This is a genomic window from Ruegeria sp. AF5 (genome assembly GCF_056541905.1).
The window spans coordinates 619866-674376 of sequence record NZ_JBQFYZ010000001.1 but is presented as its reverse complement, the minus strand read 5'-3'; the positions used below and the strand labels follow the sequence as shown (position 1 = coordinate 674376).

General features: G+C 59.7%; 59 protein-coding genes (2 of these 59 only partly in view). 32 read left to right on the top strand and 27 right to left on the bottom strand.

What is annotated here, in order from left to right; all coding sequences use genetic code 11:
- Together ACR0DS_RS03350 and ACR0DS_RS03345 are read left to right on the top strand one after the other, a co-directional pair.
- Positions 1-405: the 3' portion of a DsbA family protein gene (locus tag ACR0DS_RS03350; RefSeq protein ID WP_480557821.1), read on the top strand. 198 nt of this gene lie to the left of the window's left edge; 405 of the gene's 603 nt are visible here — the last part of the coding sequence; its start codon lies off the left edge, out of view; its stop codon occupies positions 403-405.
- A gap of 14 nt (positions 406-419) precedes the next feature.
- Positions 420-1235 (top strand): alpha/beta fold hydrolase, encoded by an 816-nt coding sequence (locus ACR0DS_RS03345; RefSeq protein ID WP_480528837.1) that lies wholly within the window; start codon positions 420-422, stop codon positions 1233-1235.
- On the opposite strand, the gene ACR0DS_RS03340 is transcribed toward ACR0DS_RS03345, so the two are convergent.
- Genes ACR0DS_RS03340 through ACR0DS_RS03330 form a run of 3 tightly spaced genes read right to left on the bottom strand, consistent with a single transcriptional unit; the run spans position 1222 to position 3658 of the window.
- Positions 1222-2256, bottom strand: a complete 1035-nt coding sequence (locus ACR0DS_RS03340; protein WP_480487555.1) for a threonine aldolase family protein — start codon at positions 2254-2256, stop codon at positions 1222-1224. The two genes, ACR0DS_RS03345 and ACR0DS_RS03340, sit on opposite strands and share 14 nt — an antisense overlap.
- Positions 2256-2729 (bottom strand): YcgN family cysteine cluster protein, encoded by a 474-nt coding sequence (locus ACR0DS_RS03335; protein WP_209504795.1) that lies wholly within the window; start codon positions 2727-2729, stop codon positions 2256-2258. Before ACR0DS_RS03335 ends, ACR0DS_RS03340 begins: the two co-directional genes overlap by 1 nt.
- The gene (locus ACR0DS_RS03330) at positions 2726-3658 is read right to left on the bottom strand and encodes a bifunctional riboflavin kinase/FAD synthetase (RefSeq protein WP_480475451.1); all 933 of its coding nucleotides are present in this window, start codon (positions 3656-3658) and stop codon (positions 2726-2728) included. Before ACR0DS_RS03330 ends, ACR0DS_RS03335 begins: the two co-directional genes overlap by 4 nt.
- 269 nt (positions 3659-3927) lie before the next feature.
- Here ACR0DS_RS03330 and ACR0DS_RS03325 point away from each other — a divergent pair, with 269 nt between their 5' ends.
- Both ACR0DS_RS03325 and ACR0DS_RS03320 read left to right on the top strand, forming a co-directional pair.
- Complete coding sequence (locus ACR0DS_RS03325) at positions 3928-4500, top strand: methylenetetrahydrofolate reductase C-terminal domain-containing protein (protein WP_480616679.1); 573 nt, start codon at positions 3928-3930, stop codon at positions 4498-4500.
- On the top strand, positions 4497-5486 hold the full coding sequence (locus ACR0DS_RS03320) for a methylenetetrahydrofolate reductase (RefSeq protein ID WP_480557817.1): 990 nt from the start codon (positions 4497-4499) through the stop codon (positions 5484-5486). The genes ACR0DS_RS03325 and ACR0DS_RS03320 overlap by 4 nt, the downstream gene beginning before the upstream one ends.
- Positions 5487-5561: 75 nt before the next feature.
- Here the strand turns inward: ACR0DS_RS03320 and ACR0DS_RS03315 are convergent, their stop codons facing one another.
- From ACR0DS_RS03315 to ACR0DS_RS03300, 4 genes are all read right to left on the bottom strand, one after another.
- Positions 5562-6005: a MaoC family dehydratase gene (locus ACR0DS_RS03315; protein WP_267362989.1), complete on the bottom strand. Its 444-nt coding sequence runs from the start codon at positions 6003-6005 to the stop codon at positions 5562-5564.
- 101 nt (positions 6006-6106) lie between these two features.
- Positions 6107-6982, bottom strand: a complete 876-nt coding sequence (locus ACR0DS_RS03310; protein ID WP_209504790.1) for a TIGR01459 family HAD-type hydrolase — start codon at positions 6980-6982, stop codon at positions 6107-6109.
- A 191-nt stretch (positions 6983-7173) separates the two neighbouring features.
- A complete protein-coding gene (locus tag ACR0DS_RS03305) occupies positions 7174-8094 on the bottom strand; it encodes a manganese-dependent inorganic pyrophosphatase (protein WP_480557815.1) in 921 nt (306 codons plus the stop codon).
- 110 nt (positions 8095-8204) lie between these two features.
- Positions 8205-9185, bottom strand: a complete 981-nt coding sequence (locus ACR0DS_RS03300) for a TraB/GumN family protein (protein WP_480557813.1) — start codon at positions 9183-9185, stop codon at positions 8205-8207.
- A 110-nt stretch (positions 9186-9295) separates the two neighbouring features.
- On the opposite strand from ACR0DS_RS03300, the gene ACR0DS_RS03295 reads away from it, so the two are divergent.
- The 6 genes from ACR0DS_RS03295 (at position 9296) to ACR0DS_RS03270 (ending at position 15149) form a co-directional block, all read left to right on the top strand.
- Positions 9296-9970 (top strand): DUF2161 domain-containing phosphodiesterase, encoded by a 675-nt coding sequence (locus ACR0DS_RS03295; protein ID WP_480557812.1) that lies wholly within the window; start codon positions 9296-9298, stop codon positions 9968-9970.
- A 152-nt stretch (positions 9971-10122) separates the two neighbouring features.
- Positions 10123-10410 (top strand): co-chaperone GroES, encoded by a 288-nt coding sequence (gene groES / locus ACR0DS_RS03290; protein ID WP_170536247.1) that lies wholly within the window; start codon positions 10123-10125, stop codon positions 10408-10410.
- A 53-nt stretch (positions 10411-10463) separates the two neighbouring features.
- Positions 10464-12101, top strand: coding sequence for a chaperonin GroEL (gene groL, locus ACR0DS_RS03285; RefSeq protein WP_267362982.1), 1638 nt, complete (start codon positions 10464-10466; stop codon positions 12099-12101).
- Between the two features lie 245 nt (positions 12102-12346).
- Positions 12347-13198, top strand: coding sequence for a DMT family transporter (locus ACR0DS_RS03280; RefSeq protein WP_480557810.1), 852 nt, complete (start codon positions 12347-12349; stop codon positions 13196-13198).
- 29 nt (positions 13199-13227) lie between these two features.
- The gene (locus ACR0DS_RS03275) at positions 13228-14001 is read left to right on the top strand and encodes an alpha/beta fold hydrolase (RefSeq protein WP_480557808.1); all 774 of its coding nucleotides are present in this window, start codon (positions 13228-13230) and stop codon (positions 13999-14001) included.
- Positions 13998-15149: an alpha-D-ribose 1-methylphosphonate 5-triphosphate diphosphatase gene (locus tag ACR0DS_RS03270; protein WP_480557806.1), complete on the top strand. Its 1152-nt coding sequence runs from the start codon at positions 13998-14000 to the stop codon at positions 15147-15149. Before ACR0DS_RS03275 ends, ACR0DS_RS03270 begins: the two co-directional genes overlap by 4 nt.
- Positions 15150-15214: 65 nt before the next feature.
- Here the strand turns inward: ACR0DS_RS03270 and ACR0DS_RS03265 are convergent, their stop codons facing one another.
- The 4 genes from ACR0DS_RS03265 to ACR0DS_RS03250 form a co-directional block, all read right to left on the bottom strand.
- Positions 15215-16282 (bottom strand): 5-(carboxyamino)imidazole ribonucleotide synthase, encoded by a 1068-nt coding sequence (locus tag ACR0DS_RS03265; protein ID WP_480557804.1) that lies wholly within the window; start codon positions 16280-16282, stop codon positions 15215-15217.
- Positions 16283-16284: 2 nt separating this feature from the next.
- Complete coding sequence (locus ACR0DS_RS03260) at positions 16285-17040, bottom strand: NAD(P)-binding domain-containing protein (protein ID WP_480487573.1); 756 nt, start codon at positions 17038-17040, stop codon at positions 16285-16287.
- Positions 17037-17522, bottom strand: coding sequence for a 5-(carboxyamino)imidazole ribonucleotide mutase (purE, locus tag ACR0DS_RS03255; RefSeq protein WP_267362974.1), 486 nt, complete (start codon positions 17520-17522; stop codon positions 17037-17039). Before purE ends, ACR0DS_RS03260 begins: the two co-directional genes overlap by 4 nt.
- 76 nt (positions 17523-17598) lie before the next feature.
- Complete coding sequence (locus ACR0DS_RS03250) at positions 17599-17823, bottom strand: YdcH family protein (RefSeq protein WP_209504778.1); 225 nt, start codon at positions 17821-17823, stop codon at positions 17599-17601.
- Between the two features lie 163 nt (positions 17824-17986).
- Here ACR0DS_RS03250 and ACR0DS_RS03245 point away from each other — a divergent pair, with 163 nt between their 5' ends.
- From ACR0DS_RS03245 to ACR0DS_RS03235, 3 genes are all read left to right on the top strand, one after another.
- Positions 17987-18400 (top strand): Hsp20 family protein, encoded by a 414-nt coding sequence (locus tag ACR0DS_RS03245; RefSeq protein WP_058275530.1) that lies wholly within the window; start codon positions 17987-17989, stop codon positions 18398-18400.
- Positions 18401-18405: 5 nt separating this feature from the next.
- Positions 18406-18630, top strand: coding sequence for a DUF1150 family protein (locus ACR0DS_RS03240; RefSeq protein ID WP_480475477.1), 225 nt, complete (start codon positions 18406-18408; stop codon positions 18628-18630).
- Between the two features lie 93 nt (positions 18631-18723).
- A complete protein-coding gene (locus ACR0DS_RS03235) occupies positions 18724-19611 on the top strand; it encodes a PhzF family phenazine biosynthesis protein (protein ID WP_480557802.1) in 888 nt (295 codons plus the stop codon).
- Positions 19612-19712: 101 nt separating this feature from the next.
- On the opposite strand, the gene ACR0DS_RS03230 is transcribed toward ACR0DS_RS03235, so the two are convergent.
- The 4 genes from ACR0DS_RS03230 to trxB form a co-directional block, all read right to left on the bottom strand.
- Positions 19713-21431: a bifunctional sulfate adenylyltransferase/adenylylsulfate kinase gene (locus ACR0DS_RS03230; protein ID WP_480557800.1), complete on the bottom strand. Its 1719-nt coding sequence runs from the start codon at positions 21429-21431 to the stop codon at positions 19713-19715.
- A gap of 196 nt (positions 21432-21627) precedes the next feature.
- A complete protein-coding gene (locus ACR0DS_RS03225; protein WP_480557798.1) occupies positions 21628-23319 on the bottom strand; it encodes an adenylate/guanylate cyclase domain-containing protein in 1692 nt (563 codons plus the stop codon).
- An 80-nt stretch (positions 23320-23399) separates the two neighbouring features.
- Entirely contained in the window at positions 23400-23849 is a 450-nt protein-coding gene (locus ACR0DS_RS03220; RefSeq protein ID WP_480475485.1) for an RES family NAD+ phosphorylase, read from the bottom strand.
- A 3-nt stretch (positions 23850-23852) separates the two neighbouring features.
- Positions 23853-24794 carry a thioredoxin-disulfide reductase gene (gene trxB / locus ACR0DS_RS03215; RefSeq protein WP_267362965.1) on the bottom strand — a complete coding sequence of 314 codons (942 nt, stop codon included), beginning with the start codon at positions 24792-24794 and terminating at the stop codon, positions 23853-23855.
- 227 nt (positions 24795-25021) lie between these two features.
- Between trxB and ACR0DS_RS03210 the strand changes: the two genes are divergently transcribed.
- The gene (locus tag ACR0DS_RS03210) at positions 25022-25522 is read left to right on the top strand and encodes an Lrp/AsnC family transcriptional regulator (protein WP_480475487.1); all 501 of its coding nucleotides are present in this window, start codon (positions 25022-25024) and stop codon (positions 25520-25522) included.
- Positions 25523-25641: 119 nt separating this feature from the next.
- On the opposite strand, the gene ACR0DS_RS03205 is transcribed toward ACR0DS_RS03210, so the two are convergent.
- From ACR0DS_RS03205 to lgt, 5 genes are all read right to left on the bottom strand, one after another.
- Positions 25642-26424, bottom strand: a complete 783-nt coding sequence (locus tag ACR0DS_RS03205) for a Hint domain-containing protein (protein WP_267362963.1) — start codon at positions 26422-26424, stop codon at positions 25642-25644.
- A gap of 330 nt (positions 26425-26754) precedes the next feature.
- On the bottom strand, positions 26755-26883 hold the full coding sequence (locus ACR0DS_RS03200) for a hypothetical protein (protein WP_267362961.1): 129 nt from the start codon (positions 26881-26883) through the stop codon (positions 26755-26757).
- A gap of 270 nt (positions 26884-27153) precedes the next feature.
- Positions 27154-27912, bottom strand: a complete 759-nt coding sequence (gene pgeF, locus ACR0DS_RS03195) for a peptidoglycan editing factor PgeF (protein ID WP_209504768.1) — start codon at positions 27910-27912, stop codon at positions 27154-27156.
- Positions 27909-28976 carry a class I SAM-dependent methyltransferase gene (locus tag ACR0DS_RS03190; protein WP_480557796.1) on the bottom strand — a complete coding sequence of 356 codons (1068 nt, stop codon included), beginning with the start codon at positions 28974-28976 and terminating at the stop codon, positions 27909-27911. Before ACR0DS_RS03190 ends, pgeF begins: the two co-directional genes overlap by 4 nt.
- On the bottom strand, positions 28973-29863 hold the full coding sequence (lgt, locus tag ACR0DS_RS03185; protein WP_480505931.1) for a prolipoprotein diacylglyceryl transferase: 891 nt from the start codon (positions 29861-29863) through the stop codon (positions 28973-28975). The genes ACR0DS_RS03190 and lgt overlap by 4 nt, the downstream gene beginning before the upstream one ends.
- Positions 29864-29960: 97 nt before the next feature.
- Between lgt and ACR0DS_RS03180 the strand changes: the two genes are divergently transcribed.
- From ACR0DS_RS03180 to ACR0DS_RS03160, 5 genes are all read left to right on the top strand, one after another.
- A complete protein-coding gene (locus ACR0DS_RS03180) occupies positions 29961-30209 on the top strand; it encodes an accessory factor UbiK family protein (protein ID WP_050604795.1) in 249 nt (82 codons plus the stop codon).
- Between the two features lie 321 nt (positions 30210-30530).
- Positions 30531-31031 (top strand): type III secretion system chaperone family protein, encoded by a 501-nt coding sequence (locus ACR0DS_RS03175; RefSeq protein ID WP_209598027.1) that lies wholly within the window; start codon positions 30531-30533, stop codon positions 31029-31031.
- A gap of 39 nt (positions 31032-31070) precedes the next feature.
- The gene (gene proC, locus ACR0DS_RS03170) at positions 31071-31886 is read left to right on the top strand and encodes a pyrroline-5-carboxylate reductase (RefSeq protein ID WP_480557794.1); all 816 of its coding nucleotides are present in this window, start codon (positions 31071-31073) and stop codon (positions 31884-31886) included.
- Positions 31879-32217 carry a tRNA-binding protein gene (locus ACR0DS_RS03165; RefSeq protein WP_480475499.1) on the top strand — a complete coding sequence of 113 codons (339 nt, stop codon included), beginning with the start codon at positions 31879-31881 and terminating at the stop codon, positions 32215-32217. The genes proC and ACR0DS_RS03165 overlap by 8 nt, the downstream gene beginning before the upstream one ends.
- Entirely contained in the window at positions 32217-33167 is a 951-nt protein-coding gene (locus ACR0DS_RS03160) for a 2-hydroxyacid dehydrogenase (protein ID WP_480557792.1), read from the top strand. Before ACR0DS_RS03165 ends, ACR0DS_RS03160 begins: the two co-directional genes overlap by 1 nt.
- Here ACR0DS_RS03160 and ACR0DS_RS03155 read toward each other — a convergent pair.
- Entirely contained in the window at positions 33164-33742 is a 579-nt protein-coding gene (locus ACR0DS_RS03155; protein ID WP_480519134.1) for a thymidine kinase, read from the bottom strand. The genes ACR0DS_RS03160 and ACR0DS_RS03155 overlap by 4 nt on opposite strands.
- A gap of 355 nt (positions 33743-34097) precedes the next feature.
- Here ACR0DS_RS03155 and ACR0DS_RS03150 point away from each other — a divergent pair, with 355 nt between their 5' ends.
- Positions 34098-34559, top strand: a complete 462-nt coding sequence (locus ACR0DS_RS03150; protein WP_480475505.1) for a hypothetical protein — start codon at positions 34098-34100, stop codon at positions 34557-34559.
- 159 nt (positions 34560-34718) lie between these two features.
- On the top strand, positions 34719-36521 hold the full coding sequence (locus ACR0DS_RS03145; protein WP_480557790.1) for a hypothetical protein: 1803 nt from the start codon (positions 34719-34721) through the stop codon (positions 36519-36521).
- A gap of 26 nt (positions 36522-36547) precedes the next feature.
- Here ACR0DS_RS03145 and ACR0DS_RS03140 read toward each other — a convergent pair whose 3' ends face one another.
- The gene (locus tag ACR0DS_RS03140) at positions 36548-37672 is read right to left on the bottom strand and encodes a beta-ketoacyl-ACP synthase III (protein ID WP_480557788.1); all 1125 of its coding nucleotides are present in this window, start codon (positions 37670-37672) and stop codon (positions 36548-36550) included.
- Positions 37673-37831: 159 nt separating this feature from the next.
- On the opposite strand from ACR0DS_RS03140, the gene ACR0DS_RS03135 reads away from it, so the two are divergent.
- Genes ACR0DS_RS03135 through ACR0DS_RS03125 form a run of 3 tightly spaced genes read left to right on the top strand, consistent with a single transcriptional unit; the run spans position 37832 to position 42392 of the window.
- On the top strand, positions 37832-38299 hold the full coding sequence (locus ACR0DS_RS03135) for a MarR family winged helix-turn-helix transcriptional regulator (protein WP_267364261.1): 468 nt from the start codon (positions 37832-37834) through the stop codon (positions 38297-38299).
- Positions 38296-39333 carry an efflux RND transporter periplasmic adaptor subunit gene (locus tag ACR0DS_RS03130; RefSeq protein ID WP_480557786.1) on the top strand — a complete coding sequence of 346 codons (1038 nt, stop codon included), beginning with the start codon at positions 38296-38298 and terminating at the stop codon, positions 39331-39333. The genes ACR0DS_RS03135 and ACR0DS_RS03130 overlap by 4 nt, the downstream gene beginning before the upstream one ends.
- Positions 39334-39344: 11 nt before the next feature.
- On the top strand, positions 39345-42392 hold the full coding sequence (locus ACR0DS_RS03125; RefSeq protein ID WP_480557784.1) for an efflux RND transporter permease subunit: 3048 nt from the start codon (positions 39345-39347) through the stop codon (positions 42390-42392).
- 65 nt (positions 42393-42457) lie between these two features.
- On the opposite strand, the gene carB is transcribed toward ACR0DS_RS03125, so the two are convergent.
- Positions 42458-45811, bottom strand: a complete 3354-nt coding sequence (gene carB, locus ACR0DS_RS03120) for a carbamoyl-phosphate synthase large subunit (RefSeq protein WP_480539304.1) — start codon at positions 45809-45811, stop codon at positions 42458-42460.
- A gap of 178 nt (positions 45812-45989) precedes the next feature.
- Between carB and ACR0DS_RS03115 the strand changes: the two genes are divergently transcribed.
- The 4 genes from ACR0DS_RS03115 to aspS all read left to right on the top strand — a co-directional run bounded on the left by ACR0DS_RS03115 (position 45990) and on the right by aspS (position 50242).
- Positions 45990-47117 (top strand): aminodeoxychorismate synthase component I, encoded by a 1128-nt coding sequence (locus tag ACR0DS_RS03115; protein ID WP_480482220.1) that lies wholly within the window; start codon positions 45990-45992, stop codon positions 47115-47117.
- The gene (locus tag ACR0DS_RS03110) at positions 47072-47719 is read left to right on the top strand and encodes an aminotransferase class IV family protein (protein ID WP_480482218.1); all 648 of its coding nucleotides are present in this window, start codon (positions 47072-47074) and stop codon (positions 47717-47719) included. The genes ACR0DS_RS03115 and ACR0DS_RS03110 overlap by 46 nt, the downstream gene beginning before the upstream one ends.
- A complete protein-coding gene (locus tag ACR0DS_RS03105) occupies positions 47716-48387 on the top strand; it encodes a CPBP family intramembrane glutamic endopeptidase (protein ID WP_480505950.1) in 672 nt (223 codons plus the stop codon). Before ACR0DS_RS03110 ends, ACR0DS_RS03105 begins: the two co-directional genes overlap by 4 nt.
- A 79-nt stretch (positions 48388-48466) precedes the next feature.
- Positions 48467-50242, top strand: a complete 1776-nt coding sequence (gene aspS / locus ACR0DS_RS03100; protein ID WP_480546128.1) for an aspartate--tRNA ligase — start codon at positions 48467-48469, stop codon at positions 50240-50242.
- A 180-nt stretch (positions 50243-50422) separates the two neighbouring features.
- Here the strand turns inward: aspS and ACR0DS_RS03095 are convergent, their stop codons facing one another.
- Positions 50423-51142 (bottom strand): response regulator, encoded by a 720-nt coding sequence (locus tag ACR0DS_RS03095; RefSeq protein WP_480557782.1) that lies wholly within the window; start codon positions 51140-51142, stop codon positions 50423-50425.
- Positions 51143-51278: 136 nt separating this feature from the next.
- Between ACR0DS_RS03095 and mce the strand changes: the two genes are divergently transcribed.
- Both mce and ACR0DS_RS03085 read left to right on the top strand, forming a co-directional pair.
- Complete coding sequence (gene mce, locus ACR0DS_RS03090) at positions 51279-51683, top strand: methylmalonyl-CoA epimerase (RefSeq protein ID WP_170346086.1); 405 nt, start codon at positions 51279-51281, stop codon at positions 51681-51683.
- 24 nt (positions 51684-51707) lie between these two features.
- The gene (locus tag ACR0DS_RS03085) at positions 51708-51980 is read left to right on the top strand and encodes a DUF1467 family protein (protein ID WP_480557780.1); all 273 of its coding nucleotides are present in this window, start codon (positions 51708-51710) and stop codon (positions 51978-51980) included.
- A 6-nt stretch (positions 51981-51986) separates the two neighbouring features.
- Here ACR0DS_RS03085 and ACR0DS_RS03080 read toward each other — a convergent pair whose 3' ends face one another.
- Together ACR0DS_RS03080 and ACR0DS_RS03075 are read right to left on the bottom strand one after the other, a co-directional pair.
- Positions 51987-52685 carry an EI24 domain-containing protein gene (locus ACR0DS_RS03080; protein ID WP_480539294.1) on the bottom strand — a complete coding sequence of 233 codons (699 nt, stop codon included), beginning with the start codon at positions 52683-52685 and terminating at the stop codon, positions 51987-51989.
- Positions 52682-53260, bottom strand: a complete 579-nt coding sequence (locus ACR0DS_RS03075) for a nitroreductase family protein (protein ID WP_480557776.1) — start codon at positions 53258-53260, stop codon at positions 52682-52684. The genes ACR0DS_RS03080 and ACR0DS_RS03075 overlap by 4 nt, the downstream gene beginning before the upstream one ends.
- Before the next feature lie 134 nt (positions 53261-53394).
- Here ACR0DS_RS03075 and ACR0DS_RS03070 point away from each other — a divergent pair, with 134 nt between their 5' ends.
- A complete protein-coding gene (locus ACR0DS_RS03070) occupies positions 53395-53670 on the top strand; it encodes a DUF167 domain-containing protein (RefSeq protein ID WP_480557774.1) in 276 nt (91 codons plus the stop codon).
- Here the strand turns inward: ACR0DS_RS03070 and ACR0DS_RS03065 are convergent.
- Positions 53667-53906, bottom strand: coding sequence for a hypothetical protein (locus ACR0DS_RS03065; protein WP_267364243.1), 240 nt, complete (start codon positions 53904-53906; stop codon positions 53667-53669). The genes ACR0DS_RS03070 and ACR0DS_RS03065 overlap by 4 nt on opposite strands.
- A 121-nt stretch (positions 53907-54027) precedes the next feature.
- Here ACR0DS_RS03065 and ACR0DS_RS03060 point away from each other — a divergent pair, with 121 nt between their 5' ends.
- Positions 54028-54511 carry the 5' portion of a M48 family metallopeptidase gene (locus tag ACR0DS_RS03060; protein WP_480557772.1) on the top strand. 224 nt of this gene lie beyond the right edge of the window, so 484 of the gene's 708 nt are visible here — the first part of the coding sequence; the start codon lies at positions 54028-54030; its stop codon lies off the right edge, out of view.

Sequence of the window (54511 nt, the reverse complement as noted above, 5' to 3'; positions counted from 1 at the left end):
CTGCTGCGCCAATCCAAGAATCTGGGGATGGAGTTCAATCTGAAACCCGCGCACTGGCCGACCAACATGGCCCCGTCATCTTATGCGGTTATTGCCGCGATCAAGGACGGCTCGGGCGATGTGGGCAAGCTGAGTCATTCCTTCCTTCGCGCCTGCTGGGCCGAGGAAAAGGATATCGCACAGGACGATGTTATCCGCGAATGTCTGACGCAAGCCGGGTTTGATCCCGGTCTGGCAGACAGCGGCTTGCTGGTGGGGGCAGAAACCTATGCCGCCAACCTAGAGGAAGCCGTGGACCGGGGTGTCTTCGGCGCACCGTTCTATATCACGCCCGACGATCAGCGGTTCTGGGGTCAGGACAGGCTGGACGATCTGGACCGGCATCTGGCCAAGATGAACGGGTGACGGTCAGGGCCGTGATGCAATCCGTTTTCGTCAGGCACTTGGGTGAGGGGGAGCGGAAACTGCTCGCCCTCCATTGCACGATTGCGCATTCCGGTGCCTGGTCTGGTTTGGCCAGTGCGCTGGATGGCTGCGCGTCATTTATTGCCCCGGATATGTTGTCGCATGGGCGCAGCCCGGATTGGGACGGGCAGGGTGATTTCTTTGTCGCAGTGACCAAACCCGCCCTGGCTGAATTGACCGAACCCATGGATGTAATCGGGCATTCCTTTGGGGCGATGATCGCGCTCAGGCTGGCGATCGAACATCCCGACCGCGTGCGCAGCCTGATCCTGATCGAACCCGTGTTCTTTGCAGTTGCAAAACAGGATGCGCCGCTGTTGTTCGAACAGCACGAACGGGACTCCGAGCCGGTCAATGCGGCCTTCGCATCTGGTGACAAGGTTTTGGCGGCGCGCCTGTTCAACAGGGCGTGGAGCACGAAGATCAGCCCCAAATGGCCTGATTTGCCCGAACGCACGCGGGCAAATATGGTGCGTGGAATCGATGCGGTTCCGGCTGTGCAGCCTGTGCTCTACGATGATCAGGCAGGGTTGCTTGACGCCGATCAGCTTCGGCGTGCATCGATGCCGACCCTGCTGCTGAGCGGGTCAGAGACGCCGCCGGTGATCCACGCGATTTGCGCAGGGCTGAAACGGCGCCTGCCTGATGCACGCCATGAACGCATCAACGGCGCAGGGCACATGCTGCCGATTTCACACCCTGATGAAACCGGCGCTTTGCTGCGGGCGTTCTGGCAGGCCAACGCCCCGTTAGGCGTTAAAGCAGATTGAGAAACTGATCGATCTCCGCCGCTCCGATGGACCAGTCGCAAACCAGCCTGCACGCGAGGTTTTCGTTTTCATCCTCGCCGTCCAGCTCTGCCCCCCAAAGGTGATAAACCGCGCCGGCCTCATGCAGCTGCTTGTGCTTCGCGCGTGGGAATGAGGCAAAGATCATATTGGCCTGCGGTTCGTGCAGAAACGCGGCCCCCTTGGCGCGCAAACCCTCGGCCAAGCGGGCGCAGTTGTCATTGGCCTGACGTGCCATCTTCAGCCACAGGTCGTCTTCCAGATAGGCCGCCATCTGAGCGGACAGATAGCGGTGCTTGGAAAACAGATGCGCCCCGCGCTTGCGCCGCAGCTCAAACTCCCAGGCTTTGCTTTCATCAAAGAACACCACCGCCTCGACACCCATCAGACCGTTCTTGGTGCCACCAAAACTGACAGCATCCACACCTGCTTTCCACGTCATATCCGCCGGGGAACAGTTCAGCGCAACCAACGCGTTGGTAAAGCGCGCGCCGTCCAGATGTACAGGCAGGCCGTACATCTTGGCGACCCCGCACAGGGCCTGCAACTCTGCCAGCGAATAAACCGATCCGCGCTCGGTCACTTGTGTGATCGACACGGGTCCGCGCTGCGGCCCATGTACGCCGCGTGTTTCTTCACCCAGAATTGACCCGCGCAGCGCCTCAGGGGTCATCTTGTCTCCGCCCGGAACCAGGGTCAGCTTGGCGCCGCTGTAAAACTCCGGTGCGTTGCATTCGTCCTCGTGGATATGCGCGACTGGGGAACAGAAAACCGTTTCCCAAGGCTTTGACAATGTTGCAAGGGCCAGAGAATTCGCGGCTGTCCCCGTCGCCACCAGATAGACCGCAGCACCCGGAGCCTCGAAGATGCTGCGGATACGGTCGCGCACCTCGTTCATCAGCGTATCCGCACCATAGGCCATCTGATAGCCCTGATTGACCTCGGCCAGCCTGGCCATGACCTGCGGATGAACCGGCCCGGAATTGTCAGACGCGAAATGCATCAGCTTGGCTCCTCGATTATGTAATCTTCCCACTCTTCCATGGGTGTCTCAAACTCGGACACTGTGCGCCCCTGAACCGAGACCCCGGCGGCATGCACACTGTCCGCTGTACCAGATATCAACGGGTGCCAGTCGTAAAGCGGTTTGCCTTCCCACAGCAACCGATACGCGCAGGTTTGTGGCAACCAATAGGCATGTTCGTCGATATTGTCGGGGGTCATGACGATGCATTCGGGCACGAATTGATGCCGGATGTCGTATTGTACGCAGCGGCAGCTTTCGTCATCCAACAGGCGGCACGCGACGCAGGTCAGGGCAACCTCGCCCGTGTCTTCATCTTCCAGCTTGTTCAGGCAGCATTTGCCGCAGCCATCACATAACGCCTCCCACTCGCGCTGGTTCATTTGGCGCAGGGGTTTGCGCTCCCAAAACCGGGCAGGCAGGCCCGTGCGTTCAATCGGATCAACACTCATAGGGTGGTCAATATACCGCGGGCCTGTTTGCAGTCGGCATCCATCTGCGTGATCAGACTCTCCAGCCCGTCAAATGTCATCTCGGGGCGCAGAAAGTCGATCAGACCCACCGACAGCGTCGCCCCGTACAGATCGCCCGAAAAGTCGAACAGGAAGGTTTCGATATTGGGCACCTGGCCGTTAAACATCGGACGTACCCCGATCGAGGCCGCGCCGTGATAGCTGCCTTTATGCGGCCCATCCAACACGTCCACCAATACGGCGTAGACACCGAACTTTGGCGGGTGCAGCCCTTCGATGGACATATTCGCGGTGGGAAAGCCCAACTCGCGCCCGCGCTGTTCGCCCCCGATCACTTCGCCTTCGATCCGGTGCCAGTGTCCCAGCATCGCGGCTGCGTCCCGTGGTCGGCCGTCGCTCAGCGCGGTGCGAATGGCGGTTGAGGACACAACGTTTTCCGACCGTTCCATCAAAGGCGCAATCGTCACGCCGAACCCCATGTCCCGCCCGAACCGCACCAGATCCTGCGCCGTGCCGCTGCGGCCCTTGCCAAAGCAGAAATCGGCCCCCACCACGACATGCGACAGGCCCAGCCCGTCGCAGATCACGTTGCGTGCAAACTCTTCCGGCGATAGCCCTGCCAGCGCGGCGTTGAACGGCAGTTCATACAGCTTCTCTACGCCCAGCTTTTCCAGCCGGTGCGCCCGCGCATTGCCCCGCATCAGGCGGAACGGAGGCGTGTCCGGCGCAAAATACTCCCGCGGATGCGGCTCGAAGGTCAACACACCCAGCGGCGCGTCTGGCGCAGCATTACGGGCCAGTTCGATGACCGACTGGTGCCCCAAATGAACGCCGTCGAAATTCCCGATTGCCACGCTGGCGCCGCGATCTTCTGGCTGGACGAACTGGATATCCCGGATGATGTGCATAGACGATTGCGTAGCGGCGCGAGTCAATTTGTTCAAGCGGCAGTTTGAATTCCAAGAATGCGATCCTGCGAATGAGCTTTGAACATTTCGCTTGGCCGGGAAAATGCACGAGGCCAATCCAAGTATTTCAGACCAGGCGTCTCCAACCGCTTGATTCAAAAAAAACTCCGGGTTTAGACTGAAAATCCGGTCCCTGGATTAAGGCGCACCGGATCAAAGCCCGGCCAGGTTCGAACGAACCCAGCACAGGAGGCAGACCCATGTACCGAATGCGACTGTTCGCGATTCGTCATGCCCGCACTTTCGAGTGGATCTATAAATGTGTCGAACGCGGCATGGTCGCGATGGACCCGCTATTTGCAAAGATCGGATATAACCGCGTCGAACGCCCCATTGCACTGGTCGAGAAGGGCGTCAAAACCCTGTTGTTCGATTGCAAGATGTGCGGGCAATGCGTGTTGTCATCCACCGGAATGTCCTGCCCGATGAACTGCCCAAAGCAATTGCGCAATGGCCCATGTGGCGGCGTACGTCCCGGCGAGTTCTGTGAGGTGAAGCCGCATATGAAATGCGTCTGGGCCCTGGCCTGGAACGGAGCCAGCCGTATGCGGGACGGAGCCGACAAGATAAAAGAAGTTCTTCCGCCGGTGGAGCACACGTTGAAAGGCTCGTCATCCTGGTTGCGGGTCAGTCGCGAGATTGCAGCGCACGAGCGCGAGACCCGGGATGCTGCCCGATTGGCGCTGGCCGAGGCATTCCCCGAAGCGCGCGAGAATGAACCTTCTGCGGCACCACTGGCCGCCGAACCACCCAACGCGATAAACCGGGAACTGAAGAAATGAGTGATACCCATCGCAACGAGGTGGAGCCGATTGGCTATGTTCCGGTTCCCCAAGGACATGTGTCGCACAGCCGGTTGGAAAAGGTACTCCGTTCAGGCCGTTTCGCAGTCACCGCCGAGTTGAACCCACCCGACAGTGCCGACCCCGAGGATGTTTATCAGGCGGCCCAACCGCTTGGCGAAGTGGCTGACGCGATCAATGCAACCGATGCTTCGGGCGCGAACTGCCATATGTCCTCGATTGGGATTTGTGCCTTGCTGACGCGCGCGGGTTATTCTCCGGTCTATCAGATTTCCTGCCGCGACCGGAACCGGATTGCCATTCAGGGCGATGTTCTGGGGGCTGCGGCGTTGGGCGTCAGTAACGTGCTGTGCCTGACCGGCGACGGCGTCGGCGTCGGGGATCAGCCGGGGTCAAAACCGGTATTCGATTTCGATTCCCTGACCCTGTTGCGGACGATCCGCACGATGCGCGATCAGGGAATGTTCCTTTCTGGTCGTAAGATCACGCGCCCGCCGCAACTGTTCCTTGGTGCTGCCGAAAACCCCTGTATCCCGCCTTATGACTGGCGACCTGATCGTCTGGCAAAGAAGGTTGAGGCCGGGGCCGAGTATATTCAGACCAATTACATCTACGACATTCCGCTGTTCGAGAAATTCATGGCGCGGGTGAGGGATGCGGGGCTGGACAAGAAAGTGTTCATCATCGCGGGCGTCGGCCCCATCGCGTCAGCGCGTGCGGCACGCTGGATGCGCAGCAATGTTCCCGGCATTCACATCCCCGATCAGGTCATCGAGCGGATGGAGAAAGCCGAAAAGCCAGCTGACGAGGGCAAGAAGATCTGTATCGAACTGATCCAGCAGATCCGCGATATCGCGGGGGTGTCCGGCGTTCATGTGATGGCCTACAGGCGCGAACACGTGGTGTCAGAGATCATTCTGGAATCCGGTGCGTTGAAAGGGCGAAAACGCGCCCGCCCATCCTGAAAGGCACAGGCAAAAAACAGCGTCCAAACAAAAAAGGCGCCGGTCGGGCGCCTTTTGCATGGATGTGTTCGCCGATCAGTCAAACTTGCGCGACGGGGCCAGTACCATGGCTTCACCGATCAGAACCTTCTTACCCTCGACCGAGCAATGGCAATCCAGTTTGACGCGACGCTTGGAAAAGTCGATGTCGATAACTTTGACCTCGGCGTAAACCATGTCACCGGGGCGCACGGGGGCCAGGAACTTCAGTGACTGCCCCATATAGACCGTGCCATGGCCCGGCAGTTGTTCGCCAATCACGGCCGAAATCAGCCCAGCTGTCAGCATCCCGTGCGCGATGCGCCCTTCGAAGATTGTATCGCGGGCATAATCATCATCCAGATGCACCGGATTCCGGTCTGTCGAGATCTGCGCAAACATCTCGATATCTTCGTCCGTCACCACTTTGCGCAGGTGGCGGGACATGCCCATTTCGATGTCTTCGATACAGATCGTTCCGCGTGGAAGATTGTCCAACATGTTGCCCTCACTCGAAATCGACCGAGAAAGAAAAAACCACTATCCGGCCTAGGTTGGCAACTTTATTACTTCGCAGTTGCAGAAAATCAAGTCTTTTCTTGCTATCTCAATCGACCGATTGTGTAGGTCGGGTTGATCTTTTCCCTTTCGATATAAGCTGTTAGGGATTCGTGATCCGGATGGTGCGACGTTTTTGTCTCGGCCGCCGCCAGCCCGCCCGAAATGAACAGGGAATCAATGCCTTCACCCATGCCCCCCAGAATGTCCGTATGGGGGCCGTCGCCGATCACCAGAATGTCGCTATCCGGGATATCATGGCCCAGTTCCTGCAACCTGCGGCGCGCCAGATCGTAGATCGGCGGGTGCGGTTTGCCGAAATACAGGCTCTCGCCGCCCATCTCGGTATAGAGCTTTGCCAAAGCGCCGGCACACCATTCGCGCACCTCGCCGCGATCGACAACAATATCGGGGTTTGCGCATAGCAGCTTCATGCCCATCTGCTTGGCATAGAGGAAATCGGGGCGGTTCACGTCCGGGTCAGCCATCGGATCAAAGGGACCACAGCAGACGATCCCTTCGGCCTCTCTTAGCGGGACGCGTTCGATATGGATCGGGTGGTGCAGCAGTTTCAGTGGCTCGAAAAAGCCTGCATCGCGCTGCCATTCTCCCATGAAGTAAACCTTGTGCCCGACAGCGCCACGGAACATCGCCGACCGCGCGGAATCGCCGCTGGTGGCAATGGTGTCATAGGCATCTGCGGGAACATTGAACTGCATCAGTTGCTCGGCCACACCCGCGCGGGGTTTGGGCGAGTTCGTGACCAGCACGACAAGCCCCCCGTCCGCGCGATAGGCCTGAAGGGCTGCGACAGCTTCGGGATAGGCCGTGATTCCGTTGTGAACGCACCCCCACAGATCGACAAACAACGCTTTGTAGCGGGCAGAGATTTCGGACAGCGCGTGAACGATCTGGGTCATATGTGGCCTCAAGCTGAAACTGCACGAGCCTTATGACCGATTGGCAAGGGATTGGCCACCAATCGATAGGTGGCCACCCTGTATTTCATCTGTCGGGTACAGGTCTGCCCAAGCGCAATGCCAAAGGCGCAGACTCAGGACTAATAATGCGAGGCCTGTTTTACTCAGAACGACAGACCCCGCGTGTTTCTTCAGACCTTCAGGTTCGGAATGATCTGCTTTTTACGGCTCATGATGCCCGGCAGAACCACGGCGTCGCCTTCGACGGATGCACCAAAGCTTTTCTCGGCAACGGTTTTGACCAGATCGTTGGGCACCAGCAGGGTGGCTTCCTCGTTCAGGATATCGACGACGAACAGCAGCACCTGGTCGACACCGTCTTCCTTGGCGACATCCACCATCGAACCCGCCAGGCTTGCCTTGCGGTCCAGAATGACGCCCGGCGCAGTGGTTTCCAGAACCGAGACGCGGAATTTGGTGCCATCGACCTCGTATTCCTTGCTGTCCATGCGGATCAGTTCGGCATCCGAGAAGGACGAGACATCCGATTTCGCCGCAAACATGTCTGCCGCGTAAGCCGAGATATCCAGCTCCAGCTCGGCTGCCAGCCGCTCAGCAACCGCGCGGTCATGGGGCGTGGTGGTGGGCGAGCGGAATTCCAGCGTGTCCGACAGGATGCAGGTCAGTGCCGCGCCCTTGATGGCATCGGGCATCTTGGCCGCATCGTCGCCCATCAGGTCGACCATGATGGTGGCCGTGCAGGCCAGCGGGCGCACGGTGATGTCGATCGGGCCTTTGGTTTCCAGACCACCGACCAGCTTGTGGTGGTCGATGATGGCGCGGATGTCAGCGTCATTGACGTTGGCGGGCAGTTCGGCAGGGTTGTTGGTGTCGACGATAACCACCGGAGTGTCCGCTGCCAGATCGTCCAGGATGCGTGGTTTGGGCAGATCCCAGTTGTCCAGCATGAACGCCGCTTCGGTGTTGGGCTCGCCCAACAGCACGGGCTCGGCCTGCACACCTTTGATTTCGTTGAGGTACCACGACCACAGGATCGGCGAGCCTGTGGAATCGGTGTCGGGGGATTTGTGACCAAATACGAGCGTTGTCATGTCAGCGTCCTGCGGAATGGAAATTTGCGCGCCTTATAGGGCGGACAAACGCCCTTGTCACGCCACAGCAGCCCGTCTGCGACGCTTGGTCTGAAAACCGCTGAACCAGCTTAGAAAGCGGCGCGTGTCAGCGTGTATCCGGCCTGCTCCAGCTGGTTCAGCAAACCGTGATCATCACTCAGATGACCTGCGCCGACCGCGATCACTGCCGTCTGATCCGTGATGGCCAGAATATGCTCCATCCACAGGGCATTCCGTTGGACAAGCATTTGCTGCTCGAACCCGTTCCATTCCTCATCGAAGACGTCCCGGCTCAGCCCGGATTCTTCGAACCCCTGCAGGCGGGCAAATTGTATGATCTCGGCGTGCTTTTCTTCCAGATATCCATTGGCCATGGTGGCCAGTTGATCGTTGCTTCCCATCATCGCCCCGGACAGGCGCACCAGTGACTCGACCTGCTGTTCCAGCGGGTGACTGTCGAACATGGCGATCAGGTCGTCGATACGTTCCAGCGAGTGTTGCGGAATGCCGTTTTCTGCGGCCAGATCGTTCAGGCGGGCGTCCATGCCGTAGGTCCCGTTCGGATCTTCCATCATGCAGGGCGGGATGCTCAGCATCATGCTCAAGAACCACGGTCGCATTTTGGCCGCCATCCAGCCGGGAATGCCGCGCTGGTTCAACGCGGTCGAGAATGCGGCCCAGTCTTCATCTCCCATCAGGTCGATCAGGGTCGGCCCGGATGTGATCATTACAGCGTTGAGATTATTGGCCAGGTTTTTTTCGAATGCGTCCATGTCAGTCTGGGTGACTTCGAAATAGAACGCGTCAGCCTTGCTCAGGTCCGGAGACAGGCGTTCAACCACCTTTTCCATGCGTTCGTCATACGTGTGCAGGGTGCCAATGATGTGCAGAACCGTGTCATCCTTGCGCGCAATCCAGTGGTTGCCTTCCGGAAAGGGGATGTCCGCCACCGCGCGCTGCAACTCGGCCCGCGCGTCATCCGACAGCTGCGGGCGCAGGTCCTGCCCATCGCACGCAGCCGCAGCCGTGATCGGGGCCAGTAGAAAAGCAAGAAATGTCAGCAGGCGCATGAACCCATCCGGTGTTGTGTCATCAAGGTGTTCCAGACATAGCCATGCCTGCGACCCATGTTCAAGCAACCCGTCTGGTATTCCTCAACAATCTGCGTAGCATAGGCCCCATGAACCGCGAGCAGGACCTCTATCCCCCGATCAAGGCGCTTTTGGAGCGTCAGGGATACACCGTCAAAGGAGAAGTGGGCGCTGCCGATATCGTCGCGATGCGCGAAGACGAGCCGCCTGTGATTGTCGAGCTCAAGCTCAGGTTCACGCTGTCCCTGTTCCATCAGGCAATTGCCCGCCTGAAACTCACGGATCAGGTCTATATCGGGGTCAGCAAACCCACCGGGCGCACGGCCCGGCGGGCGCTCAGGGACAATCTGGCGCTGTGCCGCAGGCTTGGTCTGGGTCTGATCACCGTACGTACCGATGGCACGGTCGAGGTGCAATGCGATCCGGGGCCCTATGCGCCGCGCAAGAACAAGGCCAGGGCGGCGCGGCTGCTGCGCGAATTCGACCGGCTGGAGGGCGACCCCAATTCCGGGGGCGCGACACGTCATGGGATCGTGACGGCCTACCGCCAGGATGCGCTGAAATGCGCGGCCTTTCTGGCCGAACACGGCCCGGCCAAAGGGGCCGAGGTCGCCAGATCGGTGGGTGTTCCGGTCGCCACCCGGTTGATGCGGGAAAATCACTATGGCTGGTTCGAGAAGGTTGAAAAAGGTGTCTACGCTCTTACCTCTGAGGGAACAGACGGCTTAAAACACTGGGCCTACAGCTGGGAACAGGCCGACTAGGCCGTTCTCAAAAAAATCCCAAACACCTTGTTGACTCGGCGTTTTAGACTCCCTAGCTATGCGTCGTTATCACTCACACACACCGAGTGCTAACGCCTCGTCGAATGGCGAGGGGAGGATAAACAAAACTTTGAGCCCAAGGAGCTGCAAAGATGGCATTGAAACCGCTTCATGACCGTGTGCTGGTTCGCCGTACCGAAAGCGATGAAAAAACCGCAGGCGGACTGATCATTCCTGACAGCGCAAAAGAAAAGCCCAGCGAAGGCGAAGTCGTCGCAACCGGCGAAGGCGCGCGCAAGGACAGCGGCGAGCTGATCGCAATGGCGGTCAAGGCTGGCGACAAGATCCTGTTCGGCAAATGGTCGGGCACCGAGGTCCAGGTCGACGGCGAAGAGCTGCTGATGATGAAAGAAAGCGACATCATGGGGATCATCGAGTAAGCCCGCGCTTTCTCTGATCCTCCACTAAACACATTTTCTCAAGGAGAAACGACATGGCTGCAAAGGACGTCAAGTTCGACACCGATGCCCGCAACAAGATGCTGAAAGGCGTCAACATTCTGGCGGATGCTGTCAAAGTGACCCTGGGCCCCAAAGGCCGCAACGTGGTTCTGGACAAATCCTTCGGCGCACCGCGCATCACCAAAGACGGTGTTTCGGTTGCCAAGGAAATCGAACTGGAAGACAAGTTCGAAAACATGGGCGCGCAGATGGTGAAAGAAGTCGCCAGCCGCACCAATGACGAAGCCGGTGACGGCACCACCACCGCGACCGTTCTGGCGCAGGCCATCGTAAAAGAAGGCCTGAAGCAGGTTGCAGCGGGCCTGAACCCGATGGACCTGAAGCGCGGCATCGACCTGGCAACCGCCAAAGTTGTCGAAGGCATCCGTGCTGCTTCGCGCGAAGTCAAAGACTCGGCAGAAGTTGCTCAGGTTGGCACCATCTCGGCCAACGGCGAAGCTGAAATTGGCCAGCAGATCGCGGACGCGATGCAGAAGGTTGGCAACGAAGGCGTCATCACCGTCGAAGAAAACAAAGGTCTGGAAACCGAGACCGATGTTGTCGAAGGTATGCAGTTCGACCGCGGCTATCTGTCGCCTTACTTCGTCACCAACGCAGACAAGATGATCGCAGAACTCGACGACTGCATGATCCTGCTGCACGAAAAGAAACTGTCCTCGCTGCAGCCGATGGTTCCTCTGCTCGAGCAGGTGATCCAGTCGCAAAAGCCGCTGCTGATCATTGCAGAAGACGTTGAAGGCGAAGCGCTGGCAACTCTGGTTGTCAACAAACTGCGCGGCGGCCTGAAAATTGCTGCTGTCAAGGCACCGGGCTTCGGCGATCGCCGTAAGGCCATGCTGCAGGACATCGCAATCCTGACCGGCGGTCAGGTGATCAGCGAAGATCTGGGCATGAAGCTTGAGAATGTCACCATGGACATGCTGGGCACCGCCAAGAAGATCGAGATCAGCAAAGACGAAACCACCATCGTCGACGGTGCTGGCGAGAAAGCCGAGATCGAAGCACGTGTTGCTCAGATCCGCACCCAGATCGAAGAAACCTCGTCGGATTACGACCGTGAGAAGCTGCAGGAACGCGTTGCCAAACTGGCAGGCGGTGTTGCCGTTATCCGCGTCGGCGGCATGACCGAAGTTGAAGTGAAAGAGCGTAAGGACCGTGTGGACGATGCTCTGAACGCAACACGCGCAGCCGTTCAGGAAGGCGTCGTTGTAGGCGGTGGTGTTGCTCTGGTTCAGGCCGGTAAAGCACTGGAATCGCTGAAAGGCGCAAACGCTGATCAGGACGCAGGCATCAACATCGTGCGCAAGGCCATCGAAGCGCCGCTGCGCCAGATCGCCGAAAACGCAGGCGTTGACGGTGCGGTTGTTGCAGGCAAAGTGCGCGAATCTTCGGATCCGGCCTTTGGCTTCAACGCTCAGACCGAAGAATATGGCGACATGTTCTCGTTCGGCGTGATCGACCCGGCCAAAGTTGTCCGTACCGCTCTGGAAGATGCGGCATCGGTTGCCGGCCTGCTGGTCACCACCGAAGCGATGGTTGCAGACAAACCGCAAAAAGATGCACCTGCTGGCGGCATGCCCGACATGGGCGGCATGGGCGGCATGATGTAAGCACGTCGAATTCGCCTAAGCGAATTCCGACGACCCCTGACAGGCGTTTGGCTGCAAGGTCAGGCTGTCGAGAGGGGAAGCAAAGTGCTAACGGACGGGGTCGCCTTTTGGCGGCCCCGTTTCATTTCCGATGGCCGCAATGCGGCCATGCCTCCGGCGGGAGTATTTTGGAAAAGATGAAGGCTGGGCCGCGTGTGCCCGAATTGTGAGTGTCCAACGCGCCGCCAAGTCGGTATGTGGTTGAAATGCGACTGTTCCTTCTGACCGCCCTGACCATGTGCGCCTTTGCGGCGAACTCCATTCTGAACCGGCTGGCTATCGACAGCGCGTCCAGTGATCCTGCGGGGTTCGCCATTATTCGGGTTCTGGCGGGGGCGTTGGTTCTGGCTGCACTGGTGCTGCTGCGCAGAGGACATTTGCCCCTGCGCAACCGCAGGCGGTTTATCGGGGCGGGGTCGCTTTCCCTGTATATGATCGGGTTTTCCATTGCCTATCTGACGTTGGATGCAGGGCTGGGCGCGCTTATCCTGTTTGCCGTTGTGCAGATCACCATGTTCGCCGCCAACGCCCTTGCCGAGGTCAAACCCACCCGACGACAGCTGGCCGGGGCAGCGATTGCACTGGGTGGTCTGGCCTGTGTCCTGTGGCCCACAGGAACAGTGCAGGTCGATCCAACCGGAACCGTTTTGATGATTGCAGCCGGGATCGGCTGGGCAGCCTATTCACTGGCCGGGCGGTCCGAGCCTGATGCGTTGCAGGGCACGGCCGCAAATTTCATCGTCGCGCTGCCGGTGACCGCGCTGACCCTGATGGCCACAGGGGCAGAGTGGCACATGACCGGATTGGGCTATCTCCTTGCGGCCTTGTCAGGTGGCGTGACCTCGGGTCTGGGATACGCCTTGTGGTATCGCGTTCTGCCCCGGCTGGCACCTTCGACGGCGGCGGTCGTCCAGCTCAGCGTGCCGGTGATCGCGATTGTGGGCGGCGTGGTGCTGTTGGGGGAAAGCGCGGGTGTGCGGCTGCTTGTTGGTGCGGCACTGGTTTTGGGCGGTATCGCGCTGGCTGTCCTGCGACGTCAACGTGGGAAGGGCTTTTAACGCAGGCGTACAGGCTTTATCTGGCGGGTATGAGAATTCTGATCGCCCTGCTTTGTTGCCTTTTTCCCGCCGTGGCCAGCGCGAAATGCGTTGTCCTGCTGCACGGTCTGGCCCGGACCGAGGCGTCATTCAGCGTGATGGAGCAACTGTTCAAAGCGAATGGCTATTCCGTCGTGCGCCCCGGTTACCCATCGACCGAAATCGGTATCCCCGAACTGGCCGAACAAACCATCCCGCAAGCATTTGCAGCCTGCGGCAGTGACACCGTCAATGTCGTTGCGCATTCCATGGGTGGCATCCTGTTGCGATACTGGTTGCAGGACCACAGCCCTGAAAACATGGGCCGTGTCGTCATGCTGGGGCCGCCCAATCAGGGTAGCCAGCTGGTCGATGAACTCAGCGCGTGGGAGGTGTTCGGATACCTGAACGGCCCGGCCGGACTGCAACTGGGTACGGGCCCGGATGGTATTCCCAGCCGCCTGCCGCCCGTGGATTTCGAACTGGGGGTCATCGCAGGTTATCAGTCCCTAAACCTCGTGTTTTCATCTCTGATCGACGGTCCTGACGATGGCAAGGTGTCGGTCGAATCCACCAAGGTCGAAGGCATGGCCGATCATCTCGTCTTGCCGGTGACCCACACCTTCATGATGAACAACCCGCAGGTCATGGCACAGGCTTTGCACTTCATCGAATTTGGTCGGTTTGATCCCCAGATCACTTGGCTGGATGGTGTGATGGACGTAATAGACGAGATCTGCATCGGGCAGAATTGCTCGGAACCGGGGGCGGAGCCATCAGAATGACCACATTGGATCTGACATTGACCGGTGCCGAGGTTCTGCTCCCGGATGAAGGGCTGTCACGCGCGGAGCTTTCCATTGCAGGTGGGGTCATTCAGAAAGACGCAACCGGGCGGCGGATTGACCTGACCGGGTTTCTTGTTCTGCCAGGTATTGTCGACTTGCACGGCGATGGGTTCGAACGCCATATCGCCCCACGTCGCGGCGCGATGAAGCAGATGAATGAGGGCATTCTGTCGGTCGAGGCCGAACTGGCGGCCAACGGCATCACCACAGCCGTTCTGGCGCAGTTTTACAGCTGGGAAGGCGGCGTGCGCGGCCCGGACTTTGCCGCGCAGGTGTTTGCGGCCATCGCAGCGGTCAAGGGCAGCACGGTCACCGATCTGATCCCGCAATTGCGGTTCGAGACCAATATGCTCGCGGATTACGACGGGCTGGCCCGTCGCATCGCCGATTGGCAGGTGCTATACGTGGTCTTCAATGATCACCTGCCGCATGATCGTTTGGCACAGGGCAAGAAACCACCGCGCCTGACCGGGCAGGCATTGAAGGCCGGACGCAACCCAGAGGCGCATTTTGCGATGCTGCTCGACATGCACGCCCGCAAGGCTGAGGTTCCGGCGGCGCTAGAAGCGCTCTGTTCGGACCTTGCGGACATGGGCGTGCGTCTGGGCAGCCACGATGACGCAACTGCCGAGGCGCGCGCCTGGTGGCGCGGCCAAGGGGTGCGCATTGCCGAGTTTCCCGAAACGCTTGAAGCCGCCGAGGCCGCGCGCGCTGCTGGGGATCACGTCATTCTCGGCTCGCCCAATGTGGTCCGCGGTGGCTCGCATAAGGGCAACGCCAGCGCGGTAGAGCTGATTGCGATGGGGCTCTGTGATGCGCTGGCCTCGGATTACCATTATCCCAGTCCACGCCGCGCGGCGCTGATGCTGGTCAAAACCGGGCTGCTGGATCTCGCAGGGGCCTGGGCGCTGATCTCATCCGGCCCCGCGCGGGTGCTGGACTTGCAGGACCGGGGCACGCTTGCCGCGGGCAAACGCGCCGATCTGGTTATCCTTGATGCAACCACTCACCGGGTCGCCGCGACATTGGCGGGCGGGCGCGTCAGCTATATGTCAGGGGATATCGTGGCGCGCTTTGTGGGGTGAAACCAGACCGGCTTCACCTTTTTCCAAATACTCTCGCCGAAGGCATCGCGCCGCAGCGCGATATTCTACCGCATAATCCGGTTGAAATGTCCCATCTTGCGACCGGCCTTGACCTCGGCCTTGCCGTAAAGATGCAGCGCGACGTCCCGTTCGCGCGCCAGCTCGGGCACACGGTCCATATCGTCGCCAATCAGGTTCTCCATCACCACATCCGAGTGGCGCTGCCCGTCGCCCAACGGCCAACCCGCCACCGCGCGGATGTGCTGTTCGAACTGATCCACGGCGCAGCCATTCTGCGTCCAGTGGCCCGAGTTATGCACGCGCGGCGCGATCTCGTTCACGATCAGTCCGCCGGGTGTTACGAACAGCTCAACCCCCATGACACCAACATATTCCAGAGCGTTCAGGATATTGGCCGCCAGCAGGATGGCATCGGTGCGCTGGGCGGGGGACAGTCGGGCAGGGATGGTGGTGGTGTGCAGGATGCCATCGCGATGCACATTCTCACCCGGGTCGAAACAGGCCACCTGACCGTCCAGCCCGCGCGCAGCAATGATCGAAACTTCGTGCAAAAAATCAACGAACCCCTCCAGAAGGGCAGGCGCACCAGCCATATCGGCCAGCGCGGCCTCGGCATCCCGGGGGGTGCGCAATCTGGCTTGTCCTTTGCCGTCATAGCCAAAGCGGCGGGTCTTCAGGATGGCGGGCGTGCCGATTTCTTCGATGGCCGCATTCAGGCTGTCCAGATCGGTGATATCCGCAAACGGAGCCGTTTTCAGGCCAAGCCCCTGCAGGAACGTCTTCTCGTTCAGGCGGTCCTGACTGACCCTCAATGCCTCACGCCCGGGACGAATGGGGCGATGGGCTTCCAGAATATCCAATGCCTCGGTCGGGATGTTCTCGAACTCATATGTGATGACGTCCACCGCATCAGCGAAGGCCGTCAAGGCGTCGATATCGTCGTAGGCCGCTGTCGTAACCCGATCCGCAACCTGCCCGGCAGGCGGGTTTGCGCCCGGCTCGTAGATGTGGCTGACAAACCCCAGCCGAGAGGCCGCCACCGACAGCATCCGGCCCAGCTGGCCGCCACCCAGAATCCCGATCACTGCACCTTGGGCGAGCATCTCCGCCATCGTCAATTCTCCAAACGTTTTCCAATTGCGCCAAGCGCCGCTCTCAGCGCCTCATGCGCGCCCTGTTCGATCAGGGTGCCCGTCATTTGCAGGCTCAAAGTACCTTCGGTCGCCAAAGCGTCGCGCTCCTGTGCCAACCGCCCGGCTGTGCCTTTTTCCATCGCGGCGAGAAAACCCGCCATCAACTGCGTGGTATAGAACTCTGCCCCGTCCGCATCGCCGGTTACGTCACCCAGCCATTCGGCCCCGGTGGCCATCAGATCCAGAATGCCGGGAACCATGGCACAAATGGCAAAATGCGCGTTCAGCGCCACCTCATCCGCAACCTTGACCACGGGGTTTTCCGGCTCAAACAGCTCGGCCAGCAAGCGGTCATTGCCGAACGCCGCCATCGGACAGCCACCGGACTGCAAGAACCCCAGTGGGATGGTTTGGACGAAATCCGACGCAGGGGCGCAAAGCTTGGCCAAATCCTCGGCGGAAACGGCCGCCATAACCGACACAACCTGCTGATCAGCGCGAAAGGTCAGGGGGGCCAGAACCTCGGCCGCGATATGCGGGCGCAGGCACAGAAACACGATGTCCGAGGCGTCAATCACCGCTTGCGGCGGCGCGATAGTCACGCCCAGTTCGGCCTTCAGGGCGGCCGAGACCTCGGCGTTGCGTTCTGTCACGCTGATCTCATGCCCTTTGGCGGCCATCAGCCGCGCAATCGGCGCGGCGATATGCCCGGTGCCGATAAACCCGATCCGGCTCATCCCTGCGGTTCCTCGGGGATCGAGGCGGACAACGCGTCACGCCAGGCATCCAGCCGCGCGGCCAGGGCTTCATCCTGCAAGGCCAGAATGCCCGCGGCCATCAGGCCCGCATTGGCCCCGCCAGCGGACCCGATTGCCATGGTCGCCACGGGAAAGCCCTTGGGCATCTGCACAATGGAATACAGCGAATCCACCCCCGACAGGGCCCGCGTCTGCACAGGCACGCCGATCACCGGTACCCGTGTTTTCGAGGCCATCATACCCGGCAGATGTGCCGCGCCACCTGCGCCCGCGATGATCACCTGCAACCCGCGCGACACGGCGGTCTTGCCATAGTCCCACAACCGGTCCGGGGTGCGATGGGCCGAAACGATACGCGCCTCATAAGCGATGCCCAGTTCATCCAGAATATCTGCGGCTTCCTTCATCGTGGGCCAGTCCGACTGGCTGCCCATGATGATCCCCACTGTCACATCGCTCATCCGCTTACGTCCCCGCGCTCAGAAAGAGCGCGCACTATAGCCAAATCCGCTTTTGTGGCAATGCGGTACAGGGTGTTCAGGCAATGATATCGGGGGTCAGGCGGTCTTCGATCAGGCGGATGAAGTCTTTCAGGCGCAGTTTTTCCTTTTTCAGACGCCGAAGGGTCAACTGATCAGCCGTTCCTTTTTCATGCAGCGCCTCGATCGCTTCATCAAGGTCGCGGTGCTGGCGGCGGAAAACCTCCAATTCAACCCGCAGAACTTCATCGGTTTTCATCGAAAGGTCGGTGGGCGCGTTCATTGGCGACTCGGGCTTGTTGTGGTGCTTGCCCAACAAGATAGTGTGTCAGACGTTATCGCGCCAGACCTTGTGGACATCCTGGTTTCTTCCCATATTCTATAACAAGCGGTTGCCGGAACGGGACCGCGCACCACGTCGCTTTGACAATAAAGGACGAAAATACGTGTCGAAACTTACTCTTGGCTCATACCCGCATCTTTTGGGGTTCGAGCAGCTGGAACGCCTTCTGGAACGGTCTGCAAAGGCCGGTAATGAAGGATACCCGCCCTATAATATCGAACAGACCTCGGACTTTTCCTATCGCATCACCCTTGCCGTGGCCGGGTTCGCCGAAGAGGATCTGTCGATCACCATCGAGGATCGCCAACTGGTGATCCGGGGCCGTCAGCGCGACGACAGCGAGGGGCGCATCTTCCTGCACCGTGGCATCGCGGCGCGTCAGTTTCAGCGCATGTTCGTGCTGGCCGACGGGGTCGAGGTGGGCGAGGCGATTATGGAAAACGGTCTGCTGCATGTGGATCTGACCCGCGCCGTGCCGGAAACCGTGGTTCAGACAATCAATATACGGAAGGGGTAAGAGCTATGAATACACCGATTGAAATCAACACCGAAGGCAATCGTATCGTCTATGTGAAAACAGTCGACGTTGCCGATCTGCCGCGTGATCTGCGCGATCAGGCAGGTGATCTGGATCACCTTTATGCCGTGCACGATTCCGATGGGCAGCAACTGGCGCTTGTGGCCGACCGCAAGCTGGCTTTCGTTCTGGCCCGTCAGCACGACCTGTCACCTGTGGCCGTTCACTGAACGGCCCCTTAGCCCGGGCGGGGCTGAAACGTTGCCCGCAACACATGCGCATCGGCGAAACTGCCGCTTTTAATCTGTAACGGAGCCGACTGCATGAGCTGGTTTGAATTCGACTGGGTAGACGCCTTCACCAATCGTGCATTTGGCGGCAACGGTTGTGCCGTGGTCCATGGCGGCGCGGGTCTCTCGGCCGAGGTCTGCATGGCATATGTGCGCGAAACCTCTCTGGTCGAATGCACATTCACCGGCCCGTCCGACGTGGCCGACATCCGCGTCCGGTATTTTCTGGCCAGCCGTGAAATTCCCTTTGCCGGGCACCCGACGATTGCCACCGTAGCGGCGATGCGGTCGCGCGGTATGATCTCCGGCGATAATCTGACGCTGGAAACCGGCGCGGGTCTGGTTTCGATCGGATTGCAGGGCGACCAGATCGAAATGACGCAGGTCGCACCGCAATTTGGTGCGCATGTGCCTGCCGATCTGGTGGCAAAGGCGATCAGCCTGCCGCAAGAAGCCATCATCTCGCCACCCCGGATGGTTTCAACCGGCTTGCCCTTCTGTATCACCGTTCTGCGCGATCATGACGCGTTGCGCGCGGCCCGCCTGTCCGAGGGCGCGCTGCGGAAAGTGGCTGCGAGGGCAGGGTATTCCGGCTCGGATATGGCCGAGCCTTTCCTCGTGACGCTCCAAGGGGCCACCGATGCGGGCGATACGTTCTCGCGCCTGCTTATGGCCCCGCCCAGCCCGCCCGAGGATCCGTTTACCGGGTCCGCCACCGGGGCCATGGCGGCCTATCTGTGGAGATACGGGCTAATGACCAAAGACAGTTTCGTTGCGGAACAGGGTCACGATATGGGCCGCCCCGGTCAGGCCGTGGTCACGCGCGTTGGACCCGCCGACGCGATGACAGGGATCAGGGTTGCCGGTCAGGGGCATATCCTGATGCGCGGGCAGGTTGACCTGCCAGAGACCGCGCAATAAACGAACCGGCTCACACCCGGCGACGTCCCCAAACACCTCAGCCCCGTCAAAACAAAAACGGCCCCCGTAAACCGGAGGCCGCTTCGTTTCATTCATCAGATTCAGCCGGCTGCGATCAGGCCCATGCTTTCCAGCTTCAGCAACACCTGATGGGCGCAGTTGTCGACCTCGACATTCTCGGTCTCGACACGCAGCTCGGGGTTCTGAGGCACGTCATACGGGTCCGAGATGCCGGTGAATTCCTTGATCTTGCCCTCGCGGGCCAGCTTATACAGACCCTTGCGGTCGCGCCGCTCACACTCTTCGATGGTGGTCGCAACATGCACTTCGCAGAAGGCACCGAACTGCTCGATCTCTTCGCGCACCGCGCGGCGTGTGGTGGCATAAGGTGCGATCGGGGCGCAGATGGCGATGCCACCGTTCTTGGTGATCTCGGATGCCACATAGCCGATCCGGCGGATGTTCAGGTCGCGATGCTCTTTCGAGAAACCCAGTTCGGATGACAGGTTTTTTCGCACGATATCGCCATCCAGCAACGTGACCGGACGACCCCCCATCTCCATCAGCTTGACCATAAGCGCGTTGGCGATGGTGGATTTGCCCGAGCCCGAGAAGCCGGTGAAGAACACGGTAAAGCCCTGCTGGCTGCGTGGCGGCTTGGTCTTGCGCAGCTCGGCCACAACTTCGGGAAAGCTGAACCATTCGGGGATTTCCAGGCCCTCGGCCAGACGGCGGCGCAGTTCGGTGCCCGAGATGTTCAGGATCGTGACATTGTCCTTATCCAGAATCTCGTCATTCGGCTCGTATTGCGCGCGTTCCTGCACATAGACCATGTGTTTGAAATCGACCATCTCAACGCCGATCTCATCCTGGAACTGGCGGAACAGATCCTGCGCGTCATAGGGGCCATAGAAATCTTCACCGGCCGAGTTCTTGCCCGGGCCCGCGTGATCTCGGCCCACGATGAAATGGGTGCAGCCATGGTTGGCACGGATCAGCCCGTGCCAGACCGCCTCGCGCGGGCCTGCCATGCGCATCGCCAGATTCAGCAGGCTCATCGAGGTGGTGGATGCGGGATACTTGTCCAGTACCGCCTCATAGCAGCGCACGCGGGTAAAGTGGTCCACGTCGCCGGGCTTGGTCATGCCGACGACCGGGTGGATCAGCAGGTTGGCCTGCGCTTCCTTGGCAGCGCGGAAAGTCAGCTCCTGATGCGCACGGTGCAAGGGGTTGCGGGTCTGGAAGGCCACGATCCGGCGCCAGCCCAGCTTGCGGAAATAGGCGCGCAGCTCGTTCGGCGTATCGCGGCGACCGCGGAAGTCATAGTGAACAGGCTGCTGGATGCCCACGACAGGGCCACCCAGATAGACCTTGCCCGCCACATTGTGCAGATAACTCACAGCCGGGTGGGCATCGTCATCGGCACCAAAAACCTTCTCGGCCTCGCGGGCCTTGTTCGGGGTCCAGCGGTCAGTGACCGTCATGGTGCCCAGAATCACGCCTTCCTGATCGCGCAGCGCGATATCCTGACCCAGTTCGATCTTGTCCGCAAAATCTTCGCTGACGTCCAGCGTGATGGGCATCGGCCAAAGCGTGCCATCAGCCAGACGCATGTTTTCGACGACATTGTCGTAATCGGCTTCGCTCAGGAAACCTTTGAGCGGGTTGAAACCGCCATTCATCAGCAGTTCCAGATCACAGATCTGGCGCGGGCTCAGATCCCAGCTGGTCAGGTCGGCGGCTTCGACCTTCAGTTTCTGGGCCGAGTCATACGACACATAAAGTTCGGGAATGGGGGCCAGATTGCTTAACATCGTCATCTGAATACTCTTATCGCAGTGTTGTGTTGCCAGTGATTCAAGGGCGTTTTCGGGGCATTTGCACCGACTGTTGGGCGAAGTCCACTGGCGTCAATGAAACAAAGGACGATATGCGCTGATTTCTCGCGGATTGGAAGGAATTTCCAACTATGAAATCAAAATGATGATCTCGTTCCTTGGGGCGTATATATTCCGATCATGCAAAGTATGACTGTTCCTGTTTTTGCGTGTGCGGCGCAAGCCCGGACGCGCGGGTGACTGGCAGGGCGGGAATCGGATCGGCAACGCCGCGCAGCTGGAACATCCGGATACCCTCCGGCGGCAGGTCCATGCCCGCAGCCTTCAACACCTCTTGCGAGACCAGCAACTCGACCCCCAAGGCCTTGGTTTCGCTTTCCAGTCGGCTGGCCACATTGACGGCGTCGCCGATGATCGTTCTCGCGGCATGTCCCTGCGCGCCAATCTCACCCAGCACCAGATCACCAAGGTGTAAGCCCATTCCGATGCGAATGCCGGGGCTGCCTTCGGCCTCAAGCTGCTCGTTGAACCGGTCAAGGGCATGGCTGATATCTATCGCAGCCTTCAACCCCGCGCTGGCGGATGCGGCCGCATCGGGTTTCTCGAAAACCGCCAGCAACCCGTCGCCCATATACTTGTCCACGACACCGCCGTCCTTGGTGATGGCAGGTACGACGGCGTCGAAGAACCGGTTCAGCAGGAACACGATATCATAGGGCAGCTGACCCGTCGTGCGGGCGGTAAATCCGCGAATGTCCAGAAACAGCACGGCCAGTTTCCGTTCCTGCCCCTGACTGGCATGCCCGCGAACGCGCCCGCCATCCGGTTGAAAAACGCGGAAAACAGTGGTCGGTTCCGTCGGGCGGATCTGGCAGGCCAGCCGTGTCTGCGGTGAGGCGCCGACAGCGGCGAGGCTGCGGGCCTCGACATCGCCGGGCGGGGGTAGGGCGTTAGCGCCTTCCTCGATGATGACGCGGCATGTGGTGCAGCGTCCCTTCCCGCCGCACAAGGCCGTATGGGGCACACTATGTGCCTGCGAAATCTCAAGCAAGGTCATGCCCTTTTCGGCATCCACCTCGGGCCCGTTGCTGTAACTTACCCGCACCGAATGCCTGCGCCGCCACAGCTTGCGCCCGATATACACAAGACCCGTGGCCGCCAAGGCGAGCCAGAACGCCAAAAGGGCATTATCCTTGACGGTGAACATGGTCTGGAACGCCTCGGGCGAGGGCCAGTTGTAATGCTCGATATATTGTTCCCGCAGAAACTCATCCGCGAATTCCAACCAAATGCGGCGGCCCTCGGTCAGCAGACCGGCCAAGGCGAACATGGGGATGAAGACGGCAACACCGATCAGATAGGGTACGGCGCTGGACCACCATTTCGTCAGCCGTAACCACATATGCAGCCCGATACAGCCATGCACCCAGACGATCAGCAACAACGCGCTTTGCATCCAAATTACGATGTTAGGCCACATCAGGATGATGATGTACCCCATCTCGTCATTGACGTCGTAAATCTCGTGCGCGACCCGGGTCTGAATGACATGCGAGATCAGCTGCAAAGGTATCAGCAGACCCAGAACAATCTGCAACGCCGTGCTGAACGGCATGCGCAGGGTCCGGCGTTGTGCGATCGAAGCCAGGGCCAGACCGGCATGTGTGAACAACGCCGCATAAAGCAGCAGGCTCATAAAACTGTGCCGCGTCACCGCTGTTCGACCGTCCTGCATCCCGTGCAGATAATCGGTGTGAAACAGGCCCAGTCCGATGTTGATGAAATGGAAGAAAGCGAAAGCAAACAGAACCAACCCGCTGCCGATCCGAAGCCGGGTTGCCCAACCGCCACGCCACAAAGCGCTCTTCAAGAATACCACCTGTATCGCTGTTCGCCTTGGTTGGACTTTGCGAGGACGTTCGCGGTCAGGTCAAGGCTTCGGGTGCAAATCTAAGCCCGCCAGTGGGTCGCGGGGTGTTGGGAGTGAATTGATATCTTGTCCGCACAAAACAGCACCAGATGGCTGAGGTCGGGGCGCGAGCGCGAGCTGTAGATCAAGCCGTCCGCCCCCAGTGCCCGCGCTTTATCCGAAAAAGCCCATGTCGGCGAAGGGACCCCCATAGCACGATTATCCTGCCAGATCACCGACACAGCCGTCTGCCCGCGGTAGTCCACCAACCGCGCGTTTTCCACCAGAAACCTTTGTATCACGCGGTCGGGATCGTCGCCCGAGACGTAGCGCCGGATGGCGACCGAAGCGCCCTCGGCGCTGAGCGAGGCATAAAGCGCGAACTGTCCGGAATGATGAAAGCGCCCCTCAGGCGCGCGGGCAGGCAGCAATGGGGTCGCTGCCTGCGACGCAAACAGAATTCTCCAGACTGGGCCAGAGAATTCAAGCATGCATCAGTCCTGTTCGGCCAGGAACCGTTCGGCATCCAGTGCCGCCATACAGCCCATCCCGGCGCTTGTTACCGCCTGACGATAGACATGGTCGGTCAGATCGCCTGCCGCGAACACGCCGGGGATCGAGGTTTCGGTGCTGCCCGGTTTGGTGACGACATAACCACCCATATGGGTTTCCAGCGTGTCCTTGACCAACTCGTTCGCAGGGGCGTGGCCGATGGCGACAAAGACACCTTTGCACGGGATCTCGGTGATCTCGCCGGTTTTAACATGTTTGACCCGAACACCTTCGACGCCCAAAGGCGCATCGGTGCCGATCACTTCTTCCAGCTGGTGGAACCACAGCGGTTCGATCTTTTCATTCTTCAACAGGCGATCCTGAAGGATCTTTTCCGCCCGCAACTCATCACGGCGGTGGATCAGGGTCACCTTGCTGGCGAAATTGGTCAGGAACAGGGCTTCTTCCACGGCTGTGTTACCGCCACCGATCACCACGATTTCCTGCCCGCGATAGAAGAACCCGTCACAGGTGGCGCAGGCCGAGACGCCAAAGCCCTTGAACTTCTCTTCCGACGGCAGACCCAGCCATTTTGCACGCGCGCCTGTGGCCAGAATGACCGCATCAGCGGTATAGGTGGTGCCGCTGTCGCCCTTGGCGGTGAAGGGGCGCTTGCTGAGGTCCAGATCGCTAATGATATCGCCAATCACCTCACATCCCATGGCCTTCGCATGGTCCTGCATCCGCACCATCAGGTCCGGGCCCTGCACCTCGGTGTCGCCGGGCCAGTTTTCGACCTCGGTCGTCGTTGTCAGCTGACCACCGGGTTCGATGCCCTGTACCAGAATGGGTTCCAGCATGGCGCGGCTTGCATATACGCCTGCAGTGTATCCTGCGGGCCCTGACCCGATGATCAGAACCTTGGTGTGTCTTGTGTCGGCCATGGTGCCCCCGCTCGAATTGCCTGATTTGGGCCCGCGGCCCGTCGCCCCGATATAGCGACCGACTGGCCCGGCTTAAAGCCCCTTACTGTTCAGCCCCCTTCGGGCCGGGGTGCCTTGGGTTTTCGGGAAGAAGGCGAAAAGGAAACAAAGAAAATTGCGCATCTGCGAAACATTATTGCGCGCGTGTGGGGTGCTGATATAAGAACCGAAAAAATCAGGAGCATTTGATGGTCACGACTCGGCTGGATGATATTGATCGCAAGATTCTGGCGGAACTGCAGGCGGACGGTCGTATGACCAATGTCGAGCTGGCAAAACGGGTCGGAATCTCGGCCCCGCCCTGTCTGCGCCGGGTGCGCACACTCGAAGAATCCGGCTTCATCACCGGCTACCACGCCGAGGTCAACTCGCGCGAGTTGGGGTTCGAGGTTCAGGTATTTGCCATGGTAGGTCTGGACAGCCAGGCCGAAGTCGAACTGCGCGCGTTCGAAGGCCGCTGCCGCGATTGGCCATTGGTCCGCGAATGCCACATGCTGAACGGCGAAGTGGACTTCATCCTGAAATGCGTCGCACCTGACCTGAGCAGCTTTCAGCAGTTTCTGACGGGCGAGTTGCTGACCACGCCAAACGTGGCCAGCGTCAAGACATCGCTCGTTATTCGCGGCGCAAAAGACGAGCCAGGCGTACCGTTCGACGTTCTGGAAGAACGTATGAACCGGATGGCGTGACCCCAACACGTTTTGGTTGCGCGGTGATTGGTGGCAACAGTGCTGCCACCGCAAGGGATAGAACCCAACTTATTACCAGCTGCATGATGCCCCCCATAATGCAGTAATCACAATCATGCTCAGGCCGTCATCGCGTCGATCTCACCATCTCCGGCGCGCGGCATCAGCAGCGGGCCGAAATCGTTCAGCGACTCGATATGCGCGAACAGGTTCAGATAGATCGACCGAAGCGAGTGGCTGATCATGCGAACCGCATTCACACCTGGATGATATGTTTCGAACTGTAATCCATCTACGCGAATAACGGAATGGCGTTTTAAACAAATGTGAAACAGTTCAACGGGGGTGGGCGGCATTGTTTCAATGACACCCATCCCGTCCTGAAATTCGGACACGGGTGTAAGAATCGGCTGCCCCCCATGCAGGTGCCGCAAATGCGCAGGTGTACCCACGATTCGCGCCGCCGGGCCGGCAATGACACCCGACATTGGCTTTTGCATCCCGAACGTATCCGCCATGATCCGCGTCAGCGGTCGCGTCCGGCCACGTGAATCCGCGCGTCCGGGGATCAACGTGACAGATCCCTTCCATAGCACGGTTTCCGATGCGCCATCCTGCGTCAGGACCGTATCCCCCGGCATCAGATCCTCGATTGCCATCGGTCCATGTTCCGTTTCTACCAAAGATCCACGTGTGAAGGCGCAAAACGCGTCTTCAAACATCGGCAGGGCAGGTGCGATGTGGCGGGTCTGAACCACATCTCCGTTCTTCAACAGGCTGCTGACCTCATAGCGGCGCAGCTGGGCTTTTGGCTTGGAAACCGGCCGCGGCGCGTCCCGCAGCATAACAGACGTTTCGATAGCATTTCTGGCCGCGCGGGCCAGTGAATTAGGAATAGTCATTAATATTCCGTCCCCTCAAAATGTTCGGTCAGGCGCGGCGTACCCCCGTACAGACGCGCCCGGCGAACTGGTTCTTTGCCTTGAAACAAATGGGTGACCCTCGGGCGGCAACCGGTACGGTCCCGCGACGCGACTAAATCTCGCTTTCCAATGGTCAACACATTGACCCCCCAGACAAACTCGTACTTCACGGGCGAAATTGCCCGCACACACACAACTCCTAAAAAGTCACGAACCCCTCGCTCGTGACGCGCGATACATCAGGCCGGAGCGAACCTGATACGCGTTGACCCAAATAAGACCGGCAGCTTGGTCTCTGGGTTTTCTGTCTCAGCGTCGTGCCGCGATGCGACTGGCGACCCTGACAGAATTGCTTGTTACCCGCTTCCACGGCATTTCCAGGTTCTGGTCCCGAGTGGCCTCGACCATGGCTTTCAGAAAGCGTGATTTGGTCTTCATTTTTTGGTCCTGCTCTGAACGGGGTGTATTTCCCCACATCCTCTGTGAACCTTTTGTGACGCGGGTTTGCGGCAGGGATAAGGCTTATCCGGGATGATTTGCGGACAGAAAAATGAAGTCAGACGGACCTCCCACTCAACACGCCAGCGCCCGATTTTCGAACGTCAGATACCGATCTGATTACTGGCAAAAACTCGTTACGATTCTGATGCCCAATCAACACAACAAATGTGGCGGAAAAGTGGCAGGGCACCTAAATCTGGACGAAGATCACAATCTTATGACGGAAATCAACCGCCCGTAATCGACCTCGTTCGCGTGCGTTGATCGGCGATAGGAATAGAACCTGTCAGGGTCGGAATATGTGCAGTGCCGGGTCCACTCGGCCTGTCCGATTCCCGCCTGCCGCAGCCGGTGCAGCCCGAAGGCGGGCAGATCAAATTGCAGGCGGTCACTTTCACCATTGGCAAAAAAGCGGCTGTTGTCCGGCGAATCCGCCAGGAACGCGTCCAGAAACTCTGGCCCCACCTCGTAAGCGCGCTGGGAAATACTGGGTCCGATCACGGCGCAGATATTGCTGCGGTCGGCTCCCAGCGCCTCCATCGCGTCCAGCGTCGCTTCCAGAACACCGTCCAGCGCGCCGCGCCACCCGGCATGGGCGGCACCGATCACATGCGCATCGGGATCGGCGAACAGAACCGGCTGGCAATCGGCCGTCAGGATCGTCAGGGCCAGACCGGGTGTTGCTGTGACAATGGCATCCGCTTTGGGCTTTTCACCTTCAACCGGGGCTTTGACTGTCAGAACCGTTGGCGAATGAACCTGATGTACCGCGACCATTGCCTCGGGGTCCACCTCCATCGCGTCGGCCACCCGCCGCCGATTCAGCGCGACAATCTCGGTTTGATCCGAGGACCCCTGACCACAGTTCAACCCGCTGAAAATTCCTGAAGACGCGCCGCCGCGACGGGTAAAGAACCCATGGCGAAATGGCGACAGCAGATCCGAGGTCAGAATTTCCAGCGTCATGGTTCCAATCCTGGTGGTGGGGCGGCATAGGCCGGGAAAAGGCCCATCACCTTGAACAGATTTCCCATTTCATCAGGATGCGTCAACCGCCGATGCGCGGCAATCAGCGCATCCAGCTCGGAACCGCTCAGCGCCTTGGACAGGGCTTGCGCGCGGGCGGTGATCCCCAGCCGTTCAAGGAAGACGCCCTGCGGTGTCAGGCGCGTATGCCTGCACCCACAGGCGCGGGTCGCGACGGCCAAAGGCTCAAAATCCACATGCGCGGTCAAATCGGCCTGACCGGGCGATGCCAGAGGATCGGCAAGTTCGTGGTTTTGCAGCGCCTGCAAGGTATCGCCCAGCGAATGCCAGTCACCATAATCTACAATCAATGCCGCGCCGCCATGGCTGGCGATCCGCCCCGCGATCACGGTCAGAATCGGAATTGCAGCAGCACACAGTTCGACCAGATCACCGTCCTTGGTGTCCGACAGCCTGTCATTCAACGCCACCTGCGGCCCGATCGCGCCCAGTCCGAACGTCAACCCGCCGTCACGCTCACCCACCAGACGCTCGCGCCAGCCCGTACCGTCACGCTGAAACTGGCGGATGGGCAGGGCATCAAAGAATTCGTTGGCCATCAGCAACAGCGGCTGGTCGGGCAGTTCGGCGATCGTTGCAATCCAGACCGCCTCGTAATCCTTCAGCGTTGCCGCCTGCACCTGTTTCAATACAGGCGATGCTTCAACCAGTACAACCTGCGCTGCCTCGTGAAATCCGGGTACTGACCGTGTGGCGCGCAGAATATCGGCCATCAGGGTACCACGCCCCGGCCCCAGCTCGCATAGGGTAAACGGTGCGGGCCGACCCTGATCCATCCAGCTCTGCGCAAGGCATAGCCCGACCAGCTCCCCGAACATCTGGCTGATTTCCGGCGCTGTGGTGAAATCCCCTGCAACCCCCAGCGGATCACGGGTCGTGTAATAGCCCAGCGTCGGATGCAGCAGGCATTCTCCCATGAAATCTGCCACGCTCATCGGTCCATCCTGCCGGATGCGGGCGACCAGATGATCGGTCAGGCTCATGCCGCCCGCCGCCGCGCACGCAGGGCAAACCACAGACCAAGCGCGATCATCGGCAGCGACAGGAACTGCCCCATGGTCAGCCCGTACCCGCCCACATGCCAGGCCAGCCCCAGCGGATTGCCGGGCGATACGAACTGCGCATCCGGCTGGCGAAAGAACTCGACGATAAAGCGCGACGCGCCGTAGCCCGCAAGGAACGTCCCCATGACTAGGCCCGGTGTGCGAAAACCGCCGCGCCGATAGACCAGCCACAGCAGTACCGCCCCAAGCAACACCCCCTCCAGCGCGGCCTCATACAGCTGCGACGGGTGCCGGGCGCACATGCCTGCGACCACGCCGGGGCAATCCTGCGCAGCATATCCAGGAAAGATGACAGCCCAGGGCAGCTCACTCGGGCGGCCCCACAGCTCGGCGTTGACGAAATTGGCCAGCCGCCCCAGCAGCAATCCGGGCGGAACGGTGTAGGCAACCAGATCCCCCAGCGACAGGGCAGGGATCCGGTGCCGTCGTGCAAACAGGTACGACGCAAGGATCACGCCCAGCAGGCCGCCATGAAACGCCATGCCGCCTTGCCAGACCTTCACGATCTCCAGCGGGTGCGACAGGTAATAACCCGGCTGATAAAACAGCACAAAGCCCAGCCGCCCGCCCAGAATCACGCCCAGAATGATCCAGGTAACCAGATCCTCCAGCTGTTCGGGCTTCATCGGCGGGCCATCCGCAGGCCAGAGCGCCGGGCGGCGCAACGCCACAACAGCCAGCCGCCACGCGATCAGGATGCCCGCGATATAGGCCAGCGCATACCACCTTAACGCGAATTCCATCCCGAACAGCGGGATCGAGAACAGTTCGGGCGACAGATCGGGGAAATTCAGAACAGCCTGCATGTGCGTCTCATTGCCCGGGGTTTGCAGGTCAAGTCAACCTTGAGCCCGCGCCATTCTTTGCCCATATACAGGTAAACCGCGAGATCGGAGAACAGATATGCAGACCCGCAACAAAATCCTGGATGACGTGTCCCAGCTGATGACCAACGCCATGGGCGTGGCGCAGGGCGCGCGGGAAGAGGCTGAAAACGCGATGAAGTCGATGATCGACCGCTGGCTGGCCGACCGCGATTTCGTCACCCGCGAAGAATTCGACGCCGTGCGCGCCATGGCTCAGAAGGCGCGCGAAGAAAATGCGGCACTCGAAGCCCGCATCGCCGCGCTCGAGGCGAAACTGGACAAATAACGCCCCGGCGTTCCCTTTATTCACAATTTTCGGACAAAGCATTCCGCCGCGCAATCCAGCCCGGATTGTGCGGTGCTGTGTATTCTGACGTGTCGCAGAATTTATTCAAGACAAAGCTGACTCTGGCGCCAATATTTTGATCGCCGTTGCCTTCTGTCCACAACTTATTGCTGTTATCCCCAATAATTAGGGTTGCCAGAACTTACGCCACATCGCACCATATTTAGTACAGGCCTATGGGGGAAGCCCGGTTTGTAGAGCAGGCAACTAGCGCTGGGGCGCTGCCAGCCCCGAAATGCTAGAGATTAGTGAGGTGGCATTATGGCCCTTTCCGAGCAGTATCTCGAAGAAGACATTCATCCGATCGACATTGTTGAGCATCTGGCCGAACATCACGACTGGGATTTTGATCGCATTGGGGACGATCAGATTGCCATGGCCGTTGAAGGGCAGTGGCGCACCTATTCGATCACGCTGGCCTGGTCCAACTATGACGAAACGCTGCGCATGGTGTGCAGCTTCGAAATGGAACCACCGGCCGAGCGTGAAATGCAGCTCTATGAGCTGCTCAACAAGATGAACGACCAGTGCTGGGCAGGCGCGTTTACCTATTGGGCAAACCAGAAGCTGATGGTCTATCGCTATGGTCTGGTCCTTGCAGGCGGGCAAACGGCCAGCGCTGACCAGATCGACACGATGATCAATGCCGCCGTCATGAGCGCCGAGCGGTACTACCCCGCGATCCAATTGGTGACCTGGGGCAACAGAGGGCCAGAAGAAGCCATGCAAGTGGCCATTGCAGAGGCCTACGGCCGCGCGTAAACCTTTGCCCCGAACCGATATGTAAAGCGGGAGGGGCAAATGGACATGACGCGCGTGGCCGAACAGGGGCTTGTGCTTCTGGGGTGCGGAAAGATGGGGTCCGCAATGCTGGCGGGATGGCTGGAACACGGCCTTCCGCCAGCTTCCGTTTGGGTCATCGATCCCTACCCGTCAGATTGGCTGAAGGCGCAGGGCGTCAATATCAACGCACCGTTGCCCGAATCTCCCGCCGTGGTGCTGGTTGCGGTCAAACCGCAGATGATGGGCGAAGCCCTGCCTGCCATTCAGGCGCTGGGCGGCGGGTCCAGCCTGTTCATTTCCGTTGCGGCTGGCACCTCGATTGCCACCTTCGAATCCGTTCTGGGCCGTGACACCCCGATCATTCGCGCCATGCCCAACACGCCCGCCGCCATCCGTCAGGGCATCACGGCACTGATCGGCAACGCACACACCTCCGAGACCGACATGGAACAGGCCGAAAACCTGCTGGCGGCAGTGGGTCAGACCGTTCGCCTAGAGGATGAGGCACAGATGGACGCCGTCACCGGGCTCAGCGGGTCCGGCCCGGCCTATGTGTTCCATCTGATCGAAACCCTGGCCGCAGCGGGCGAGGCGCATGGCCTGCCTGCCGAGCTTGCGATGAAACTGGCCAAGTCCACTGTGGCCGGTGCCGGGGCACTGGCCATGGCGTCCGACGAAGACCCCGCGCAGCTGCGCATCAACGTGACCTCTCCGAACGGTACCACACAGGCCGCGCTTGAGGTTCTGATGCATCAGGAAACCGGCTTTCCTGACCTGCTGCACCGTGCCGTCAAGGCCGCAACCGACCGATCCAAGGAGCTCTCGCGTGAATGAAATTTCGTTCGACGACTTTCTCAAGGTCGATATTCGCGTGGGCGAGGTGATCCGCGCCGAACCCTATCCCGAGGCCCGCAAACCCGCGATCAAGATGTGGATCGACTTTGGCGACGAGATCGGCGAGCGCAAGACCTCGGCCCAGATCACCGCGCATTACGATCCGGCCACTCTGGTTGGCAAACAGGTCATGGCTGTCGTCAACTTCCCTCCGCGCCAGATCGGCAAGTTCATGTCCGAGGTTCTGGTGCTGGGTCTTCCCGATGACAGCGGTGAGATCGTTTTGATCGGCCCTGACGGCAAGGTTCCAACCGGCGGGCGGATGCACTGATGAAACTGCTGATCACGCGTCCGATGACACCGGCAGTCGAATCGCGCGCCCGCGCCGATTTCGATGTAACCATCCGGGAAAACACCCTGCCCATGGCGCGGCAGGAGATGCTGGCCGCTCTGGCCGGATACGACGTTGTTGTGCCGACATTGGGCGATCAGTTCTCGGCTCGGATCTTTGCCGAGGTCGGTCAGCCGCGCTGCAAGCTGCTGGCCAATTTCGGTGTTGGCTTCAACCATATCGACGTGGATGCCGCACGCGCGGCCGGGATTGACGTAACCAACACGCCCGGCGCGGTCACCGATGCCACAGCCGATATCGCCATGACCCTGCTGCTGACCACAGCCCGGCGCGCCGGTGAGGGGGAGCGGCTGGTGCGATCGGGGCAGTGGCAGGGCTGGCACCCGACGCAGATGCTGGGCCATCATGTGACCGGCAAGCGCGTGGGCATCGTCGGCATGGGCCGCATCGGGCAGGCCATCGCGCGTCGCTGTCATTTCGGGTTTGCCATGCAGGTGGCCTATCAGTCCCGCAATGCAAAAGATCTGGACTTTCCGGCGGAATTCACACCTGACCTTGAAACACTCGCCGCTTCGGTCGATTTCCTTGTGCTTGCGGTTCCCGGCGGTGCGGAAACCCGCCACCTGATCAATGCGCAGATTCTTGAGGCGATGAACCCCTCGGCTATTCTGGTCAACATCGCCCGTGGCGAGGTGGTGGACGAGGTCGCGCTGATCACGGCGCTGCAAACCGGTCAGATCGCGGGGGCGGGGCTTGACGTCTACGAATTCGAACCCAAAGTGCCGCAATCCCTGTGCGAAATGGAAAACGTCACCCTGCTGCCCCATCTGGGCACTGCCACCGAAGAGGTGCGCAGCAGCATGGGGCACATGGCGCTGGATAACGTGGCGGCCTTTGTCGCGGGCAGGGCGCTGCCCAACCCGGTCTAGTCGCCGACCGCCTCGCGCCAGTGTTTGCGGCAGAGCGAGACATAGGTCTCGTTCCCACCGATCTGCACCTGCGCCCCTTCAGTGATGGCCTTTCCGGTCTCGTCGCGACGAATCACCATCGTGGCCTTGCGGCCGCATTCACAGATCGTGCGCACCTCGCGCATTTCGTCGGCAAGGGCCAGCAGGGCGGCAGAACCGGGGAACAGCTTGCCCTGAAAATCCACGCGCAGCCCATAGGCCAGCACCGGCACATCCAGATCGTCCACCGCACGGGCCAGTTGCCAGACCTGCGCCTCGGACAGGAACTGCGCCTCATCAATGAAAACGCAGGCCACGGAACCATTGTCCAGCCGGGATCGGATCATGGCGAAGACATCATCTTCGGGTGTGAACGTGTCAGCCTGCTCCGATATGCCGATGCGCGATGCAATCCGCCCCGCACCCGCCCGCCCGTCAAGGGCGGCGGTCATCAGATAGGTCTGCATCCCGCGCTCGCGATAGTTGTGCGACGCCTGTAGCAACACGGTCGACTTGCCCGCGTTCATGGTGGAATAGTTGAAATACAGCTTTGCCATGGCGTGGGTCTAAAACGCCCGGCCAAAAGGAACAAGAGAGCAAAGGGATGTAAGAAGCGACGTCGCCGTTGCGTGCGCAGAGGCCGAGCTGGGCTCGTAGGGGATGGAACCCCCGCGTCTGCAACAGCGACGCCGTCGGCCAACATGTGGCCAAAACAAAGCAAGGCCCAACAATACCGCCCCGCAATCACTCTTTACCGGCTTGAACTGCCGCCACTCACTCACAAAATCCCCCGCTTATCTGAGGGATAGTCAATGTATGACATTTCAATTATGACTCAGGTATGGGAAATTTCCCGACGCTTTCCCCGGTTTGGACACCGGGCGGGCGTTTGCAGGTAATAAAGGTAAATCAATGGCAGATATCGGGGCCTATCTGAAGAAACACACAGAAGCGCTGGTCAAAGATGTCGGAATAGAAGCTGCTTGTGAAATCACCGGAAAATCCAAGGCGACCCTGGGCCGGTATTATTCGGACAATGCCGAACACGCGGACAGGTTCATGCCCGTGGATGCGGTGGCCCGGCTTGAAAACGCAGCAACTTATCCGCATGTGACATCCGCGCTGGCGGATCTGAAAAACATCACCTTGTCCTACAGCGAACGCAACACCGAGGATCCTCGCACAGGCGGGGTGAATTCGGATGTCATCGCGCTCAGCCAGCGGTTTGCAATGTTGATGACTGAATATCAGTCCGCTATCGAAGATGGCATCATCACGGTGAACGAAGCCAAAAGGCTGCTGAAAGAAACCAGTTTGCTTCAGCAGGTCCTGATAGAAATGAAACTGCACCTGGAAGAAGAAAGCGTCAGCTAGGCTTGGTGGCGGCCAGCTATCGGCCAAAAACCGCCTGCCCGGATCGCCGCAGATGTCGTGCGCTTTGTGGCATGATCATCAACCGGACTCTGCGCCTCAATTCAGTCACGTCTTTCAGATAAGCTGTGGCGCAGGCAAGATCGTCAAGGGCAGTAAACCATGCAGAAAATGCAGGGAAATTACAGCATTCTCGCAGACCGTATGGTTTGGCGGTCGTTCCTGTTTGTCTATGCGCTCTGTCTGGCCACGGTGCTGTTTGGCGCTTATCAGGAAGGCCCTGATGACGCGATGCGCTGGGTCATGGTACAGGACCTGCTGGCGGGACAGGGCTGGTTTGACGCCTATCAGCATCGGCTGGGCCCCGGTGACGGCACGCTGATGCACTGGTCCCGGCTTGTCGATGCACCGATTGCCGGGATCTACGCGCTGTCCGCAATGGTCGTGCCGCCCGACACCGCCTTGCAAGTGACCGCGTTTGTGTGGCCGGTGCTTCTGGCGGGGCTGACCCTGTGGGCCTTTGCTGTCACCGGCGCAGCGTTGGGCGGGCGAAATGGCGCGATTTCGGCACTGGTGGTCGGTGCGCTGACGCTCGAACATTATCGGAAGTTCGACTATTTCTCGTTTGACCACCACAATGTTCAGATTCTGCTGTTTGCAGCGGCCCTCATGTTCTTTGTCCTGCGCAAGGCCAAACCCTCTGCTGCGGGATGGCTGGGTGTCTGTCTGGCCCTTTCGGTGTCCATCGGAACCGAATCGATCGTGCAGGTCGCGATTATCGCGGTGTTCTTCACGATTGACTGGATCGTGACCGGCACAGCCGCCCGCCGCCGCACCATAGTGTTTGGAACCGGGCTGGCGCTGACCCTGTTGTTGGCCAGCGTTGCAACAACGGGGCGTCAGGGTTTTCTGTTCCCAAGCTGCGATGCCCTGACGATCAGTGTGGCCCTGCCGGCCGGGATCGCGGCCCTGTGCCTGTGTGCAGCAGCCTGGGTCGGGTCGGGCTGGTCCTATTGGGGGCGCATCGGCGCGTGTCTTGCGACAGGCGCTGTAACACTTGGCTGCGCTTACGCATTTGCACCGCATTGCCTTGAAAACCCGATTGCGGACCTGCCTCAGGACATGCGCGACTTCTGGCTCAGCCAGGTTGCCGAAGCACAGAATATAACCGTCGTGCTGGAACGACATCGGGGCGAGGCTGCGGCCCTGATCGCCATGTCCGTCATCACGGCGGTTGCAGCCTTGTTCTTTGCCCGCCAGTCGCAAGACAAACTGGATTACCTTCTGTTTCTGGCGCTGATTGTGACCGGGTTTTCCATGTTTCTGTACCAGTCCCGGATGATGACGTTTCTGGGCGTGTCTCTTGTGGCTGTTCAGGCTCAGGTGCTGCGGACCCTTTACGTCAGTTACAGAACCCATGGCCGCACGCTCTCCGGCTTGGCTATGATCGGCTTTATCGTCTGCGTCTCGCCAAAGATTGGTAGCAGCGTGGAAAAACAGCTGGAACGGTTTGCGCGCCCCTCCGTTGCGGCACCCGTCGCCGAGGTCGCGCAGGATTCGCAAAACATCAGCGCCCCCTGCAAAGCGCCCGAGGCCTACGCGGCCCTGCAAGACCTGCCAGCCGGAATGGTTCTGGTCGATTTTGATTATGCGGCAGAAGTGCTGCGCTATACCGATCATTCGGTTCTGGCGGGGAATTATCACCGCAACCGGGCCGGAATTCAGGCGCAGATCGCGGTTTTGCGTATGGATGCGTCCCAGGCCGGTCCGCGTCTTGCCGCGCTGGGTGTAAACTATGTGCTGCTCTGCACCGCCGCGCCCCGTGCCGAATTCTGGGATTGGGCATCTCAGGGGCGCGGGCTGCAATCCCAACTGGCGAGGGGTGAGACCCCGGCCTATCTCAGCCGGATTGATGGTGGGGAAGGGGCCGCGTTTCAGGTTTTTCAGCTCGCGGCCGATCTCTAGGCCGTAAGCGCATTGCGGAATGTCGATCAGGCGTGACGCTTCACGATCACCGATCCAACCGAATACCCGGCCCCAAAAGAACAGATCAGGCCCAGATCGCCCTCTTGCAGATCGTCAGAGTATTTCGAAAACGCAATGATCGACCCTGCGGATGAGGTGTTCGCATAATCCTGAAGGATATTGGGTTGCTCGCCCGCCTCGGGTTCGCGGCCCAGAACCTTCTTGCCGATGAAGTCGTTCATCGTCTTGTTGGCCTGATGCAGCCACAGGCGTTTGAGGTCGGTATTGCTGACCCCTTCGGCTTCCATATGGTCGCTGATATGCTTGCTGACCATCGGCAACACTTCCTTGAACACCTTCCGGCCGTTCTGCATGAACTGCATGTCGCGGCGGTCAATCACGCCATCGGGGCGCGACCGGCGCAGGAACCCGTTGTTGTTGCGGATATTGTTTGAAAAGGCGGTGGCACAGCGGGTCGACAGGATTTCGAAATGCGGGCCTTTGGCGTCTTCGATCCGCTCGATCAGCGTTGCCGTTGCCACATCGCCAAAGATAAAGTGACAATCCCGGTCGCGCCATTCCAGATGGCCCGAGCAGATTTCAGGGTTCACCACCAACGCCGCGCGCACCGACCCGGACCGCACCATATCCGCCGCCGCCTGAATGCCGAACGTGGCCGAAGAACAGGCGACATTCATGTCAAAGCCAAACCCGTCGATGCCCAGTTCCTGCTGAATCTCGATTGCAATCGCCGGATAGGCGCGTTCATGGTTCGAGGCCGCACAGATCACCAGATCGACATCCGCCGCCGTGCGCCCCGCCTGCGCCAGCGCCTTCCTGCAGGCATCCACTGCCATCTCGGTCATGATCCCGGGCTCGTCATCGCTGCGCTGGCGCAGCGTCGGGTGCATCACGTCCGGGTTCAGCACCCCGGCCTTGTCCATCACGTACCGGTTCTGAATGCCCGACGCCTTGACGATGAACTCTTCCGAGGAATGCTGCATCGCCTCCATCTGCCCGGCTGCGATGGCCTCGGCATTCTTCGCGTTCTGCTTGTCGGCATAAGCGTTGAACGCTTCGACAAGCTCGGCGTTGGTGATGACGTTCTCCGGCGTGAAGACACCGGTACCGGTGATGGCGGGGGTATACATGGCGGGTCCTGAATGTTTCGGATTCGCCCAAAATGCAGTCATGGCGTGATTTGATCAAGATATGTTGACCCAAGGGAATTCTTTTCGGGGCACAGTTTCATATCTTGAATAGTTCAGAAATTGAAGTATATCGCTCCGTAACCCGCGCGGAGACCCCCAATGCCAGACGATATCAGTGCCAGACTGGGCCGCCTCAGCCCCGAGATTCAGGCGATCATGGGCGTCTATGCCCTGTACTGGAAACTGGAAGAGACCTTCGACTGTATCGAAACAGACCTGAGCCACCCGGAATGCCACATGCTGATCAAGCTGGATCAGCCCAAGCGCATGGGCGTTCTGGCCGCCGATATGTTAAGCGTACCATCAACGATCACCGCCACAGCTGATGCCCTTGAAAAAGCGGGCTATCTGATGCGGCGGCGTGACCCCGAAGACCGCCGCGCCTGGTTGCTGGTGCTGACAAAGCAGGGCGAAGAGGCCCGCAACATGCTGGTTGCCGCCGCCGGAGACCTGTTTCACCGGGCCTCGGGCCTCAACGAACAAGAAACTGCCGAATTCGCGCGACTGGCGCGCAAAATCCGCGACAACGTATTGAAAACGGGAATTCCCGAGGGATTGAAGAAATGAAACTCCTGACCTCTCTGGGCCTTGCACTGGCCATTCTGGCAACCCCGATTGCCGCTCAAGAGACCCCGAAACCGGTGAAACTCATGCAGGTGCGTGAAACCGCGCCCGGTTTCACGCGGCAGTTTTTTGGCCGCGTCGCCGCGCGCCAGACCGTTGATCTGGCCTTTCAGGTTGCGGGCCAGATTGTCGAAATGCCCATCAACGAAGGCTTCGTGATTCCCAAGGATGGCCTGATTGCCCGTCTGGATCAGGAACCGTTCGAGCTGCGCCTTGATCGGGCGCGGCTGCAAAAGGAACAGGCCGACCGCACTGTTGCCCGCCTGTCGCGCCTGCGCGGTACAACCGCCAGCCAGGTGGCCGTGGATGACGCCGAGACCGAGGCGCAACTGGCCGCGATCGCCCTGCGCGACGCGGAATATGAACTGGAACACGCCACGCTGACCGCGCCCTTTGACGCGCTGATCTCCAGCCGCTCGGTCGAGGCGTTTACCACCGTCTCGGCAGGCACGCCCATTGTCCGCATTCACGACATGTCCGAATTGCGCATCGTGGTCGACGTGCCCGAGATCCTGTTTCAACGCTCCGGCCAGAATGACGACATCTTCATCACCGCGAAATTCCCGGTCAGTGACGAAGTCTTCCCGCTGGAAATCCGTGAATTCGACGCGGAAACCTCCAGCGTCGGTCAAACCTTCCGCATCCAGTTCGGCCTGACCCCGCCAAAGGGGCTGCAAATCTTTCCCGGTTCTTCCGTTACCGTCAACGTTCAGGTGCAGGACAACCGCACAGGCATCATCGTACCGGCGACCGCTGTTGTCGCCGACGCAAACGGCGCGCTGAACGTCATGGTGTTTTCCCCGGTCGGGGCGGATGAGGGCACCGTGCGTCGCGTCCCGGTGACCATCGAGCCCACGCAAACCGGCGATGTCCGGGTGCTGACGGGCCTGTCTGACGGGGATGAGGTCGTCGTGGCCGGGGGCGCTGTGCTGACGGATGGTCAGACGGTGCGCCGGTTTGCCGGTTTCGCGAACTGAGGGGCTGACAGATGAACATCGCCCGCGCCTCAATCGACCGGCCGCTTTACACATGGCTGGTCATCCTCATTGCCCTCATTGGGGGCATCTGGGGATTCACATCGCTTGGCCGTCTGGAAGACCCGGCCTTTACAATCAAGAACGCGGTTGTCATCACGCAATACCCGGGCGCCACCGCCGAACAGGTGGCGCTGGAAGTATCGGAACCGCTGGAATCCGCCATACAGCAGATGGGCGAGGTGGACGTCATCACCTCGGTCAATCAACCCGGACGGTCGCTGATCGAGGTTGAGATCAAGTCTACATACGACGGCACCGAACTGCCCGCCATCTGGACCCGGCTCAGGGCCAAGGTGCGCGACGCCGCGCGCGGCCTGCCATCGGGCGTCGGCCAACCGTTTGTGAATGACGGGTTCGGCGACGTGTTCGGCCTGTTCTATGCGGTGACCGCCCAAGGGTTCTCGGACGCTGAAAAGCACGAACTGGCAACCTTCCTGCGGCGGGAACTGCTGACCGTTGACGGCGTTGCGGATGTCGAGGTTCAGGGCCTGCCGGACGAGGCGATCTTTGTCGAACCCGATCTGGCGATTTCGGTGAACCAGAATGTCCCGCTGCAAGCAATCAACCAGGCGATTGCCAATGCGGATTCGGTCAATTCCTCAGGGTCCTTGCGCTCTGATAACGACCGCACCACCATCCTGACGGCTGAAGGGTCGGACAGCGTGTCGGCCATTGCGGGCCTGTCTGTCGGTTCGCAAGGGCAGGTGATCAACCTCTTTGACATGTCCGATGTCTATCGCGCCCGTCAGAACGACCCCGACATCATTATCCGCTACAACGGGACCGAGGCCTTCACCTTGGGCATCGCGGGTCTGGCCACGGAAAACATTGTCGAGGTTGGTAAACGTGCTGATGCAAAGTTCGCGGAATTGAACACAAGCATTCCCTTCGGTGTCGAAATCCTGCCGATCTATCAACAACATGTGGTGGTCGAACAGGCCTCGAACGACTTTCTCGTGAACCTTGCCATGTCGGTGGCCATCGTGGTCGCCGTGCTGGGCATCTTCATGGGCTGGCGCGCGGCCATTGTCGTTGGCTCGACCCTGCTGCTGACCGTGGTCGGCACGCTTCTGTTCATGTCGCTCTTCTCAATCGAGATGGAGCGAATCTCATTGGGTGCCCTGATCATCGCCATGGGGATGCTGGTGGACAACGCCATCGTCGTGGCCGAAGGGATGCAGATATCCATGCTGCGCGGCCAGTCCTCGCGCGATGCGGCCGAGGATGTAGCGTCAAAAACCCAGATCCCGCTGCTGGGTGCGACCGTGATTGGCATCATGGCCTTTGCGGGCATTGGCCTCAGCCCTGACGCAACCGGAGAATTCCTGTTCTCTCTGTTCGCCGTGATTGGTATTTCACTGTTGCTCAGCTGGGTATTGGCGATCACCGTCACGCCGCTTTTGGGGCACTACTTCTTCAAACAGGGCAAAGCAGGCGAGATCGACGCTTACGGCGGCCTCCTGTTCCGCACCTATGGTGCGATCCTGCGCTTTGCGCTGCGCTTCCGCTGGCTGGTTGTTGCTGGTCTCGTCGGCGTAACCGTCGTGTGCTATGCCGGGTTTGGGCTGATGAAACAGCAGTTCTTCCCCAACTCCAACACGCCTTTGTTCTTTGTGCACTACAAACTGCCGCAGGGCACACCGATTGCACGAACCGCCGAAGACATGGCGGTGTTCGAAGAGTGGCTGGCAGCACGCGACGACGTGGTCTCGGTCACGACCTTTGTCGGCCAGGGGGCTACTCGTTTCATGCTGACGTATTCAGCCGAAAAGCCGAACCCCAGCTATGGGCATATGGTCATCCGCACAGCAAGCCTGGACGACATCCCGGCGCTGCAAGCGGATCTTGAGGCGTTTGGGTCCGTCCAGTTCCCCGAAGGTGAGTTCGGCACCAAGCGCCTGGTCTTTGGCCCCGGCGGTGGTGATCCGATTCAGGCCCGCTTCTCGGGCAGCGATCCGGTCGTGCTGCGCCAGCTCGCGGACGAGGCGGTGCAGCGCATGGCCGCCGCATCCCCGAACGCGCTGTTGGTTCATCACGACTGGCGCGAGCAGGAACTGGCTCTGCAACCGATCTATGCCACCGAACGGGCGCAGACAGCCGGTGTCACACGCGAAGATATCGCCGCCACCCTGCAATTCTCGACCGACGGCATTACGGGTGGTGTGTTCCGCGAGCGCGACCGCCTGATCCCGATCATCCTGCGCCGACCTGCGGACGGAGATTACTCGATCGTCGATCAGGTCGTGTACTCGGACCAGTCGGAAAAATTTGTACCAATTGAACAAATGGTGGATGGATTCGAGTACAAAACGCTCAATACGCTGGTTCACCGTCGTGATCGGGTTCTGACTATCACCGTCGGCGCGGACATCCCGCCCGACCTGACTGCGGCACAGGTTCACGCCGAAGTGCGAGACGCCATCGAGGCCATCGAATTGCCGCCCGGGTACAAGATGGAGTGGGGCGGTGAGTTCGAAAACTCGCGCAAAGCACAGGCAAGCCTGGGCAGACAATTGCCGCTGAGCCTGCTGATCATGGTGTTGATTTCGGTCCTGTTGTTCAACGCGATCCGTCAGCCGATCATCATCTGGCTGCTGGTGCCGATGTCCGTGAACGGCGTGGTGATCGGCCTGCTGGGAACAGGGCTGCCCTTCACCTTTACAGCGCTTCTGGGCCTGCTCAGCCTGTCGGGTATGCTGATCAAGAACGGCATTGTTCTGGTCGAGGAAATCGATCTGGTCCGCGCCACCGGCAAGCCCCTGCGCGAGGCAATCATCGAAGCATCCGTGTCGCGTTTGCGGCCTGTCATGCTGGCGGCTGTCACGACCATTCTGGGCATGGCGCCACTGCTGACGGATGCTTTCTTCGTCTCGATGGCAGTGACGATCATGGGCGGTCTGGCATTTGCCACCGTGCTGACAATGGTCGCGGCACCGGTGTTCTATCTGCTGTTCTTCGCCCGTGACGAACGAAGAAAGACGGTAGAATATCCTGCGTAAAATATTGGAACTAAAGAAAAGCCCCAGAGTTTCCTCTGAGGCTTTTCCGTTTGGTTCAGGGGTCTTTACCCCTGTAGCGATTTCACCTCGACGTCGCCCTCAGCTTGTGCCTTGATCGCCAGTGCTGCGGCGTTGGCCCCTGCAGCGGTGGTGAAATACGGGATCTTGTCATACAGCGCGATCGAGCGGATGGCCTTGCTGTCCTCAACCGCCTGCGCACCTTCGGTGGTGTTCATCACCAGCTGCACCTGACCGTCTTTCAGCATGTCCACAACATCCGGGCGGCCTTCGTACACCTTGTTCACAACGTCACAGGCAACACCCTGTTCGTCCAGCCAGCTTTGGGTCCCGCGCGTGGCCACAAGCGTAAAGCCCTGGTCAACCAGAACTTGCGCCGCTTCCAGCATGGCTTTGCCCTTGTCGGCATCCTTGATCGAAATGAACGCACGGCCAGAGGACGGCAACACCATGCCCGCGCCCATCTGCGCCTTGAGGAACGCGCGTGGGAAGTCACGGTCCCAGCCCATCACCTCGCCGGTCGAGCGCATTTCCGGGCCAAGGATGGTGTCGACGCCGGGGAAACGGGCGAAGGGCATGACGGCCTCTTTCACCGAGAACCACGGCATGTCCGGATCGGCCAGCGTCATCTGGTCGGCGATCTTGGTGTCCTTGCCTTCCTGATAGGGCGGGCGCATCGGGAAATCGGCCAACTTCTCGCCCGCCATTATACGCGCCGCAATCGACGCAATCGCACTGTCGGTGGCCTTGGCAACAAACGGCACGGTGCGCGAGGCGCGCGGGTTCACTTCGATCAGATAGATTTCATCATCCTTGATCGCGAATTGCACATTCATCAGGCCAACAACATTCAGCGCCTTGGCCAGCTTGAACGCCTGATCCTTGATCTGCCCGATGATCTCTTTCGACAGCGAATAGGGCGGCAGCGAACAGGCGGAATCGCCCGAGTGAACGCCCGCTTCTTCGATGTGCTGCATGATGCCCGCGACGTGAACGTCGGTGCCGTCACACAGGGCGTCTACGTCCAGTTCGACCGCGCCGGCCAGATAGCTGTCCAGCAGTACGGGGCTGTCGCCCGAGACCACAACGGCCTCGTTGATATAGCGTCGCAGCTGATCCATATCGCGCACGATTTCCATCGCGCGACCGCCCAGAACGTAAGAGGGGCGGATGACCAGCGGGAAACCGATCTCTTCCGCAATCTCCAGCGCCTTTTCGTCGGTCGAGGCAATGCCGTTTCTGGGCTGTTTCAGGCCCAGTTCATTGACCAGCGCCTGGAACCGTTCGCGGTCTTCGGCCAGGTCGATTGCGTCCGGCGTGGTACCCAGAATCGGAATACCCTCGGCCTCGAGCGCGTTGGCCAGCTTCAACGGTGTTTGACCACCGAACTGAACGATCACGCCGTGCAGCGTGCCATTTTCCTGTTCTTTCGTCAGGATTTCCATGACGTGTTCAAAGGTCAGCGGCTCAAAATACAGACGGTCCGAGGTGTCGTAGTCGGTCGAAACCGTCTCGGGGTTGCAATTGACCATGATGGTCTCGTACCCGGCCTCGGTCAGCGCATAACAGGCGTGGCAGCAGCAATAATCGAACTCGATCCCCTGACCGATCCGGTTCGGACCACCACCAAGAATAACGACCTTCTTGCGGTCGCTTGGGCGTGCCTCGCATTCGACATCGCCCATCATAGGGGCTTCGTAGGTCGAGTACATATAGGGGGTTTGCGCTTCGAACTCAGCAGCGCAGGTATCGATGCGTTTGAAGACCGCGGTAACGCCCAGATTGTGGCGGGCGCGGCGCACGTTATCTTCGCTGCGGCCTGACAGATTGCCCAGACGCGCATCGGTAAAGCCCAGCATCTTGAGCTTGCGGATGCCTTCTTCGGTCACTGGCAGACCGTCCTTGCGCACGGTGCGTTCTGCTTCGATGATCTCGCGAATGCGGGCCAGGAACCAGGGGTCAAACTTGGTGACGCCAAAGATTTCATCGTCGGCCAGGCCATGACGCATGGCTTGTGCGATAGTGCGCAGACGGTCGGGGGTCTGCTTGCTGATCGCCTTGATGACATGCGCCTTGTCATCGCTGCTTTCGACCTCATCCCACAGGCCGATGCTCAACCCCGGAATTTCGATCTCATCAAACCCGGTCAGGCCGGATTCCATCGATGCCAGCGCCTTCTGCATGGATTCGTGGATGGTGCGCCCGATGGACATCGCCTCACCCACTGACTTCATTGCAGTGGTCAGGTAGGGTTCAGAGCCGGGGAATTTTTCAAACGCGAATTTCGGGATCTTGGTGACGACATAGTCGATGGTAGGTTCGAACGACGCAGGCGTGACCTTGGTGATGTCATTGTCCAGCTCGTCCAGCGTGTAGCCGACGGCCAGTTTCGCGGCGATCTTGGCAATAGGGAAACCCGTCGCCTTGGAGGCCAGCGCCGATGAACGCGACACGCGCGGGTTCATTTCGATCACAACCATGCGGCCATCATCGGGGTTGATTGCCCATTGCACGTTCGAGCCACCGGTTTCCACCCCGATCTCGCGCAGGACGGCAATCGAGCCGTTGCGCATGATCTGGTATTCCTTGTCGGTCAGCGTCAGGGCAGGGGCCACGGTAATCGAGTCACCCGTGTGCACGCCCATTGGGTCGACGTTTTCGATGGAGCAGACGATAATGGCGTTGTCGGCGGTGTCGCGCACCACTTCCATCTCGTATTCTTTCCAGCCCAGCAGGCTTTCATCGACCAGGATCTGGTTGACAGGCGAGGCATCCATGCCCGAGCGGCAGAAATGGATATAATCCTCGCGGTTATAGGCCACGCCGCCGCCTGTGCCGCCCAAGGTAAAGGCCGGGCGGATGATGGCAGGCAGGCCGATTTCCTCCAGCTCGTCCAGAGCGATCTGAACACCTGCGTCCAGATCGGCAGAGCCGTCGGCCTTCTTGGGGGCGGTCACGATGGTGGCTTTGGGGTTTTCCAGCCCCAGCCGATCCATCGCCTCGCGGAACAATTTTCGGTCCTCGGCCATCTCGATGGCGTCGCGTTTGGCACCGATCATCTCGACACCGAACTTGTCCAACACCCCCATCTCTTCCAGCGCGAGCGAGGTGTTCAGACCGGTTTGCCCGCCCATTGTGGGCAGCAGGGCGTCAGGGCGTTCCTTTTCGATGATCTTGGCGACGACCTCGGGCGTGATCGGCTCGATATAGGTGGCATCGGCAAGTCCGGGGTCAGTCATGATTGTCGCCGGGTTCGAGTTGACCAGAATAACCCGGTAACCTTCTTCGCGCAGGGCCTTGCAGGCCTGAGCGCCGGAATAGTCGAACTCGCAGGCCTGACCGATAACAATGGGACCCGCCCCGATGATCATGATCGACTTGATGTCGGTTCTCTTCGGCATGGCCTGGCCCCTTCGATTTTGTACGAGTCGCGGGCGCCGCCCAAGCGCCCAAATTGTCGTGCGTTATAGGGACCACGCAGAAAGGTTCAAGGGGTATCGGAAACAGAAGCGAAATTGCCGCTTTCCCCCCTTTCCCCTGCCAGAGTATTCTCTATATCGCCCTTCACGGCAAAAGAGGATGCAGTTGCGTATTCGTTTTGATCAGGGACCAGCCGGTCGCGGAACCCGGTTTCAGCGCCCGACTCGGATTATCCGCGCGGATACGGCGGAGGACGTGCCCCAGGCTCTGGCGGCGCTGGATGAGGCGCGCGCGGGCGGGGCCTGGCTGGCTGGCTATGCCAGTTATGAACTGGGATATGTGCTTGAACCCCGGCTGATCAAACTTTTGCCGGAATCGCGTCGGCTGCCCTTGCTGTGCTTTGGGGTCTACGGCGCGCCGGATCGGGTTTCTTTACCGACGCCCGCAGGCGTGGTGCGCGCGTTTCAGCCGCGCTGGGACGAGGCGCGCTATGGCGAAGCCTTTCAGGTGGTGCATGGTGCTATCGGTGCCGGTGATATCTATCAGGCGAACCTGACCTTTCCGATTGACCTGACCGTCTCGGGCAGCAGTGAAACCCTTTATGCGGCACTGGCAGCGGGGCAGCCCGTTGGGCATGGCGCGCTGGTGCAGCAGGTCGGGTTACCGGATTTGCTCAGCCGCTCGCCAGAGTTGTTCTTCCGCACAGACGCGGATGGAAAGATCGAGACACGACCGATGAAGGGTACCCAGCCGCGCAGCGAAGACCCGGACGAGGATATGCGGCGCCGGGCGTTTCTGACCACGGACGAAAAGAACCGGGCGGAAAACCTGATGATCGTCGATCTTCTGCGCAACGATATCAGCCGTGTCGCATTGCCCGGTTCCGTTCATGTCCCTGAACTGTTCAAGGTGGAAACCTATGCGACAGTGCATCAGATGGTTTCACTTGTCCGTGCCCAGTTGCTCAAATGCGCAGGGCTCAGCGATATACTGACGGCGTTGTTTCCCTGCGGCTCGATCACGGGCGCCCCCAAAATTCGCGCCATGGAAATTCTGGCCGGGCTGGAACCCTGGCCGCGCGACATCTATTGTGGCACCATCGGCTGGGCCGCGCCTGATGGGCGGTCCGAGTTCAACGTGGCCATCCGTACGCTGATGCTGGAAGACGATCAGGCCACCCTGAACGTGGGCGGGGGCCTTGTCTGGGACAGCACCGCCCCGGCAGAATATGAGGAGGCGCTATGGAAAGCCCGCTTCGCCCGCCAGCTGAGCCTGATTTCCGCCTGATCGAAACACTGGCGTTTCGGCCAGGTCAGGGCTTTGTCCGAAAAGACCGTCACCTTGCGCGCATGGCCCGAACCGCTGCGGCCTTTGGCCTTCCCTTCAACCCGGATTTAGCGACCGCCGCGCTGGATGGCGCGTTGGGCGACACCCCCTTGCGGTGCCGCCTTACACTGGACGCATCGGGTGCATTCGAATTGACCACCGGGGTTCTGGCCAGCAACCCTCCGGTCTGGCGCATCGCCCTGTCTGATCAGCGACTGGCTTCCAATGATCTTTGGCTGCGTCACAAGACAAGCCGCCGCGCCCTTTATGACAATACTCGCGCCGCGCTGACGGATGGCATAGACGAGGTGTTATTCCTGAATGAGCTTGATGAGCTGTGTGAGGGCACCATCAGCAACCTTTTCGTCGAAAAACAGGACGGTCGTATTCTGACACCTGCGCTGTCCAGCGGTCTGTTGCCTGGCATATTGCGCGAAGAATTACTGGATAAAGGAACGGTGTCTGAGGCCGTGCTGACCTTGAGCGACCTGAAAAATGCACAAACTGCCTACATGGGCAATTCATTGCGCGGGCTGATCCGGGTGGAGCTGATAGACACGTGACCAAAGACAGCGCGATGGTCGGACCGCCGGTTGCATTGCCGCGGTTAAGGGTCGAGTTCGGCCTGTTCTATGTTGTCCTGCCGCTGATCATCGCGGTTTTGTTTCCACCGAACTGGATGTTTCCGGCTCTGTTTGCCCTGACCGGGCTGGGGATCATGCTGCTGCATTGGACACCGGGCTTTCAATGGGCCGAGTTGCGCTATGATTGGGCCAACTGGTCGCTTCGCGAAGTTGTGCTGTTTACCGCTTTCATGTCCGTGTTTTGCGTTGGGCTGATTCAGGTGACACGCCCCGACGCCGCGTTTTTTCTGCCAGTACACCGCCCTGAGATGCTGGTGCTTATCTGGATCGGTTATCCTGTTTTGTCTGCACTGCCTCAGGAACTGCTGTTCCGCCCACTGTTCTTCCGGCGTTATCACGCGATCCTGCCAGAGGGGCGTGCGGCTTATGTGCTGAATGCTGCCATCTTCTCGTTCGCGCATCTGATGTATTGGAGTTGGATTGTCGCCCTCATGACATTTGCGGGCGGGCTGCTGTTTACATGGGCCTACAGGCAGCGCGGCTCGTTCTTCTATGCGGTGCTGTTGCACGCGATTGCGGGCAATATCATCTTTGCGGTCGGGCTGGGTGTCTATTTCTACTCAGGCAACGTGCAAAGGCCGTTTTGACAGGGCGACCCGCCTTGACTTTCCGGGCCTGACAGGGTGTATCGGCGCGACGAATTCTGCGCCCGAAGGGATATGATCCATGCACGCCTATCGCAGCCACACCTGCGCCGCACTGACCGCCGCTAATGTCGGTGAAACCGTTCGCCTGTCCGGTTGGGTGCATCGGGTCCGAGATCATGGGGGCGTCCTGTTCATCGACCTGCGCGACCATTTCGGCGTAACCCAGATCCTGTGTGACGGCGACAGCGCCGCTTTTGCTGCGCTTGAAAAGGTGCGTTCCGAATGGTGCATCCGCATCGACGGAACCGTCAAGGCGCGTGCCGCCGAACTGGTGAACCCGAAACTGCCCACCGGTGAGATCGAGGTTTACGTGCGCGAACTGGAAGTTCTGGGGGCCGCCGAGGAACTGCCGCTAATGGTGTTCGGCGATCAGGAATACCCCGAGGAAACCCGCCTGCGCTATCGTTACCTCGACCTGCGACGCGAGGCGATGCAGCGCAACATGACCTTGCGCTCGGACGTGGTGGCGTCCATGCGCAAGCGTATGTGGGATCAGGGGTTCCGCGAGTACCAGACGCCGATCATCACCGCGTCCTCACCCGAAGGCGCGCGTGACTTCCTTGTGCCGTCGCGCCTGCATCCGGGTAAGTTCTACGCGTTGCCGCAAGCCCCGCAGCAGTTCAAGCAGCTGATTATGGTGTCGGGTTTCGACAAGTATTTCCAGATTGCGCCCTGCTTCCGCGACGAAGACCCGCGCGCCGACCGCTCACCCACCGATTTCTACCAGCTTGACCTCGAGATGTCCTTTGTCGAGCAGCAGGACGTGTTCGACACGATCCAGCCCGTTCTGACCGGTGTGTTCGAAGAGTTCGGTGGCGGTCGCAAGGTCGATCAGGACTGGCCGCAGATTTCCTACAAGGATTCGGCTCTGTGGTACGGCACGGACAAGCCCGACCTGCGGAACCCAATTAAGATGCAGGTGGTTTCCGACCACTTCCGCGGGTCTGGTTTTGCGATTTTTGCAAAGCTGCTCGAACAGGAAGGCACCGAAATTCGCGCTATCCCCGCGCCAACCGGTGGCAGCCGCAAGTTCTGTGACCGCATGAACGCCTTTGCCCAGAAAGAGGGTCTGCCCGGTATGGGCTACATCTTCTGGCGCGATCAGGGCGAAGGGATGGAAGCCGCAGGCCCGCTGGCCAAGAACATCGGCCCCGAGCGGACCGAGGCTATCCGTCAGCAATTGGGTCTGGGTGTCGGCGATGCGGCGTTCTTCCTGGGCGGCAAGCCGAAAGCCTTTGAAAAGGTTGCAGGCAAGGCGCGCGATGTGATCGGCGACGAGCTTGGGCTGACCGAGAAAGACCGCTTTGCCTTTGCCTGGATTGTTGATTTCCCGATCTACGAGCAAGACGAAGAAACCGGCGCGATCGACTTTGAGCACAACCCGTTCTCGATGCCGCAGGGCGGCATGGAAGCGCTACAGGGCAACCCACTGGATGTGCGCGGGTATCAGTATGACCTGGCGTGCAATGGATATGAGCTGGTGTCGGGTGCGATCCGGAACCACAAGCCGGAGATCATGCTGAAGGCCTTTGAACTGGCGGGCTATGGCGAGGATGAAGTGAAATCCCGATTTGGTGCCCTGTTCAACGCCTTCCACTACGGTGCGCCGCCGCACGGTGGCTGCGCTGCAGGGATCGACCGGATCGTGATGCTGTTGGCGGATGAGGCCAATATCCGCGAGGTCATGATGTTCCCGATGAACCAGCGGGCCGAAGACCTGATGATGCATGCGCCGTCGGACCCGACGTCAGATCAGCTGATGGAACTGGGTTTGCGCCTCATTCCGCAGGACTGAACGAGAGCCGCCCGCATTTAGCGGGCGGTTTCATTTTGATGCCAGCGAGTATTCGCGGGTCAGTCCAGCGGGTTGTTCAAATCACCTCGGTTGACACGAATTGAACGTGCAGCATGCCGTGTTTGGCGATAGGCCCAGATGCACAGAAGCGTTGCAGTGATGAAGTAGGCTGCAATCACGTCAAATCGCCTTTCTTTGTTCCAGGCGGTTCTGCACCATGCCGGCGACCTGCGCTGCCTGCGCGGTGATCGGTGCGCCGTTCGCCCGTGACAGCGCCAGCTTTCGGGCGGCTTCTGCCAACGGTCTGTCATCGGCTTCCCGTGCGACCCCTTGCAGGAACTGGGCAGCGTAATCCCACGTGCGATGATCGTTGGGCCCGGTAAGGACATCGGCGATATGCGCCATATCGTCCTGATAGGCCATCGGGTCGGGGCGGATGACTTCATCTCGAACCGAGTGGAGCCCGCTTGGGCGTCGATCCTCGGGCAGGCGCTCCAGAATGGACTTCTGAAAATAAGACAATGATTTTATTGGCTTGGAAAGAAATCCGTCCGCCCCGGCTGCGTGCGCCAGACTTTCGGTGGCGTCGTCGCCCGACAGGCCCATGATCACGCTGATCCGTGGTGAAGCTTCGGCCAGTTCGGCGATCAGGTCGGCTCCGGACCCGTCGGGCAGGCCCATATCAACCAGAATGACCGAAGGGCGATAGATTTGCAGGTGTCGCCGTGCCGATTTCAGGCAGTCAGCGCGTCGGATACGTGCGCCGCTGTGCAGGCACATCAGGCGGATCGCGTCGCAGGCATATCGGCTGTCTTCAACAACCAGAATTGTCTGTCCCAGCAAGGGCCGCGTTGCGGTGGGCGTGGCGGCGGTGGTGGCAATGAGGCCCGAATCGTCCATGGCAGCTCTCCTATCCAGCAGATGCTTCACGCTAGGAACTTCTGGCTAACACGACGTTAACGCGCGATTTGGCGCACTTGTTCTTTCGCATAGCAGCCCCCATAACCCACGCAACGCAGGACATCAGGAGTGAGACATGATTGGACGTCTGAACCACGTTGCCATCGCCGTACCCGACCTTGAGGCGGCATCCGAGCAATACCGCAATGCGCTGGGCGCCAAGGTTGGCGCGCCGCAGGACGAACCGGATCATGGCGTCACGGTTGTGTTCATCGAACTGCCCAACACCAAGATCGAACTTTTGTACCCGCTGGGCGACGACAGCCCTATCAACGGGTTTCTGGAAAAGAACCCGGCAGGCGGTATTCATCACGTATGCTATGAGGTCGAAGATATCATCGCCGCCCGTGATCATTTAAAAGCGACCGGTGCCCGTGTTCTGGGGTCGGGTGAACCCAAGATCGGCGCGCATGGCAAGCCGGTGCTGTTCCTGCATCCCAAGGACTTCAACGGCTGCCTTGTCGAGCTGGAACAGGTATGATCCGCAAAACCCGGGGGGGCTGAAGTGACCATTACCGCTGCATTGGTGCTGTTCGCCGTCATCTGGTTCATGACGTTGCTTGTGGTTCTGCCCATTCGCATCAAAACTCAGGGTGACCTGAACGATATCGTTCCGGGCACCCATGCGGGCGCGCCGGAAGTCCATCATCTGAAGGCTAAGGTGTGGATCACCACCGCCATTGCAGTAGTTTTGTGGGCTATCATTGCCGGGATCATCATATCTGGTGCAATTTCAGTGCGGGACTTCGACTGGTTGAACCAACTGGAGCCGCGCTAATCTGTGTCAGACCTTTTGGCCTGACACAGCATGAAAAATATGGGTGAATGTCGCCGCGCCAAGGATCGGGATCACCAGATTCAACAGCGGTATCGACAGCGGAATGGCCATCAGCGTTCCAGCGACCCAGATCGTGGTCGAATGCCTGGCCCGCAACTGGCGTGCGCCATCCCGCCCGATCCGGCGCATTGCAGCCAGCGTGAAGTATTCTCGCCCCAACAAGAACCCGTTCATGGCCCAGAAGATGAAGGGCGCAAACGGGGTGAAGATCGCATAAAGGATCAGCGCCAGCAGGTTTGCGACAATCAGCACGCCAAGAAAGCTGAGGCCGTCCATCAGGGCCTCTGACACCGGGATGCGTCGTGCAGGTGGCAAGGCCGGAAAATGCTTGTCCTCGACCGCTTGTGCCACTTCGTCCAGAAAGATCGATGTGATGGCTGACGCCACCGGCACCATCAGGAAAACAGGCAGGATCAGGACGAGAACGATACCTGAATAGTTCAGAACGTCGTTCAGCCATGGCACTGCGCCGACGAACGGCAGAGAGATTTCACTGCCCGACAACCAGTTGATCAAACTGATCGCACCCGCACAGGCGAGACCCAGCAAAAGGATGGTCAAACCTACACCGCGCAGCAGAACGGCGCGGAATTTGGGGTCTCCGATCTGGCCGAGCGCGCTGAAAAAGGCGTTCAGGATGATCATTCTGTGATCCATTCCGTCAAGGCTGCCACATCGGGCCGCGGGCGTTCGGGTGGCGCTGTTCCCTCGGTGGCGATATGTATCAGCCCGGCGACACGTTCGTTGTCGGCAAGCCCAAAGGCGTCGACGCAGAAGTCGTGGTCATGGGTTTGCCAACCCGATAGCCAGTTTGCGCCCCAGCCTGCGGCCAGCGCGACATTCAGCAGGGCCAGACAGACCGCGCCCGCAGAATAGGTTTGTTCGATCGCGGGTATTTTCTCGGACGGTTTTTGTACTTCGATCACGGCTACGGCCAGATGCCCCATGTCGAACTGGCTGCGCGCTTTTGAAATATCTTCCGGACTTTTGTTCAGCCGTTGCCCGCAGGCCTCGGTCAGGGTTGCCAACCGTGCCATGGCCCCCTGTTCCAGAACGATAAATCGCCAGGGTTCCAGTTTTCCGTGATCGGGGCTGCGTGCGGCTGCGGTCAGCAGGGGGCGCAATTCGTCCCGTGTCGGAGCCGGGGCAACCAGTGTCTTGGCGGGTCGGGATCGGCGCGACTGCAAAAACTCCAGAGCAGCGGGGTTTTTCATGGACATATGTTAACTTCCTTTACATCACGTCTCTGTATCTTGGTCGGCATGCCGAGGGTTTCAAGGGCGCGGCGACGGATCGCGTGGATCAATTTCATTCCACCGCCCATCATGCAAGACTATTGAGGGAAAGGGCGACAATGGCGAAATCCAAACTGCGAGATCTGCCGGATCTCAGCGCGCAGGCGCACGCCGGGGCAACGTTTCATCTGAAAGTTACACCCAAGGCCGCGCGCGACCGGGTGGTCGTGAAAGACGGGCAGATCAGGGTATTTGTCACGGCGCTGCCTGACAGCGGCAAAGCCAACCATGCGGTTCAGGTGATCCTTGCGAAATGTCTTGGCGTTGCCCCTTCGACACTGACACTCAAGCAGGGGCAAACCGCGCGCAACAAGGTGTTTGTCTATGTGCCCTAAGGCCCCGTTTCACGGATCTGGTAAACACCCTCGGGCAAGTCCAGCGCTGCGGCCAGATCGCGGACCTGTTCGGGCGACAAGGTGATCTTTTGCACCTGGTCGGTTCGCGGATCAAACTGTTCCAGCGTGACGCATTCGGCGAAATTGTTGATCACAACATCTTCCTGCAAAGGTTTTTCACCTTCGTCCACAAGCGTTATGACCGTCGAGTCGAATTCATGCTCAATCGAAAACATAAGGACAGAGTGCAAGCCGTCGACGCGCAATGCAAGACGTTCGTTTCAAAGCATTGCGTGGTCACTCTGAACAGCACGTACTATGTTGAAATCACGGTCAGACCGAGCCGAAGGATGTAACATGCGCAGACGCTTTGTTTTGGTGCTTCCCTTGCTGCTTGCGGCCTGTGCGGAAGGTGGATTGCGCGTGCAACCTGCTGCGGATTGGCTGGGTGAAGGGCCGGGTTCTGAGGATGTTGCCCAGACCTTTCGCGAAGTCAGTCAGAACATTGGGGCCGAGGCTCGCAGCCAGTGTTTGAAACAATCAAGGCCTCAGAAATGCGAATTCCGGATTCTCGTTGATCTGAACCCACGTGCGCCGGCCAATGCGTTTCAGACATTGGACGACCAGAAGCAACCCACCATAATCTTTACACTTGCGATGATCCGTTCCACACAAAATGCAGATGAACTGGCTTTTGTCATGGGGCACGAGGCGGCCCATCACGTGCTGGGCCACATCGCACGGCAAAGCGAAAATGCCAGCGCAAGCGCAACTGAGTTCGGAAAGGCGGAAAAGCTGCGCGGGGGCGACGCCGCCGACATAGAAGAGGCCCAGAAAGTTG

Excerpts from the sequence above, each read along its gene's own strand:
- ACR0DS_RS03345 (WP_480528837.1), top strand. The coding sequence starts at position 420 with ATGCAATCCGTTTTCGTCAGGCACTTGGGTGAGGGGGAGCGGAAACTG.
- ACR0DS_RS03340 (WP_480487555.1), bottom strand. The coding sequence starts at position 2,256 with ATGCATTTCGCGTCTGACAATTCCGGGCCGGTTCATCCGCAGGTCATG.
- ACR0DS_RS03335 (WP_209504795.1), bottom strand. The coding sequence starts at position 2,729 with ATGAGTGTTGATCCGATTGAACGCACGGGCCTGCCTGCCCGGTTTTGG.
- ACR0DS_RS03330 (WP_480475451.1), bottom strand. The coding sequence starts at position 3,658 with ATGCACATCATCCGGGATATCCAGTTCGTCCAGCCAGAAGATCGCGGC.
- ACR0DS_RS03325 (WP_480616679.1), top strand. The coding sequence starts at position 3,928 with ATGCGACTGTTCGCGATTCGTCATGCCCGCACTTTCGAGTGGATCTAT.
- ACR0DS_RS03320 (WP_480557817.1), top strand. The coding sequence starts at position 4,497 with ATGAGTGATACCCATCGCAACGAGGTGGAGCCGATTGGCTATGTTCCG.
- ACR0DS_RS03315 (WP_267362989.1), bottom strand. The coding sequence starts at position 6,005 with ATGTTGGACAATCTTCCACGCGGAACGATCTGTATCGAAGACATCGAA.
- ACR0DS_RS03310 (WP_209504790.1), bottom strand. The coding sequence starts at position 6,982 with ATGACCCAGATCGTTCACGCGCTGTCCGAAATCTCTGCCCGCTACAAA.
- ACR0DS_RS03305 (WP_480557815.1), bottom strand. The coding sequence starts at position 8,094 with ATGACAACGCTCGTATTTGGTCACAAATCCCCCGACACCGATTCCACA.
- ACR0DS_RS03300 (WP_480557813.1), bottom strand. The coding sequence starts at position 9,185 with ATGCGCCTGCTGACATTTCTTGCTTTTCTACTGGCCCCGATCACGGCT.
- ACR0DS_RS03295 (WP_480557812.1), top strand. The coding sequence starts at position 9,296 with ATGAACCGCGAGCAGGACCTCTATCCCCCGATCAAGGCGCTTTTGGAG.
- groES (WP_170536247.1), top strand. The coding sequence starts at position 10,123 with ATGGCATTGAAACCGCTTCATGACCGTGTGCTGGTTCGCCGTACCGAA.
- groL (WP_267362982.1), top strand. The coding sequence starts at position 10,464 with ATGGCTGCAAAGGACGTCAAGTTCGACACCGATGCCCGCAACAAGATG.
- ACR0DS_RS03280 (WP_480557810.1), top strand. The coding sequence starts at position 12,347 with ATGCGACTGTTCCTTCTGACCGCCCTGACCATGTGCGCCTTTGCGGCG.
- ACR0DS_RS03275 (WP_480557808.1), top strand. The coding sequence starts at position 13,228 with ATGAGAATTCTGATCGCCCTGCTTTGTTGCCTTTTTCCCGCCGTGGCC.
- ACR0DS_RS03270 (WP_480557806.1), top strand. The coding sequence starts at position 13,998 with ATGACCACATTGGATCTGACATTGACCGGTGCCGAGGTTCTGCTCCCG.
- ACR0DS_RS03265 (WP_480557804.1), bottom strand. The coding sequence starts at position 16,282 with ATGGCGGAGATGCTCGCCCAAGGTGCAGTGATCGGGATTCTGGGTGGC.
- ACR0DS_RS03260 (WP_480487573.1), bottom strand. The coding sequence starts at position 17,040 with ATGAGCCGGATCGGGTTTATCGGCACCGGGCATATCGCCGCGCCGATT.
- purE (WP_267362974.1), bottom strand. The coding sequence starts at position 17,522 with ATGAGCGATGTGACAGTGGGGATCATCATGGGCAGCCAGTCGGACTGG.
- ACR0DS_RS03250 (WP_209504778.1), bottom strand. The coding sequence starts at position 17,823 with ATGAACGCGCCCACCGACCTTTCGATGAAAACCGATGAAGTTCTGCGG.
- ACR0DS_RS03240 (WP_480475477.1), top strand. The coding sequence starts at position 18,406 with ATGAATACACCGATTGAAATCAACACCGAAGGCAATCGTATCGTCTAT.
- ACR0DS_RS03235 (WP_480557802.1), top strand. The coding sequence starts at position 18,724 with ATGAGCTGGTTTGAATTCGACTGGGTAGACGCCTTCACCAATCGTGCA.
- ACR0DS_RS03230 (WP_480557800.1), bottom strand. The coding sequence starts at position 21,431 with ATGACGATGTTAAGCAATCTGGCCCCCATTCCCGAACTTTATGTGTCG.
- ACR0DS_RS03220 (WP_480475485.1), bottom strand. The coding sequence starts at position 23,849 with ATGCTTGAATTCTCTGGCCCAGTCTGGAGAATTCTGTTTGCGTCGCAG.
- trxB (WP_267362965.1), bottom strand. The coding sequence starts at position 24,794 with ATGGCCGACACAAGACACACCAAGGTTCTGATCATCGGGTCAGGGCCC.
- ACR0DS_RS03210 (WP_480475487.1), top strand. The coding sequence starts at position 25,022 with ATGGTCACGACTCGGCTGGATGATATTGATCGCAAGATTCTGGCGGAA.
- ACR0DS_RS03205 (WP_267362963.1), bottom strand. The coding sequence starts at position 26,424 with ATGACTATTCCTAATTCACTGGCCCGCGCGGCCAGAAATGCTATCGAA.
- ACR0DS_RS03200 (WP_267362961.1), bottom strand. The coding sequence starts at position 26,883 with ATGAAGACCAAATCACGCTTTCTGAAAGCCATGGTCGAGGCCACTCGG.
- pgeF (WP_209504768.1), bottom strand. The coding sequence starts at position 27,912 with ATGACGCTGGAAATTCTGACCTCGGATCTGCTGTCGCCATTTCGCCAT.
- ACR0DS_RS03190 (WP_480557796.1), bottom strand. The coding sequence starts at position 28,976 with ATGAGCCTGACCGATCATCTGGTCGCCCGCATCCGGCAGGATGGACCG.
- lgt (WP_480505931.1), bottom strand. The coding sequence starts at position 29,863 with ATGCAGGCTGTTCTGAATTTCCCCGATCTGTCGCCCGAACTGTTCTCG.
- ACR0DS_RS03180 (WP_050604795.1), top strand. The coding sequence starts at position 29,961 with ATGCAGACCCGCAACAAAATCCTGGATGACGTGTCCCAGCTGATGACC.
- ACR0DS_RS03175 (WP_209598027.1), top strand. The coding sequence starts at position 30,531 with ATGGCCCTTTCCGAGCAGTATCTCGAAGAAGACATTCATCCGATCGAC.
- proC (WP_480557794.1), top strand. The coding sequence starts at position 31,071 with ATGGACATGACGCGCGTGGCCGAACAGGGGCTTGTGCTTCTGGGGTGC.
- ACR0DS_RS03160 (WP_480557792.1), top strand. The coding sequence starts at position 32,217 with ATGAAACTGCTGATCACGCGTCCGATGACACCGGCAGTCGAATCGCGC.
- ACR0DS_RS03155 (WP_480519134.1), bottom strand. The coding sequence starts at position 33,742 with ATGGCAAAGCTGTATTTCAACTATTCCACCATGAACGCGGGCAAGTCG.
- ACR0DS_RS03150 (WP_480475505.1), top strand. The coding sequence starts at position 34,098 with ATGGCAGATATCGGGGCCTATCTGAAGAAACACACAGAAGCGCTGGTC.
- ACR0DS_RS03145 (WP_480557790.1), top strand. The coding sequence starts at position 34,719 with ATGCAGAAAATGCAGGGAAATTACAGCATTCTCGCAGACCGTATGGTT.
- ACR0DS_RS03140 (WP_480557788.1), bottom strand. The coding sequence starts at position 37,672 with ATGTATACCCCCGCCATCACCGGTACCGGTGTCTTCACGCCGGAGAAC.
- ACR0DS_RS03135 (WP_267364261.1), top strand. The coding sequence starts at position 37,832 with ATGCCAGACGATATCAGTGCCAGACTGGGCCGCCTCAGCCCCGAGATT.
- ACR0DS_RS03130 (WP_480557786.1), top strand. The coding sequence starts at position 38,296 with ATGAAACTCCTGACCTCTCTGGGCCTTGCACTGGCCATTCTGGCAACC.
- ACR0DS_RS03125 (WP_480557784.1), top strand. The coding sequence starts at position 39,345 with ATGAACATCGCCCGCGCCTCAATCGACCGGCCGCTTTACACATGGCTG.
- carB (WP_480539304.1), bottom strand. The coding sequence starts at position 45,811 with ATGCCGAAGAGAACCGACATCAAGTCGATCATGATCATCGGGGCGGGT.
- ACR0DS_RS03115 (WP_480482220.1), top strand. The coding sequence starts at position 45,990 with ATGCAGTTGCGTATTCGTTTTGATCAGGGACCAGCCGGTCGCGGAACC.
- ACR0DS_RS03110 (WP_480482218.1), top strand. The coding sequence starts at position 47,072 with ATGGAAAGCCCGCTTCGCCCGCCAGCTGAGCCTGATTTCCGCCTGATC.
- aspS (WP_480546128.1), top strand. The coding sequence starts at position 48,467 with ATGCACGCCTATCGCAGCCACACCTGCGCCGCACTGACCGCCGCTAAT.
- ACR0DS_RS03095 (WP_480557782.1), bottom strand. The coding sequence starts at position 51,142 with ATGGACGATTCGGGCCTCATTGCCACCACCGCCGCCACGCCCACCGCA.
- mce (WP_170346086.1), top strand. The coding sequence starts at position 51,279 with ATGATTGGACGTCTGAACCACGTTGCCATCGCCGTACCCGACCTTGAG.
- ACR0DS_RS03080 (WP_480539294.1), bottom strand. The coding sequence starts at position 52,685 with ATGATCATCCTGAACGCCTTTTTCAGCGCGCTCGGCCAGATCGGAGAC.
- ACR0DS_RS03075 (WP_480557776.1), bottom strand. The coding sequence starts at position 53,260 with ATGTCCATGAAAAACCCCGCTGCTCTGGAGTTTTTGCAGTCGCGCCGA.
- ACR0DS_RS03070 (WP_480557774.1), top strand. The coding sequence starts at position 53,395 with ATGGCGAAATCCAAACTGCGAGATCTGCCGGATCTCAGCGCGCAGGCG.
- ACR0DS_RS03065 (WP_267364243.1), bottom strand. The coding sequence starts at position 53,906 with ATGTTTTCGATTGAGCATGAATTCGACTCGACGGTCATAACGCTTGTG.